At 66.1% G+C, this 57,671-nt stretch carries 41 protein-coding genes and 2 other RNA genes (2 of these 43 only partly in view); 18 read left to right on the top strand and 25 right to left on the bottom strand.

Annotated features, from left to right (window positions below):
• A protein-coding gene (gene apbC, locus LL964_RS06185) for an iron-sulfur cluster carrier protein ApbC (protein ID WP_104587408.1) crosses the window boundary here: on the bottom strand, window positions 1-623 show its 5' portion. It extends 229 nt beyond the left edge of the window; the window shows 623 of its 852 coding nt (coding positions 1-623); the start codon lies at window positions 621-623; the stop codon falls past the left edge of the window.
• Between the two features lie 336 nt (window positions 624-959).
• On the opposite strand from apbC, the gene LL964_RS06180 reads away from it, so the two are divergent.
• Both LL964_RS06180 and LL964_RS06175 read left to right on the top strand, forming a co-directional pair.
• Window positions 960-3,950: a TonB-dependent receptor plug domain-containing protein gene (locus LL964_RS06180; protein ID WP_104587407.1), complete on the top strand. Its 2,991-nt coding sequence runs from the start codon at window positions 960-962 to the stop codon at window positions 3,948-3,950.
• A 363-nt stretch (window positions 3,951-4,313) separates the two neighbouring features.
• Window positions 4,314-7,406: a TonB-dependent receptor gene (locus tag LL964_RS06175; protein WP_104587406.1), complete on the top strand. Its 3,093-nt coding sequence runs from the start codon at window positions 4,314-4,316 to the stop codon at window positions 7,404-7,406.
• Between the two features lie 109 nt (window positions 7,407-7,515).
• Here the strand turns inward: LL964_RS06175 and LL964_RS06170 are convergent, their stop codons facing one another.
• Window positions 7,516-9,111, bottom strand: a complete 1,596-nt coding sequence (locus LL964_RS06170) for a phytoene desaturase family protein (protein WP_104587405.1) — start codon at window positions 9,109-9,111, stop codon at window positions 7,516-7,518.
• A 402-nt stretch (window positions 9,112-9,513) separates the two neighbouring features.
• Here LL964_RS06170 and LL964_RS06165 point away from each other — a divergent pair, with 402 nt between their 5' ends.
• From LL964_RS06165 to LL964_RS06150, 4 genes are all read left to right on the top strand, one after another.
• Entirely contained in the window at window positions 9,514-11,616 is a 2,103-nt protein-coding gene (locus LL964_RS06165; RefSeq protein WP_104587444.1) for a M13 family metallopeptidase, read from the top strand.
• 390 nt (window positions 11,617-12,006) lie between these two features.
• Window positions 12,007-14,109: a M13 family metallopeptidase gene (locus tag LL964_RS06160; protein ID WP_104587404.1), complete on the top strand. Its 2,103-nt coding sequence runs from the start codon at window positions 12,007-12,009 to the stop codon at window positions 14,107-14,109.
• Between the two features lie 62 nt (window positions 14,110-14,171).
• Window positions 14,172-14,248, top strand: a non-coding RNA gene (locus tag LL964_RS06155) — sX9 sRNA.
• A 191-nt stretch (window positions 14,249-14,439) separates the two neighbouring features.
• A complete protein-coding gene (locus LL964_RS06150; protein ID WP_104587403.1) occupies window positions 14,440-16,455 on the top strand; it encodes a M13 family metallopeptidase in 2,016 nt (671 codons plus the stop codon).
• 98 nt (window positions 16,456-16,553) lie between these two features.
• Here the strand turns inward: LL964_RS06150 and LL964_RS06145 are convergent, their stop codons facing one another.
• The 7 genes from LL964_RS06145 to LL964_RS06115 form a co-directional block, all read right to left on the bottom strand.
• Window positions 16,554-17,243 carry a rhomboid family intramembrane serine protease gene (locus tag LL964_RS06145; RefSeq protein WP_104587402.1) on the bottom strand — a complete coding sequence of 230 codons (690 nt, stop codon included), beginning with the start codon at window positions 17,241-17,243 and terminating at the stop codon, window positions 16,554-16,556.
• Between the two features lie 40 nt (window positions 17,244-17,283).
• A complete protein-coding gene (locus LL964_RS06140; RefSeq protein ID WP_104587401.1) occupies window positions 17,284-17,691 on the bottom strand; it encodes an MGMT family protein in 408 nt (135 codons plus the stop codon).
• A 298-nt stretch (window positions 17,692-17,989) separates the two neighbouring features.
• Window positions 17,990-19,360 (bottom strand): glutathione-disulfide reductase, encoded by a 1,371-nt coding sequence (gene gorA / locus LL964_RS06135; RefSeq protein ID WP_104587400.1) that lies wholly within the window; start codon window positions 19,358-19,360, stop codon window positions 17,990-17,992.
• Entirely contained in the window at window positions 19,357-20,607 is a 1,251-nt protein-coding gene (locus LL964_RS06130) for an NAD(P)/FAD-dependent oxidoreductase (protein ID WP_104587399.1), read from the bottom strand. The genes gorA and LL964_RS06130 overlap by 4 nt, the downstream gene beginning before the upstream one ends.
• Before the next feature lie 5 nt (window positions 20,608-20,612).
• Window positions 20,613-21,842, bottom strand: a complete 1,230-nt coding sequence (locus tag LL964_RS06125; protein WP_104587398.1) for a DUF418 domain-containing protein — start codon at window positions 21,840-21,842, stop codon at window positions 20,613-20,615.
• Between the two features lie 236 nt (window positions 21,843-22,078).
• A non-coding RNA gene (locus LL964_RS06120) (sX9 sRNA) lies at window positions 22,079-22,154 on the bottom strand.
• Between the two features lie 60 nt (window positions 22,155-22,214).
• Window positions 22,215-22,694, bottom strand: coding sequence for an FKBP-type peptidyl-prolyl cis-trans isomerase (locus LL964_RS06115; protein ID WP_104587397.1), 480 nt, complete (start codon window positions 22,692-22,694; stop codon window positions 22,215-22,217).
• A gap of 110 nt (window positions 22,695-22,804) precedes the next feature.
• Here LL964_RS06115 and LL964_RS06110 point away from each other — a divergent pair, with 110 nt between their 5' ends.
• Window positions 22,805-23,344, top strand: a complete 540-nt coding sequence (locus LL964_RS06110; RefSeq protein WP_167395323.1) for a C40 family peptidase — start codon at window positions 22,805-22,807, stop codon at window positions 23,342-23,344.
• A 109-nt stretch (window positions 23,345-23,453) separates the two neighbouring features.
• The gene (locus tag LL964_RS06105) at window positions 23,454-24,203 is read left to right on the top strand and encodes a C40 family peptidase (RefSeq protein WP_104587395.1); all 750 of its coding nucleotides are present in this window, start codon (window positions 23,454-23,456) and stop codon (window positions 24,201-24,203) included.
• 153 nt (window positions 24,204-24,356) lie between these two features.
• Here LL964_RS06105 and LL964_RS06100 read toward each other — a convergent pair whose 3' ends face one another.
• From LL964_RS06100 to LL964_RS06090, 3 genes are all read right to left on the bottom strand, one after another.
• Window positions 24,357-24,848, bottom strand: coding sequence for an acyl-CoA thioesterase (locus tag LL964_RS06100; RefSeq protein ID WP_104587394.1), 492 nt, complete (start codon window positions 24,846-24,848; stop codon window positions 24,357-24,359).
• Window positions 24,849-25,032: 184 nt separating this feature from the next.
• Complete coding sequence (locus LL964_RS06095) at window positions 25,033-25,869, bottom strand: class I SAM-dependent methyltransferase (RefSeq protein ID WP_146092366.1); 837 nt, start codon at window positions 25,867-25,869, stop codon at window positions 25,033-25,035.
• A 9-nt stretch (window positions 25,870-25,878) separates the two neighbouring features.
• Window positions 25,879-27,219: a dicarboxylate/amino acid:cation symporter gene (locus LL964_RS06090; RefSeq protein ID WP_104587393.1), complete on the bottom strand. Its 1,341-nt coding sequence runs from the start codon at window positions 27,217-27,219 to the stop codon at window positions 25,879-25,881.
• A 115-nt stretch (window positions 27,220-27,334) separates the two neighbouring features.
• On the opposite strand from LL964_RS06090, the gene LL964_RS06085 reads away from it, so the two are divergent.
• The 5 genes from LL964_RS06085 (at window position 27,335) to LL964_RS06065 (ending at window position 33,072) form a co-directional block, all read left to right on the top strand.
• Window positions 27,335-29,068 (top strand): alkaline phosphatase family protein, encoded by a 1,734-nt coding sequence (locus LL964_RS06085; protein WP_104587392.1) that lies wholly within the window; start codon window positions 27,335-27,337, stop codon window positions 29,066-29,068.
• A 12-nt stretch (window positions 29,069-29,080) separates the two neighbouring features.
• A complete protein-coding gene (gene tilS / locus LL964_RS06080; protein ID WP_104587391.1) occupies window positions 29,081-30,385 on the top strand; it encodes a tRNA lysidine(34) synthetase TilS in 1,305 nt (434 codons plus the stop codon).
• A 31-nt stretch (window positions 30,386-30,416) separates the two neighbouring features.
• A complete protein-coding gene (locus tag LL964_RS06075) occupies window positions 30,417-30,680 on the top strand; it encodes an exodeoxyribonuclease VII small subunit (RefSeq protein WP_104587390.1) in 264 nt (87 codons plus the stop codon).
• A 1-nt stretch (window position 30,681) separates the two neighbouring features.
• Complete coding sequence (locus tag LL964_RS06070) at window positions 30,682-31,557, top strand: polyprenyl synthetase family protein (RefSeq protein WP_104587442.1); 876 nt, start codon at window positions 30,682-30,684, stop codon at window positions 31,555-31,557.
• A gap of 426 nt (window positions 31,558-31,983) precedes the next feature.
• Complete coding sequence (locus tag LL964_RS06065) at window positions 31,984-33,072, top strand: M35 family metalloendopeptidase (RefSeq protein ID WP_104587389.1); 1,089 nt, start codon at window positions 31,984-31,986, stop codon at window positions 33,070-33,072.
• A gap of 69 nt (window positions 33,073-33,141) precedes the next feature.
• Here LL964_RS06065 and LL964_RS06060 read toward each other — a convergent pair whose 3' ends face one another.
• Together LL964_RS06060 and pmbA are read right to left on the bottom strand one after the other, a co-directional pair.
• A complete protein-coding gene (locus LL964_RS06060; RefSeq protein ID WP_104587388.1) occupies window positions 33,142-33,531 on the bottom strand; it encodes a DUF4870 domain-containing protein in 390 nt (129 codons plus the stop codon).
• Window positions 33,532-33,890: 359 nt separating this feature from the next.
• The gene (gene pmbA / locus LL964_RS06055) at window positions 33,891-35,258 is read right to left on the bottom strand and encodes a metalloprotease PmbA (protein WP_104587441.1); all 1,368 of its coding nucleotides are present in this window, start codon (window positions 35,256-35,258) and stop codon (window positions 33,891-33,893) included.
• 255 nt (window positions 35,259-35,513) lie between these two features.
• Here pmbA and yjgA point away from each other — a divergent pair, with 255 nt between their 5' ends.
• Window positions 35,514-36,095: a ribosome biogenesis factor YjgA gene (gene yjgA / locus LL964_RS06050; protein ID WP_104587387.1), complete on the top strand. Its 582-nt coding sequence runs from the start codon at window positions 35,514-35,516 to the stop codon at window positions 36,093-36,095.
• Between the two features lie 151 nt (window positions 36,096-36,246).
• On the opposite strand, the gene tldD is transcribed toward yjgA, so the two are convergent.
• From tldD to LL964_RS06030, 4 genes are all read right to left on the bottom strand, one after another.
• Window positions 36,247-37,692 (bottom strand): metalloprotease TldD, encoded by a 1,446-nt coding sequence (gene tldD, locus LL964_RS06045; protein ID WP_104587386.1) that lies wholly within the window; start codon window positions 37,690-37,692, stop codon window positions 36,247-36,249.
• Window positions 37,693-37,812: 120 nt separating this feature from the next.
• Window positions 37,813-41,715 (bottom strand): YhdP family protein, encoded by a 3,903-nt coding sequence (locus LL964_RS06040; protein WP_104587385.1) that lies wholly within the window; start codon window positions 41,713-41,715, stop codon window positions 37,813-37,815.
• Window positions 41,716-41,855: 140 nt separating this feature from the next.
• A complete protein-coding gene (gene rng, locus LL964_RS06035) occupies window positions 41,856-43,355 on the bottom strand; it encodes a ribonuclease G (RefSeq protein WP_104587384.1) in 1,500 nt (499 codons plus the stop codon).
• Window positions 43,356-43,928, bottom strand: coding sequence for a Maf-like protein (locus LL964_RS06030; RefSeq protein WP_104587383.1), 573 nt, complete (start codon window positions 43,926-43,928; stop codon window positions 43,356-43,358). It abuts the gene before it with no gap.
• A 129-nt stretch (window positions 43,929-44,057) separates the two neighbouring features.
• On the opposite strand from LL964_RS06030, the gene LL964_RS06025 reads away from it, so the two are divergent.
• From LL964_RS06025 to LL964_RS06015, 3 genes are all read left to right on the top strand, one after another.
• Window positions 44,058-44,792: an SIMPL domain-containing protein gene (locus LL964_RS06025; protein ID WP_104587382.1), complete on the top strand. Its 735-nt coding sequence runs from the start codon at window positions 44,058-44,060 to the stop codon at window positions 44,790-44,792.
• A 303-nt stretch (window positions 44,793-45,095) separates the two neighbouring features.
• On the top strand, window positions 45,096-48,206 hold the full coding sequence (locus tag LL964_RS06020; RefSeq protein WP_104587381.1) for a TonB-dependent receptor domain-containing protein: 3,111 nt from the start codon (window positions 45,096-45,098) through the stop codon (window positions 48,204-48,206).
• Window positions 48,207-48,679: 473 nt separating this feature from the next.
• A complete protein-coding gene (locus tag LL964_RS06015) occupies window positions 48,680-49,354 on the top strand; it encodes an energy transducer TonB (RefSeq protein ID WP_104587380.1) in 675 nt (224 codons plus the stop codon).
• Window positions 49,355-49,485: 131 nt separating this feature from the next.
• On the opposite strand, the gene rlmH is transcribed toward LL964_RS06015, so the two are convergent.
• The gene (gene rlmH / locus LL964_RS06010) at window positions 49,486-49,956 is read right to left on the bottom strand and encodes a 23S rRNA (pseudouridine(1915)-N(3))-methyltransferase RlmH (RefSeq protein WP_104587379.1); all 471 of its coding nucleotides are present in this window, start codon (window positions 49,954-49,956) and stop codon (window positions 49,486-49,488) included.
• Window positions 49,957-50,076: 120 nt separating this feature from the next.
• Between rlmH and LL964_RS06005 the strand changes: the two genes are divergently transcribed.
• Window positions 50,077-51,612 carry an alkaline phosphatase PhoX gene (locus tag LL964_RS06005; protein ID WP_104587378.1) on the top strand — a complete coding sequence of 512 codons (1,536 nt, stop codon included), beginning with the start codon at window positions 50,077-50,079 and terminating at the stop codon, window positions 51,610-51,612.
• Between the two features lie 293 nt (window positions 51,613-51,905).
• On the opposite strand, the gene LL964_RS06000 is transcribed toward LL964_RS06005, so the two are convergent.
• The 6 genes from LL964_RS06000 to leuS form a co-directional block, all read right to left on the bottom strand.
• Window positions 51,906-53,030, bottom strand: a complete 1,125-nt coding sequence (locus tag LL964_RS06000) for a J domain-containing protein (RefSeq protein WP_104587377.1) — start codon at window positions 53,028-53,030, stop codon at window positions 51,906-51,908.
• A gap of 9 nt (window positions 53,031-53,039) precedes the next feature.
• Window positions 53,040-53,450, bottom strand: a complete 411-nt coding sequence (gene rsfS / locus LL964_RS05995) for a ribosome silencing factor (RefSeq protein ID WP_104587376.1) — start codon at window positions 53,448-53,450, stop codon at window positions 53,040-53,042.
• A 56-nt stretch (window positions 53,451-53,506) separates the two neighbouring features.
• Entirely contained in the window at window positions 53,507-54,388 is an 882-nt protein-coding gene (nadD, locus tag LL964_RS05990; protein WP_104587375.1) for a nicotinate-nucleotide adenylyltransferase, read from the bottom strand.
• Window positions 54,385-55,413 carry a DNA polymerase III subunit delta gene (holA, locus tag LL964_RS05985; protein WP_104587374.1) on the bottom strand — a complete coding sequence of 343 codons (1,029 nt, stop codon included), beginning with the start codon at window positions 55,411-55,413 and terminating at the stop codon, window positions 54,385-54,387. The genes nadD and holA overlap by 4 nt, the downstream gene beginning before the upstream one ends.
• Before the next feature lie 154 nt (window positions 55,414-55,567).
• The gene (locus tag LL964_RS05980) at window positions 55,568-56,209 is read right to left on the bottom strand and encodes an LPS-assembly lipoprotein LptE (RefSeq protein ID WP_104587373.1); all 642 of its coding nucleotides are present in this window, start codon (window positions 56,207-56,209) and stop codon (window positions 55,568-55,570) included.
• A gap of 413 nt (window positions 56,210-56,622) precedes the next feature.
• Window positions 56,623-57,671: the 3' end of a leucine--tRNA ligase gene (gene leuS / locus LL964_RS05975; RefSeq protein WP_104587440.1), read on the bottom strand. Its footprint extends 1,594 nt past the window's final position; 1,049 of the gene's 2,643 nt are visible here — the last part of the coding sequence; its start codon lies beyond the right edge, outside the window; its stop codon occupies window positions 56,623-56,625.

Raw genomic sequence — 57,671 nt, 5'->3', positions numbered from 1 at the left:
AACAGATGTTCGCGATGGCCGCATTGGCGACAGGTATGTACCGCCATGTTCTCGACGATGCCCAACACCGGCACCTCGACCTTTTCGAACATCTTCAAGGCCTTGCGCGCGTCCAGTGTGGCGATGTCCTGTGGGGTGGTGACGATCACCGCGCCGGCGACCGGAATCTTCTGCGAGAGCGTGAGCTGGATATCGCCGGTACCCGGCGGCAGGTCGATCAGCAGATAGTCCAGATCGTCCCACAGCGTGTCGTTGAACAATTGAGTTAGGGCAGACGTGGCCATCGGGCCGCGCCAGATCATCGGGGTGTCCTGGTCGACCAGCAGGCCGATCGACATCGCCTCGATGCCAAACGCGCGCAGGGGTTCGATCGATTTATTGTCCGGACTGTCCGGCCGGCCGCTCAGGCCCAGCATCGCCGGCACGCTGGGGCCGTAGATGTCCGCATCCAGCACGCCCACCCGCGCGCCGCTTTGCTGCAAGGCCAGCGCCAGGTTCACCGCCGTGGTCGACTTGCCCACCCCGCCCTTGCCCGAGCCCACCGCAATCACATTGCGGATACGCGGATGTGGCGTCAGCGCGCCCTGCACCGCGTGCGCGGCGATCCTGCGTTCGCTACTCATGCGCAGCCCACTGCCGCGGTGGCGGGCTCAGCGCGCCATCGATCTTTCGTCATCGTTGCCATCGTCCATCCAGTTCGTCGTGCGCAGCTGCCGCGGCGTGCGCAACGCCACGCGGCTGCGCGGAAAGAGCGTAAGTGTACCGGCTGCCACGACACCTGCAGACGCGGTACCGACCTTCCACGTTGCAGACCGTCCACACAGAGGGTGTGTCAATTCTTGCCGTATTTCACAAATGTGGACACATTATTAAGAAGTTGTTACGTTCGGAATTCAGTTCAGCCGCCACTCAGCGAGCGCGGCTGGTTCGTACGCATTTTTGCAAGGAATCTGCACGTCATGTCGACTCGTTCCCAGCCACTCACCCGTCGCCATCGCTTGAGCGCCGCCCTGTTGGCTGCTTTGGTTGCTCCTGCCGGCCACGTGGCCGCGCAATCCGATACCGGACTCGCATCCGGCACCACCGATCTGGACAAGGTCACCGTCACCGGCTCGCGCATCGCGCGTACCGGCTTTGTCACGCCCTCTCCGGTGACCGCGATCAGTGCCGAAGAGATCCGCGCCACCGGCGCGACCACCATCAGCGATCTAATGGCGCGCATGCCGGCGCTGGCGCCGAGCTACACGCTGGGCAACTCCACCCGCTTCATCGGTACCGCCGGCCTGGGCTTGCTCGATCTGCGCGGCATGGGCGTGGACCGCACACTGGTGCTGGTGAACGGCCGCCGTCACGTGGGCTCGAGTCCTGGCTCGACCGCAGTGGACGTCAACACGATTCCAGTGGAATGGGTCGAGCGTGTCGAAGTGATCACCGGTGGCGCCTCGGCGGTATACGGCGCCGACGCGGTGGCCGGCGTGGTGAACTTCATTCTCAAGAAATCCTTCACCGGTTTCGAAACGCGTGCGCAAACCGGCCTGGCCGACGAAGGCAACTACAACCGTTCGTTCGCCAGCTTTTCCGCCGGCACCGACTTTGCCGAAGGTCGCGGCAACGTCGCCATCTCGGCCGAGTACAGCAAGCAGGACCGGTTCGGCCGCGGCAACCGGGCGATCGGCCGCGAATACCTGGTCAGCGTGCAGAACCCAAGCTTCGACCCTACCCGCCCGCCGAGCGAGAGCAATCCGCAGACCGTGTTGAGCGGCCCGGGCGGTAACCACTCGACCTCCTACGGTGGCACCTTCAATCTGGGCACCTTCGACTTCCGTAACCCGGCGAGCTACGGCAACCGTTACCTGTTCAACCCAGACGGCAGCTTCCGCCGCAACCGCTACGGCGGCACGGTGGTGAGCAATACCTCCTGCGTGGATTGCGACTTCGTCGATCTCAACGCCGTGGCCGATCTACAGCCAGGCTTCGATCGCAAGAGCGTCAACACGATGGTCAACTTCGAGCTCAGCGAGAACCATCGCGTGTTCTTCGAAGGCAAGTACAGCGAGACCGATTCGGAGTTCTTCGGCCAGCCGGCGTTCGACAGTTCCTTGCGCGTGCGCCGCCAGAACCCGTACGTCAGCCCCCAGCTCGGCGCGCTGATGGATTCGCGCGGTGCCACCCAGATCCTGATGAACCGCTTCAACGTCGATGCTGGCCGCCGCGGCGAGAACATCGAGCGCAAGACCTACCGCGCCGTCCTCGGTGCCGAGGGCAATTTCACCGACAACTGGACCTACGACGTGTCCGCCAACTACGGCAAGACCACCGTGGACCGGCTCAATCTCAACAACCGCATCAACGAGCGCTGGCAGGCCGGTATCGATGCCGCGCGCGATGCCAGCGGCAATATCGTCTGCCGCACCACGCTGGATCCGACTGCGGTCAACCCCAACACCGGGCGCGTGTATTCGGCGCTGGCACGCGAAGGGTGTGTGCCCTTCAGCATCTTCGGCAATGGCGCGGTCACTCCGGAAGCGGCCGCCTGGTTCAACACCACTGCGCGTTCGCAGGCAAAGATCCAGCAGACCGTATTCAACGCCTCGGTAGCCAACAGCAGCCTGCTCTCGCTGCCGGCTGGCGACATCGGCATCGCCGGCGGCGTGGAATACCGCAAGGAACAAAGCGAGGAGATCACCGATCCGTTGGCCGCCTCCGGCGTGACCTTCCTCAACGCCATTCCCAACAGCGGCGGCGAGTACAACGTCAAGGAAGTCTTCGTCGAAAGCACCATTCCGCTACTGGCCGGGCTGCCGGGCGTGGATCGTCTGGCGCTGGATCTGGCGGGGCGCTATTCGGACTACAGCAGCATCGGCTCGACCAAGACCTGGAACATTGGCCTGGACTGGACCATCATCCCGTCGTTGCGCCTGCGCGGCACCCTGGCCCAGGCGGTGCGTGCTCCCAGCATCGGCGAACTGTACGACTCGCAGAGCGAGAACTTCGCCAGCATCAACGACCCCTGCAACTACCTTCCCACCAACAGCAATCGCCCCGGTACGGCCGGCGATGTGGCACTGCGCCAGGCCAACTGCAGCGCGCTGGGCATTCCGGTAGGCTGGATCGATACCTACACCGCCACCCGCCCCGGCGTCAGCGGCGGCAATCCGGAACTCAAGCCCGAGCGCGCGCGCAGCCTGTCCTACGGCCTGGTGTGGCAGCCGGAGTTCTTCGAAGGGTTCGGCATGTCGATCGACTACTGGCGTATCGATCTGCGCGACGCCATCGGCACCGTGACGGCCGAAACCAATGCCACGCGTTGCGTGGACAACCCCGGCGGTATCAACAACAGCTTCTGCGGCTTCGTGCAGCGCGCTCCGCTGGGCGGCTTCACCGATCCACAGGGCCGCATCTATCCCGAACACAGCATCATCGGCTGGCAGGCGCTCAACGAGAACCTGGCACGCTCGCGTCGCGTCGGCGTGGATCTGGAAATGGATTACCGCTTCCAGATCGGCGAAGGCAACACCGTGCTGCGCTTGGTCGGCACCCGCTTGATCCAATCGCGCGAATGGGTGTTCCAGGACTTCCCGCAGGAATACGACGAATACGTGACCTACGTGACCGATCCGCGCTGGCGTGCGCAGTTCCAGACCAAGTACAACTGGAACGAATGGCGCGCCTCGTGGGACATGAACTATGTGGACGGCAACCTGCGCGTGACCCCGGAGAGCTACAACAGCAACCCGGGATCGGCCAGCCCGATCAAGAACGGCTCGTACACCTACCACAACTTCCAGTTCGGCTATCAGTTCCCCGGCTCGAAGATCGACGTCTACCTGGGCATCGACAACGCCTTCGACAAGGATCCGCCGCGCAACTACTTCGGCTCGGATTTCACCTCTGCGCTATACGACAACGTCGGCCGGTTCTTCTACCTGGGAACCACGGTCAGATTCTGATCTGAGCTGGATCGCAGTTGAAGAAGCCCCGCATGTCGGGGCTTCTTCGATTGTGCAATTCATCAGCCAATGGAACCTCGCATCTCGCAGGAGCTGATGCCTCCATCAAGTAAAGGCTCTCGCCCGATTATCTGTACCAAACGTAACCAATGTCGCGAGGGTTATTGTCGAGATTGCTCTCCGGACCGTTTCACCACAGGAAAATTGTGCTGAATTCCACATTTTTAGTGCGGATCTGACTTCATCTGTTAATGAATGGCCGTATTCGGTTGCACTGAAGAGCACAGGTTCATTACGTTCGGGTTAAGGCCATCTGACTCCCCGGTGACCGCCCCTTAACCGAATTCCAGTGAAAGGTCAGGAATGAGCAAGCAATTTCGTCGCAACGTTCTCAAACGCACCGCCCTCGCCGCCGTTCTCGGCGCCTGCCTCAGCAATGGCGCGGTCTATGCACAGAGCACCACCGGCAGCATCTACGGCAGCGCTCCCTCTGAAGCCGGCAGCACCATTGTCGTGCAGAGCGACACCGGCCTCAGCCGCACCATCACTGTCGATGCGAACGGCCGCTATAACCTTGGCTCGCTGCCAGTGGGCGCGTACACCGTCACCCTGAAGCGCGGTGACCAGGTCATCGATACCCGCGAGAATGTGCAGCTGCGCGTGGGATCCGGCACCGAAGTCTCATTCGCTGGCGCCAGCACCGCGGGCAGCAATGCGGATGCCACCACGCTTGGTGCAATCACGGTCACCGCTGCCAACGCACCCAAGATCGATGTCAGCTCCACCAGCTCGCGCTCGGTGATCACCTCCGAGCAGCTGGCAACGCTGCCGCTAGGCCGTAGCGCCGAAGCGATCGCGCTGCTCGCACCGGGCGCAGTCGCAGGCAGCGGCGCATTCAACAATGGATCCCGTTCGGTGGTGTCTTTCGGCGGCTCCGGCGTCACCGAGAACGCGTACTACATCAATGGCTTCAACGTCAGCAATCCCTTGAGCAATCTGGGCGGCGTCAGCCTGCCTTATGGCGCCATCGACCAGCAGGAAACCTATACCGGTGGTTACAGCGCCAAGTATGGCCGCTCCACTGGCGGCGTGATCAACCAGTTGGGCAAGCGTGGTACCAACGAATGGCGGTTCGGCGCACAGGCGATTTGGGAACCCAAGAACCTCGCAAGTTCCGTTGGAGACGTCTGGTATCCCAGCAATACATTGAACGCGAATCCACGTTACAGATACGAAGATCCTGAACTTCCTGGCACGATGTACCGTAGCAGCAAGGGCGACGTGCAAAGTCGCACCGTTTATAGCGCTTACGCGGGCGGTCCATTGATCGAGGACAAACTGTTCATCTTCGTGGCCGGCGAGACCGACAAGACCGATGGCGCCGTCACCAGCACTGCCACGGCGGCCAGAGCACAGGGACGCAATCACTACGACTACAGCTCTCCCAAGTTCTACGGGAAAGTGGATTGGAACATCAACGACAGCAATATCCTGGAGTACACGCGTATCGAGAACACTGATCGCCGTGCTGGCTCCTATAGCAACTACAGTTACGACACCATGTCGGACGGCGGTCCGTCGGGCTTGTTCCCCGATACCTTCAAGATCAAAGACACCTACGATGTCTTCAAGTACACGGGCTATATCACCGACGACCTGACCCTAAATGCGATGTGGGGCAGAAGTACACAGCACAATCAGCAGTTTAACCCGCTGGTTTCGTCGCTCCCGTTCATTGCAGGGTTGAACCTGCAGAATCCGGCGATCACCGGCGGCACACCGATTTCCAACGCCCAGGCGACCAACAGGTCGAAGGCAGACGATCCGATCAACAAGACCCGTAACCTGCGCCTGGAATTGAATTACCGGCTCGGCGATCACGACCTCACTGCAGGCGTGGACAACATGTACTTCAATGCCTACGACGAAGGCGTTCGCACGACCGGCCCTGGATACCAGTGGACCTACGGGCGCGCTGTGGATGAGGTCACTCCTGTTCGCGGCTCATTAGGTGTCGGGGCCACCGGTGCGGGAACCAATGGGTACTACGTGCAGCAACGCATCTTCACCACCACCACCAGCATGGCCGTGGAACAGAAGGCGTACTACGTAGAAGACCGCTGGCAGGTCAACGATCATTGGTTGGTGACGCTGGGTATCCGCAACGACAAGTTCACCAACTTCAACAGCGACCATGTCCCTTACGTGGACAGCGGCGACCAATGGGCTCCACGTCTTGGCGCAAGCTGGGACGTCTTCGGAGATTCGTCGCTGAAGGTCTTCGCAAACCTTGGTCGTTACTACCTCGCCCTGCCTAACCAGGTCGCAATTCGCGGCGCATCGGCATCTACGTTCACGGACGAGTATTTTGCTTACACCGGCATCGACGCAAACGGCGAACCGACCGGGCTTCGCCCCATCGGTCCCGGACCGGTTTCCAGCAATGGTGAGTTCGGCCAAGCGCCGGATCCCAATGCGTTCGCACCGACAGACCTGAAGTCTCAGTACCAGGATGAATTCATCCTCGGGTTCGAGAAGACGCTCGGCGAAAGCTGGAACTCGGGCGCGAAGGTGACGTATCGCAAGCTGCAGGCCGCCATCGACGACGTCTGCGACACCGCACGCATCGCTGACAAGATCGACGCCAATGGCGGGGATTCCGGCAGCGTCAGCATCCCCGGCTGCGTGATGTTCAATCCTGGCAAGACCAATACCTATAACCTCGCCAACACCAACGGCTCCGGCTATACGCAGGTGGCGATGTCGCAGGCGGATTGGGGTTTCACCGACAAGGCCAAACGTAGCTACGTATCGGTCGACCTGTTCGTGGAGCATCCCTTCAACGAGAAGTGGTACGGCCGCGTCGACTACACTTGGTCACACAGCTATGGCAATACCGAAGGCCAAGTGAAGTCCGATCTGGGACAGGCCGACATATCGAAGACCCAGGACTGGGATGCGGCTGCGCTGATGTACTACGCAGGCGGCAGCCTGGCCAACGACCGTCGACACCAGCTGAAGGCATTCGGCGCATATCAGATCAATCCGGAATGGATGGCTTCGGCAACGCTGCGTGTCATGTCCGGCACGCCGATTTCCTGCCTGGGCTTCTACGGCGGCCCGGATGCGGAGTCTGTTAACTACGACCCGATCGGCTATGGCTCTGGTTATCACTACTGTGGTGGCGAACCGTCCCGCCCTGGCGATGCGGGCCGCACCCCGTGGATCAAGAACCTGGATCTCGGTTTGACCTACCGCCCCGGTTTCGCCGATCACAAGCTGGCTATCGGCGTGCAGGTCTTCAATGTCCTCAACGACCGTACAGTCAATCGAGTGGACGGTGTATACGAAGGAGATTCTCCGTTCGTCGTTTCCAACACCTACCGGGTCGGTCTGCAGCCTTATAACTACAACACGCCACGTTACGTTCGTCTCACCGCATCGTACGATTTCTGATCGATGCTCGGCGGAAGCGTCATCATGACGCTTCCGCCGATCGAATGGCGCTTGCTCCTGGCCTCGGTGAACCCGAGGCCTTTTTTCGTGCGCGTTCGCAACGAGTGCGTCAGCCGCGGAGGATCACCCGCGCCGCATTGTGCCCAGGCGCACCGGTGACCCCACCGCCCGGGTGGGTGCCCGAGCCGCAGAGATACAGCCCGGGGATCGCGCCGCGATACGCGCCCTGCCCCAGCAGGGGGCGTGCGCTGAACAGTTGATTGAGGCTCAGGGCGCCGTGGAAGATATCGCCGCCAATCAGGCCGAAGATACGTTCCAGGTCGAGTGGACTCAGGATCTGCCGGCCCAGGATCGATGCAGCAAAACCTGGCGCGTAGCGCTCCACGGTGGCGATCATCAGATCGGCCACTTCTTCGCGATGATCATCCCAGCGGCTGCCGTCTGGCAGCTGCGGTGCCACGTGCTGGCAGAACAGGCTTGCCACGTGCTGCCCTGGCGGTGCCAGCGTAGTGTCCAGGGTGCTGGGGATCAGTAACTCCACCACCGGTTCGCGCGACCATCCCGAGGTGCGTGCGTCATGCCAGGCGCGGTCCATGTAGTCCAGGCTCGGTGCCAGGATGATGCCGGCGGTGAGATGGTCGCCCTCGCCCGGCAGCGCGGTGAAGTCCGGCAGGCGCGAGAGCGCGACATTCATCCGGAAGGTACCGGACCCACAGCGGTAGTACGCGATGCGCGCGTGCGTTTCGTCAGGCACGTCTTCGCGCCGCATCAGCCGCTGATACAGCAGTTTCGGATTGACGTTGGCAACCACGGTAGCGGCGCGAATCTCCTGCCCCTCGGCTGTGACGACGCCCACGGCCCGGCCGCGCTCCACCAGCACACGCTCCACCGCGCACGGGGTGCGGATCTGCGCACCAGACTCGCGCGCACTGGCCGCCATCGCCTGGGTGATGGCGCCCATCCCGCCGATGGCGTGGCCCCATGCCCCCTTGACCCCGTTGCTCTGCCCGAACACGTGATGCAGCAATACGTACGCCGTACCGGGCGTGTAGGGGCTGGCGTAATTGCCCACGATGCCGTCGAAGCCGAACAGCGCCTTGATCGGCGCGCTCTCGAACCAGCGCTGCAGATACTCGGCCGCAGAGATGGTGAACAGGTCCAGCAACTCGCTCCGCAGCGCAAGCGGCAGACCCTGCAGCTGCATGCCCACCTTGCCGGCCTGCCACAGCTGCGGCAACGCCCGCAACCAGCCGCCATCGGTCACGTCCGGCGGCGCCTGCAGGGCAAGCGCACGCAGCACGTCGGCCAGTTGCTCCAGCCGGGCTTCATAGGCAGGCAACACCGCTGCATCGCGCGCCGAGAATTTCGCCAGCTCCTGCTGCGTCCGCCCGGCCCCGGCGAGCAGGTAACGGCCATCGGGAAGCGGCAGAAAGTTATTGATGCGCCGCGGCACCACACGCAAGCCATGCCGTTCCAGCGCCAGCTCGTCGATGATCCTGGGTTGCAGCAACGACACCGTGTACGCAGCAACGGAGTTGCGAAAGCCCGGGTGAAATTCCTCGGTCACCGCCGCGCCGCCGACCACCGGCCGCGCCTCCAGCACCAGTACCCTCCTGCCGGCGCGTGCCAGATAGGCGGCGCACACCAGCCCGTTATGGCCGGCACCGATGATCAAGGCATCCAACGCTGGCGTGCGGCGGCGCATGCACCTGTATATAGCACTGGTGGCCCGAACCGGTCATGCAGGCGTCCTCCAGGATGCCGGGGGCGGATGGGAATCGCGCTCGGACCACCGCCCACCCCCATCCCGCGCCAGCTCCCGCGGGCGACTGGCCGAACGTTTATTGCCGGATGTTCATTCGGCATCCGGCGGCCTCGATCGGTTTCGCACCTGCCCGAGCCTTCTGGTCCTTCGGCTGCCGCGCAAGGCACCCTGCTGGCGGCCTGGGCGCTGCGGCCGTGATGGACGCGGCATCCCCACACCATGACCTTCGACACCATGCGTCATTCCCTATGGAACGGTAGAGTGCCGTCACGGCTCCGCTGTGACGGCGCCACCCAATCGACTGTTGCTCCTGGAGCCTTTGTGATTCGCACACCTCATCTACTGACGCTGACCCTGGCCGTGGCGGCCGCACTGAGCGGTTGCAAGAAGTCCGACGACACGGCACCTGCCGCCCCTGCGGGCGACGCTGCGGCCACCACGCCTACCGCGCCCAAGACGCTGACCCTGGACCAGAGCAAGTTGCCGGCGGTAAACCAGTTCACCGCGGCCGATCTGGATCCCAACGCCAATGCCTGTACCGACCTGAACGCCTACGCCAACGCCAAGTTCCTGGCCGCCAACCCGGTACCGAGCGACCGCACCAGCTGGGGTGCGTTCGAAATGCTCGATGAGCGCTCCAATGCGATCCAGCAGCAGTTGGCCGAACAGGCCGCCGCCGACACCGGCGCCACCGGCGTGGAGAAGATCGTCGGCGACCTGTGGTCCACCGGCATGGACGAAGCCAAGATCAATGCCCAGGGCATCGAGCCGCTGAAGCCGGAACTGGCTGCGATCGATGCGATCAGCGACCAGGCCAAGCTGGTCGACTACCTGCGCAGCAGCGCCTCCAAGGGCAACAACGATCTGTTCGGCTTCGGTGCAGAGGCAGACTTCAAGAAGTCCAGCCAGAACATCGCCTACGCCATGCAGGGCGGCCTGGGCCTGCCCGATCCGGAGTACTACACCAGCGCCAGCAACAAGGCCAAGCTGGAGGCCTACCAGGCGCATATCGCCAAGGTGCTGGAGCTATCGGGCGTGTCCGCCGCCGATGCCGCCGCACAGGCCAAACAGGTGGTCGCGTTCGAAACCCGTCTGGCCAAGGTGTCCAAGACCAGCACCGAGCTGTCGCGTGACGCCTCGCTGGCCTACAACCCGATCTCCCCGGCCGATGCCGACAAGCTGACTCCGAACTGGTCCTGGACCGAGTTCTTCAAGTCGCAGGGCGTGGCCACGCCGGAAATGTTCTCGCTGGCGATCCCGGCCTTTCACCAGGAAGTGAGCAAGATGATCGCCGATACCGATCCGGCGATCTGGCGCGCCTACCTGCGCTTCCACACCGTCGACGGCGCCTCGCCGTTCCTGAGCCAGCCGTTCGTGGACGAGAACTTCGCGTTCTACAACAAGACAATGCGCGGGCAGAAGGAGATCAAGCCGCGCTGGAAGCGCGTGCTGGCCACCATCAACGGGCAGGCCGGCGAAACGCTGGGCCAGATGTACGTCAAGGTCGCTTTCCCGGCCGATTCCAAGGCCAAGATGGAAACGCTGGTCGGCAATCTGCGCACCGCGTTGAAGGCCCGCATCGAAAAGCTGGACTGGATGAGCCCGGAAACCAAGGCCAAGGCGATCGCCAAATGGGAAAGCTTCACGCCCAAGATCGGCTATCCGGAAAAATGGCGCGACTGGAACGGCCTGACCACCGGTCGCGACAGCTACCTGGGTAACGTGCTGGCCGCGCAGGCGTTCAACTACAAGTGGAACCTGTCCAAGATCGGCAAGCCGGTGGACAGGACCGAATGGGGCATGAGCCCGCAGACGGTCAACGCTTACTACAACCCGCTGCAGAACGAGATCGTGTTCCCGGCCGCCATCCTGCAGCCGCCGTTCTTCGACCCGAACGCGCCGGAGGAAATGAACTACGGCGGCATCGGTGCGGTGATCGGCCATGAGATGACGCACGGCTACGACGACCAGGGCAGCCGCTTCGGTGCCGACGGCAACTTCATCCCCGATCCGGGCTGGTGGACGCAGAAGGACCTGGACGCGTTCAAGGCGCGCACCGGCAAGCTGGTGGCGCAGTTCGACGGCTACCGCACCCCGGCCGGCGACAAGGTCAAGGGCGACCTGACCCTGGGCGAGAACATCGCCGATCTGGGTGGCCTCAACACCGCCTACGACGCCATGAAGGCCGCCACCGCCGGCAAGGACGATCCCAAGACCGACGGCATCACCCGCGATCAGCGTTTCTTCCTCAACTGGGCCACGGTGTGGCGCCGCAACTTCACCCCGGAAGAGCTGGTGGTGCGCCTGAAGACCGACCCGCACGCGCCGGCGAATTTCCGTGCCATTGGCGCGCCGTCGAACATGCCAGCCTTCGCAGCGGCGTTCTCGTGCAAGCCGGGCGATGCGATGGTGCGCCAGGGCGACAAGCAGGTCGTGATTTGGTGACTACGCGGTCGTTGTAGAACGAACGAGCGGCGATCGAAAGATCGCCGCTTTTTTTGGGGAGACGGCCGGTTCACCTGGCTGCATCGATCGACGGCCTGCACCGGCGACCGATGCAGACCACTCCCTTACCACCCTCGACAATCTCTCCCGACATGCGTCGAAAGACGCCTACCAGGGCAGCGCATGCTGCGCTCCATTCGCCTACGACGCCATCGCTGCGCATGGCCGTCATGGCTCGGTGGGTTCCCATAGTCCTCGATACCGGCTGCAGACAACGGCGACGTGCAATCCTGCACGCAGTCTTGCACGCAATCCTCAATAAAACTCAGCGCATGCCCCCCCGCAGATGTGTCCGCCTATGCTGGGCGTCCCTCACTACAATCGACGCCCATGTCACCGACCAAGATCTCCGCGCTTGCGCTCGCCCTGATGGTGGCCCTGACAGGCTGCCGGCGTGGAGCAGATGACAGCAGTACTCAGGAAAAAGCCGCTGCATCGGTGCCTGCGCCAAGACCAGCCGCAACACCGAAGCCTGCGTTCGATATCCGTGAACTCGATGCAACCACCAGCCCGTGTCAGAACCTGGACGCATTCGTCAACGGTGCCTGGAAAAAGGCCAACCCCATTCCCGCCGATCGTACGTCCTGGGGCGTCATCAACCTTCTCGTCGATAAGAGCCTGCTCATCCAGCGCGAGATCGCCGAACGCGCAGCAGAACGCGCGGACCAACAACCCGATCCGGTCGCACGAAGAATCGGACTGCTGTACGCAGCCGGCATGGATGAAGCGGCCATCGAGACAGCCGGCGCCCAGCCGATTCGAGCCCAGCTCGAGGCGATCGCCAGCCTGACCTCGGGCAAGGACGTTGCCGACTACATCTCCCGCCGATTTGCAGAAGGCGATTCGTTGGTCTTCAAGTTCGGCGCGGATGCGGATTACCGCGATGCGAACATGCAGATCGGCTTCGCCAACGAGGCAGGCCTCGGATTGCCGACAAAGGAATTCTATACCTCCGCTGCGCACGCCCGCATTCGCGAGGCTTACCTGACCTATATCGCAAAATCTTTTGAGTTGACCGGCAGTAGCGCGGCAACAGCCAGGGAACAGGCAAAGGATGCGCTTGCACTCGAAACGCGGCTGGCGGCGGCCAGTCTTTCGCGCGTCGACGCACGCGATCCCAAGAACCAATATCACTGGGTCAGCGTCGCCGAGGCTGAAAAACTCACCCCGCATTTTGCATGGTCCACCTTCTTCGCTGCCCAGGCCGTGGATGTCGGTGCAGGCTTCTCGCTATCGCAGCCACGCTTCTTTGTCGAATTCGATCGATTGCTCGCCAGCGCGCCAATCGCGCAGTGGCAGGCCTATCTGCGCTTCCATACCATCGACGACGCATCCAGGAATCTCAGCAAAGCCTTCGTCGATAACAACTTCGCGTTCTATGGCAAGACACTGTCGGGGCAACCCGAGCAACAGCCGCGCTGGAAGCGCGTGCTGGGCTCGATCAATGCCGCCATGGGCGAGGGCCTGGGCCAGCTCTACGTTGCACAGGCCTTCACGCCAGAGGCCAAGCAACGCGCCAGCGAGTTGGTAGACAACGTCCGTGCCGCTCTCAAGACACGCATCCAGAACGTCGACTGGATGAGTACGCAAACCAAAGCGAAAGCGATCGCCAAGTGGAGTACATTCCTGCCCAAGATCGGCTATCCGGATACCTGGCGCGACTGGTCCGGGCTGGAACTCGTCCCCGGCGCATATCAGCGCAATCTGCAAGCAGCCGCCAAGTTCAACCATTACTACGATATTGCACAGATCGGCAAGGCCACCGACCGCAAGCGCTGGTCGACGACCCCGCAAACCGTCAACGCGTACTACAGCGCAAGTAGCAATTCCATCAGCTTTCCGGCTGGAATCCTGCAACCGCCCTTCTTCGATCCCAACGCTGACGACGCATTGAACTACGGCGGCATCGGTGCCGTGATCGGGCACGAAGCAACCCATGGCTTCGATGACGAAGGGAGCAAGTTCGATGGTTCTGGCAATAATGTCGACTGGTGGACGCCGCAAGACCGCAAGGCCTTCGAACAACGCGCTGACAAACTGGTCGAGCAGTTCAATGCCTACGTCCCGTTGCCGAATCATCCGGATCTACGCGTCGACGGGAAACTCAGCCTTGGTGAAAACATTGCAGATCTCGGCGGAACCAACGTCGCCTACGACGCACTGCAGGCCGCGCTGCGCCGCCACCCCGAACGCGCAGTCGTCATCGATGGCTACAGTCCCGACCAGCGGTTCTTTCTCGGTTTTGCCCGTAGCTGGCGTGGACAGGCGCGCGAGCAGCAGGAGATGATGTTGCTGACCAGGGACCCGCACGCACCCGACCGTCTACGCGCCATTGCCTCACCGTCGAACATGCCCGAATTTGCCAAGGCGTTTTCCTGCAAGCCAGGCGATGCGATGGTGCGGCCCGAGAAAGACCGCGTTGTGATCTGGTAAGAAAGCAGTCGATACCATTACCGCGCAACCGCCAGGCCGGCGCGGCGGGCACCAGGAGCGGCATGTGCCGCGCGCGTACGTTCCGGTTCCAGAGTACCGTCCGTCCCACCTGACGCCTGCTCGCGACGTGTCGTTAACCGCTTCAGTTCGTGGACTGCCCACCTACGAGCGCTTCCAGCACGGCGGCAGGATGCGCAGCCCTCCTCCCGCGTTCGGACCTGTCGCGTTCATGCAAGCGCCCGCATCGGGCACGGACGGAGGGCTCGCCCGCCTTTGCGGCCCCCGGCCTTGCTAAACTCCGCCGACTTTACTCTGGCCACCTTCTTCTCGATGCCCACCATTCGCCCGCTTGCCCTCGCTCTCGGCTTCAGCCTGATCTCGCTGCTGTCCGCCCCCGACGCCGACGCCGCTCGCAAGAAGAAGGCCGCGGCGCCCAAGGCTCCCGCGGTCTCGGCGGCCTGCACCAATTTCTACGATTACGCCAATGCCGGCTGGCTCAAGGCCAATCCGGTGCCGCAGGCCGGCGCCGTGACCGCACTGGGTCAGCTGTCCGAGCGCGCCCTGCAGCAGCAGCGCGAGCTGCTGGACGCGTCGATGAAGACACCGCAAGGCAACGTGCAGAAGCTGCTCGGTGACTTCTGGGCCAGCGGTCTGGACGAAGCTGCCGTCGAAAAGGACGGTTCCAACCCGATCGCCCCGCTGCTCTCGCGCATCGATGCGATCAAGAAGGCCAAGGACGTGCCCGCCTCGATCGCGGCGCTGCATCAGGTCGGCATCCCGGTGGGCTTCAACTTCGGCCCGGACGTGGACCTGAAGGCGCTGGACCGCCATATCGGTTACTTCATGCAGGGTGGCATGGGCCTGCCCGACCCGGCGTTCTACACCCGCACCGATGCCGACACCCAGGCGCTGATGGGCCGCTATCGCGCCTACGTCAAGCAGATCCTGGCGCTGACCGGCACCGCCGCCGACAAGCTCGACGCCGACGCCGCCTCGGTGCTGCAGATCGAAACCGCACTGGCACGTAGCGCGCAATCGGTGCAGGGCATCAACAACCCGTTCAACAACTACGCGCCGATCGCCACCAAGGAGCTGACCAAGCAGTACAAGAACCTGCGCCTGGCCGACTTCCTGGAAGCGCAGGGCGTCAAGGACGATCTGGTGTCCATGGCCGACCCGGCCATGTTCAAGCAGCTCGACAGCATGATCGTCAGCATCAAGCCGGAGCAGTGGAAGGCCTACCTGCGCTGGCGCGTGGGCGATGCGATGGCGCCGTACCTGTCCAAGAGCTTCCACGACGCCGAATACCAGTTCCGCGGCCGCCTGCTGCGTGGCGAAGCGGTGCCGCCGCAGCGCTGGCAGCAGGTGCTGGACGCGATCAACGTGGCCGCCGGCCCGATGCTCGGCCGCGAATACGTGGCCCGCTACCTGAGCAGCGACACGCGTCGCCAGGCCGAAACCATTGCCGATCAGGTGCGCGATGCGCAGCTGGCGGCGTTGGAGCGCACCGGCTGGGGCAACGGCCAGGCGGTTGCCGAGGCCAAGGCCAAGCTGGCTGCGATGAAGATCGAAGTCGGCGCACCGCGCCGCGACCTGGACTACACCGTACAACCGATGGGCCGCGGCAGCTTCGGCGGCAACATGCTGATCGCGTCGACCTGGCGCCATCGCGAAGAAATGAAGCGCATCGGCAAGGGCAACGCCGACCGTCGCTGGGACGTGCTGCCGCAGCAGCCCGCCGTGGCCTACGACATCGCGCAGAACCGCCTGATCGTCACCGCAGCCGTGCTGCAGGCGCCGGTGCTGTCCGCCGGCGGCACGCCGGCGGCACAGTACGGGGCTTACGGCGCGCTGGTCGCGCACGAACTCACCCGCGCGATCGACGCAAAGGGCGCGCTGGTCGACGCCAAGGGCGAGCTGCGCAACTGGTGGACCCCGGCCGAGAAGACCTTGTGGACCCAGCTGACCGGCAAGGTGGCCAACCAGTACGCCGCTTACCCGTACCCGGGCGTGCCCAACGTCAAGGTCAATGGCGCGCAGACAGCCGAAGAAAACCTGGCTGACCTCGCGGGCGTCGAACTGGCCTGGCAGGCCTTCGGCAAGGCACAGCCGGCGGCGACCGAGGCCGACAAGCAGGCCTTCTTCACCGCCTGGGCCGGCCTGTGGGCACAGCAGCTGTCGCCAAACGAAGCGGTGCAGCGCGCCAGCGCCGACATCCGCGCGCCGGGTCAGTGGCGCACCAATGGTCCGCTGTCCAACATGCCGGAATTCGGTGCGGCGTTCAGCTGCAAGGCCGGCCAGCCGATGCAGCGCGTGGACGCCGAGCAGATCAAGCTCTGGCGCTGATCATCTAGCCGGCGGCAATGAAAAAGAGCGCGGAATCCGCGCTCTTTTTTTGTCCACCGCCTGCGAAATTCCGTAGGAGCGGCACCGTGCCGTTTGGCTCAACGCACCACACGCAGCGGCGGCTTGCGCCCCTTGCGACCGCCCTTGCCACCCCCGAACGGCGGCTGGCCGCGCCAGTAACGGATCATCAGCCAACCGAACAGCATGCCGCCCAGGTGCGCGAAATGCGCAACGCCCGGCTGCCACCCAGTCGCGCCGAGCAACAGTTCGATCGCTCCGAACACGATCACGAAGGTGCGGGCCTTCATCGGGATCGGCGGAAACAACAGCATCACCCGCTGATTCGGGAACAACATGCCATACGCCAGCAACAGGCCGAACACGCCGCCGGACGCGCCGACCACCGGCGCACCGTTCTGGGTCAGCCAGGCCATCAGCAGTTGGCATACGCCGGCGCCGGCCACACTGACCAGGTAGTAGGTCAGAAAACGCTTCTGGCCCCAGGTCTGCTCCAGCGGTGCGCCGAACATGAAAAGCGCCAGCATGTTGAAGAACAGGTGGTTGAAGCCACCATGCAGAAACGCGTAGGTCAGCAACTGCCACGGCATGAAGCTGGCGCCGGGCGAGAACGCGTCGAAGCCGTTGGACAGCGGCCACAGCATCAGCCACGACAGCACGCTGTCCGAAGGCAGGGCCCCGCCCCCCAGGTCGCCCACGGCCCATTGCAGCAGGAACAGGCCGATATTGGCGATCAACAACGCTTTGGTGACGGGCGGCAACTGGGGCATGGCGGCATCCTTCGGTATGCGCCCCATGATAGCGGCAGCGTCATGAAGGCCCCCACACGGCCGCATCCAGCCGCTGCGCGGCGGTGGCACGGCGCACCCGCCCCTGCACCACTTGCACGCCTTCGGCACGCAGGCGCCGGCATTGCTCGTCGTAGCCGGGCGAGTCTGGCGCAAACGCGATGCGCCCATCGCTGCGCAGCACCCGATGCCATGGCAGCTGCGGATCATCGTTGCCGCTGAGCACGCGCGCCACCAGCCGCGCACGGCCCGGCAGGCCGGCGCGCTGAGCAACTTCCCCGTAACCAGCGACCTCGCCCGTCGGAATCGCGTGGATCATCTCGAGAATTCGCAGCCGCGCCCGCTCGCCGGACAGCGCCTCCCCCTTGGAGGCGACTCGCCTGGCAGGACCGGCAGATGGGGGCGGCCTTGAACGGCGAGGTGTCGACATCGCGCAAGCATGCCAGCTGACGGGCATGGGTGCGCGTATCGGATCCTTCCAAGCGAAGGGAAAGTGACGAGCCTCGCAACGGAAAAACTGCAAGCCCCTCTCCCCCGGGAGAGGGGTTGGGGTGAGGGTACGGGCGCAGCCACGCAAGCCACGATCACCTGGCATGCAGCGGCCGATGAGGGCGTCCGGGGGTCAACATCAGATCAAGGTTGACCGACCCATCGCTTGGATACCACCCTCACCCCAACCGCTCCCCCGCAGGGAGAGGGGCTTGATTCCGGCTACCGTCTACACCCGCTCAATGCATCAACACGATCTCTTCGGACGAGGTGGGGTGAATCGCCACCGTCTGATCGAAGTCGCGTTTGGTCGCCCCCATCTTCACCGCCACGGCGAAGCCTTGCAGCATTTCGTCGGCGCTCTCGCCCAGCAGATGCACGCCGACCACCCGCTCCTCTTCGCCCACGCAGACCAGCTTGAACAGACTGCGCTGCGGCGCATCGGCCAGGGCGTGCAACATCGGGCGGAAATTGCTGCGGTATACCCGCACCGCCCCGGGGTGGCGCGCACGCGCCTGTTCCTCGGTCAGACCGACATGCCCCAGCGGCGGATGCGAGAACACCACGCTCGGCACGCCCTCGTAGTCCATGCGCGCGTCGGGCTGGTTGCCGAACAGCCGGTCCATCAGCAGGCGTCCGGCGGCGATCGCCACCGGCGTCAGCCCGACCTTTCCGGCGACATCGCCGATCGCGTGGATGTTGGACACGCTGGTGGTCTGGCTCTCGTCCACCCGCACCTCGCCCTTGTCGCCAAGCGCCACGCCAACGGCATCCAGCCCCAGGCCGGCGGTATTGGCACGGCGGCCGATGGCGAAGAACACCTTGTCGAACACGTCGTTGCCCTGCTCGCGAGGGTGTGCCGGATGGCCATGCACGCGCAGACCGCCCTGCGCATCGCGCTCCAGACCGGTGGTGCTGAAACCGAAATGCAGGCGCACGCCGAGATGGCGCAGATTGTCGGCCAACTGCAGCGTGAGCTCGGCATCGAACCGCTCCAGCAAGCGCTCGCCCTGCACGAACAAGTGCACACGGCTGCCGAGCGCCTGCAGCAGGCCGGCGATTTCCACCGCGATATAGCCGCCCCCGATGATGGCCACCTGTGCCGGCGCATGGCAGAGGTTGAAGAAGTCGTCCGAGACCTCACCGAGCTCGGCGCCCTTCATCTCCGGGCGCAGCGGGTGTGCGCCGGTGGCGATCACGATATGTTCGGCGCTGACCGGAATGCCGTCGTCGCCCATGACCGTATGCCTGTCCCGCAACACGCCGCGCCGCGGAATCAGCACCACGCCGTCGTCGTTGAGACGCCGCCGATAGCTGGCGTGGATGTTGGCGATATAGCCCTGCCGATGCGTGACCAGTTCCTGCCAGGCCAGAATCGGCCGCGGCACGTCGAAGCCGAGCGCGCCCGCCAGCTCGATCTTGCCGGCCAGGTCGGCGGCCAGCCACATGGCTTTTTTCGGCACGCAACCGAGATTGACGCAGGTCCCGCCCAGCTCGCCGGGCTCCATGATCGCCACGCGCGCGCCATGCCTGGCTGCACGAAAACCTGCTGCCAGGCCGCCCGAGCCGCCGCCCAGAATCAGCACGTCGTAGTCATGACGCGCACTCATGCAAAGCGCTCCGCGCGGTAGGGGCGCGGGTCCAGCGCCGGTGCGCGCCCGGTGATCAAATCGGCCATCAATTGTCCACTTGCGGTACTCATGCTGATTCCGAGCATGCCATGTCCGGCTGCGAGCCAGACGTGAGGATGACCCGGCACGCTGCCCAGCACCGGCACATCGTCCCAGATCATCGGCCGCCACCCATACCAACGCTCGAGTACCGCGGGCCCACGCGGTGCATGCAGATACTCCGCCGCCGCACGCTCCAGCGCCGCCAGGCGGGTGGGATTGAGCCGCGTATCGTGGCCGGAGAACTCCATGGTGCTGCCGATCCGCAAGCGATCGCGCCACGGCACCACGAACACCCAGCGATCCTTCAACACCACCGGGCGACGCGGCATCAGGGCGGGTGCGCTGTAAGTGATCGAATAGCCCTTGCCGGCCTGCACCGGCAGACGCAGGCCGAGCTGGGCCGTCAGCAACGGCGACCATGGCCCGGTGGCGATCACCAACTCGCGCGCGTGCAGCGCCCCGTGCGCGGTCCGCACGCACACGGCCGCAGTCTCGGCAACCACCGCTTCCACGCGACAGTGTTCATCGATCTGCCCACCTTGCGCGCGCAGTACCCTGGCCAGTTCGGCGGTGTAGCGTTCCGGCCGCAGATGCGCGTCGCCGGGAAAATGGATCGCACCGGCAACACCCGCCCGGAAGGCCGGATCCTGGCGCGTGTAATCGCCACCTTCGATCACCTGCGCCTGGATCCCCCACTGTGCCAGCCGCGCGCATTGATCGCGGTACGTCGCGAAGCGGCGCGCATCGCCGAATACATAGTCCAGCCCATCGCTACGGAATTCGCACTCCAGCGCGTAACGGGTGACCCAGTCGTCCAGACGCTGGCGCGCGTCGTGCAGCAGGGCTGCACGCGCCTGCGCACTGGATTGCCAATCGCGCGCATTGCAACGCCGCGCGAAGCGCAGCAGCCAACGCCACAACGCCGGGTCCAGACGCGGGGGAATGTACAGCGGCGCATCCGGCGTCAGCATCCATTTCAGCGCCTGCGTAATCATGCCCGGCGCCGCCAACGGCGGAGCATGGCTGGGCGTGATGGTGCCGCAGTTGCCATGCGAGGTGGCGGCGCCCAACGCGCCGGCGTCGAGCACACGCACCTGTCTACCTGCCTCCACCAACGCCAGCGCCGTGGCCAGCCCGATTGCACCGGCACCGATCACCACGACATCCTCGCGCCCGCCGACCATTGGCCCTAGCGGCCGCGCCACATCGGCGGCACCCGCAGATAGGTCGCACTGCGCCACAGCCACTCCACGGGCCCGAAGCGGAACCCGCGCAGCCACCACTGGCTCACCACCACCTGCAGTGCGAACAGCCCTGCCGCGAACGGCAACTGCCACACGCGCGGCAATCGTTCGAACCAGCCCAGCCCGTAGCCGTAGAACATCCACGTGCACAGCAGCGACTGCAGCAGGTAGTTGCTCAGGGCCATGCGTCCGGCAGGTGCAAGCCAGGCCAGACGCGATGCGAAACGTACCACCCACGCTGCGTAGCCCAGACTCATCAACGGCCCCGCAATCAGCATCAGCGCGAAGGCTGCGCAGACGCGCATGCTCAGGTCCGCCGGATCCATCCACGGCGCCAGTGCATAGCTCACCAGCATCACGCCCAGGCCCAGCGGCAAGGCGCCGTAGCGCAATGCGCGGAACAGGCGCGGAAAACGTTCGGGCGCGGCGATCGCACCGCTGCGCACGAACCAGCCACCCAGCAGGAACATGCCGAGCATGGTCGGGCCGTTGACGCTGAGCCCGCTCAGTGCCTGGCGCAGATCGTGCCAGCGCTGTGCGGTGGCCTGCAGATAGCTGCCGTTGCCGAATGCGGCGCGTTGCGCCTGCACGTTGGCCGCAGTCTGCTGCGCCACCTCGGCCATGGCCGCCTTCCACTCCCCCGCCGCCGCCGGATCGGCCTGCACCAGCACACCGACCAGGCCGGACAACACCACCAGCGCAGGGGCGCAGGCGTAGACCAGCGCTGCCAGCCAGGGCAAGGCCAGCGTGGGTACGCTGCGCGTTCCCAGCAGCACGACCGCCAGCAAGGCGTAGGTCACCAGGATGTCGCCGGACCACAACAACAGCGCATGCGCCAGCCCGATCGCCAGCAAGCCCGCGGTTCGGCGCAGATACATCCCATAGAAACCACGCCCGCCTTGCTCGGCGCGCTGCGCCATCACCGCAAAGCCCATGCCGAACAACAATGCGAACAACGTATAGAACTTGCCCTGCACGAAGATGTACACCAGCGCATCGGCGATGCGGTCGGCGCCGCGCCAGTGCGGCTCCACGCCGCTGATGGCCAGGTCGAGCGGGCCGACGAAGGCTTCGATATTCATCAGCAGGATGCCGAGCAACGCAAACCCGCGCAGCACATCCAGCACGACGATGCGCTCGTTGGCGGCAATGGGCAACAGATCGCGTCGTGTCATTGCAGTTCGGAGATCCTGGCGCAACGCGGCGCCGCACACAATGCAAACGGCCCGCCGAATGGCGGGCCGTCGCAGGCACGGACGTTACCGGCTGTGGTCGAAAGGCGTTGCGCAGCGAACGTCTCGACACAGGCCAGGCCCAGACACCGGAGTGCTGCTATGGTGCAGGCCGAACCTGGGCAACTGCCGTCCACCGGGCGTGGCTGCGCGAGCCTGCCCTCCGCGGCGCTTGAAGCAGCCAACAAAACGTTGCGCGCAGTCGTCAGGCGGGTGTGGACGGCACGGAGTAAGCGGCGTGTACGAGGGGTACATGCCGATTCCGGGCAGCGGCCGCGCCCACCTGATGGCTGCACAGGCGTTTTGCGAACTGTTTTAGTGGTGATGACCGCCATCGCCGTGGACGTGGCCGTGATCGCGCTCTTCCTGAGTGGCTTCGCGCACCTCGACGATCTCCACATCGAAATGCAGGTCCTTACCGGCCATCGGATGATTGAGGTCGACATCGACCACGCTCATGCCGACCTTCTGCACGGTGACCGCACGCGGGCCGAAGTTGGTCTGCAGCACCACCTGCGTGCCCGGCACCAGCTTGGTGGCACCGAAGTGCTTCTTGGGCACGCGCTGACTCAGGCCTTCGCGGTATTCGCCATAGGCCTCGGTGGCCTTGACGTCGACGCCGAAGCTTTCGCCGGCTTCCTTGTCCATCATGGCCGCTTCCAGGCCGGGAATGATGTTGCCGTGGCCGATCAGGATGGCCAAGGGATCGCGCTCCTTGGAACTCTCGATCGGCTCCTGGCCAATCTCCGAAACGGTGTAGTGGAAGCGGACGACGCTGTCTTTTTCGATCTTCATGCGTGGCTCTGAATGAGGCTGCCCGGTGGCAGAGGGGTGAAGACGGCTTGTCGGCCGCCGGGTGCGCCGCCATCATGGCGACCTTCCGAACCGCCCATTATCCCGGCTCCATGCATATCACGCCAGTTTTCGCCGCACGCACGCACCGCAGCGCGGCCTGCCTGCTGCTGGGCCTGCTCCTGCTGGGCGGCTGTTCGTCGCAGGCTCCGGTCCGCCGCGCGGCACCGCCGCCGACGGCGCGCGTCTGGCCGCAGGTACCGCCGGCAGATCCGGCGGCCGCCAACAACATCCTCATGCGCGCCCTCGGCCTGGTAGGGACGCCCTATCGGTACGGCGGCAATACCCCGGAGACCGGCTTCGACTGCAGCGGCCTGGTCACCTATGTCTACAAGGATGTGCTGGCGTTGGCGCTGCCGCGGACGTCACGTGAACTGGCAGCGGTGCAGGGACCGAAGATTTCGCCGGAAAAGCTGGCGACCGGCGATCTGGTGTTTTTCGGGGCCGGAGGAAGCGTGACCCATGTCGGAATCTATGTCGGTGAAGGCCGCTTCGTGCACGCGCCGACCAGCGGCGGTACAGTCCGCCTGGATTTTCTGGACGGGGCCTACTGGCGTGACCATTATTCAGGTTCCAAGCGGGTTTTGCACTGAAGTGTGATGCAAGTCACAAGTAATAAAACGGAAAGTTAACTTTTTTTGAACGTAACGATCCTTTCACCAGGGCATCATCCCGTATCGACAGCAGAACTGTGATTCCCGCGTGACGAACGACGAACAGATCAACCCTGGCGCCGCCCCGCTTCCGCTCCGGAAACCGCTTCGCCTGCTTTGCGCTACCGTGCTCTGGATTGCTGCATTGCCCGCTGTGGCGCAGACCGCCAACAGCGTCCCGCCCGCTCCGCAGCAGCAGACGCCCGACAGCGCGGCCGCCGCCGAGAAGGCCGCCACCCGCAGCCGGGCCGATGCCGCCGCCACCGCTACCCTGGCCGCCCTGCTGCCGCATCTGGCCGCCAACGACGCCATTCCGCTGATGGACCGCTCGGCGATGTTCGCCGGTGACCTCAGCCGCCTGCTCGCCAATTACGACGTGTCGCAGAGCGCGGCCAATGCCGCGCAGAACGCGGTGGCCGACAGCCGCGTGCAGGTCATCCTGCAGCGCGCCATGGCCCTGCTCGGCACCCCGTACGTATGGGGCGGCGAGTCCACCGAGGGCTTCGACTGCAGCGGCCTGGTGGGTTATGTCTTCAAGACCGCTCTGGGGATCGACCTGCCGCGCGTCTCGCGCGACATCGCCCGCGACGAGTCGGCCGAACTGATCAAGGACCCCAATGCCCTGAAGGCCGGCGATCTGGTGTTCTTCGGCAAGCGTGGCCGTATCGATCACGTGGGCCTAGTGGTCGGCGAAGGCAAGTTCCTGCACGCGCCCAGCCGCGGCAAGGACGTGCGCGTGGACTCGCTCGCCACCGGCTACTGGAGCGAGAAGTTCATCCAGGCACGCCGGGTGCTGTAAGAACCCGCTGCATCCTGTCGATGACGAAGGCCGCGGCGACCCCGCGGCCTTTTTCCTGTCCCGATATCCGGCCGGCGCTGTCATCCGGCTGCCCTGCGGCAGGCGTTTCCGCCGCATCCACGCCATCGGCAGCTGTGGCAGAGACGACCGCGGTTAGCGCAGAGCGTCGGCCTGGTAGTGCGCCATGGTGTCCTCGATGCCCTTGCTCAGCTCCATCACCTTGAGCGCGTATTCGGCCAGGCGTTGGTCTTCCGGCGTGTCCGGCCGCCAGGACGGCACTTCCACCGGGGTGACGCCGTCGGGATCCATCGCCACGAACACGATGATGCAATGCGTGCACAGGCGCGAGTCGCCGCCCATCGGGCTGCGCGCACGCACATCGATAGCGAAATGCATGCTGCTGCGCCCGGTGTAGACCAGTTTGGCCGACACCGCGACCAGATCGCCGATCCGTACCGGCGCAACGAAGCGGATGCCGCCCACCGCCACCGTCACGCAATAGTGCCCGCTCCAGCCGCTGGCCGCGGCAAACCCGACCTGATCGATCCATTTCATCACCACCCCGCCGTGCACCTTGCCGCCGAAGTTGACGTCGCTGGGCTCGGCCAGAAACCGGAATGTCAGATCGCGCTGTTGACCAATCACTGCCCGCCCTCGTCGATGGATGCGTCCGCAGTGTGTCATACGCCTGCAGGCTGGCCCATGCGCACCGCTGGAACGCTCTGCCGCGATCTGCGCCGTTCGACCGATCACGGCCTCGGCACGCGCCTGGCGAACCATCGCATCGCGACCCTGCCCTTCTTCCGTCGGGAAGCACGGCAGGCGTATCTCAGCGCGCGATCACCTGCAGATTGTCCTGCTTGCGGATGCACAACCAGGGGAAGTGCGGCTGCCGTAACTTGAACAACCGACGCAGCCGGGCGCCCGGGCGGCGTGGATCGAACAGCCACCGCACCGCAAAGCGCTCGAACATGGCGTAGGTGTGCTGGTGGTACTGCCCGGCCAGGTCCGGCACCCCCAGGTCGGTGAAGTAACGCAGGCTGCGGGCAGCGCTCGCCTCGGCGCGCTGCCGATCTGCATACAGTGGGCTGTCGATGATGTGCAGTTCGCCGCCGTCGCGCAGCTGCGCCAGCAGGCGGGCGACCAGGGCGGCCGGATCGGCGAAATACTGGATGCACGCTGGCAGCACGACGACGTCGAAGACCGCGCGCGGCAGGACCAGGGTCTGGATGTCGGCGGCGACGAAACTCAGGCGCTGCTCGTGGCCGAACACGCGCGCGGCCTGGGTGAGTTCGGTGCGGTTGACGTCGATGCCGCAGACGTCGCGATGCAGCGACTGCGCCAGCAGTTGCGAGAGCCAGCCATTGCCGCAGCCCAGCTCCAGGATGGCGCCCTCGCCTCCTCGGGCACGCAGGTGCTGCACCAGCATCGCGCTGGACAGCGCGCGCACCCGCCATTCCAGGCTGGCTCCCAGGCTGCCGCCGGGATGCGGCAGACGACGCACCTGGGCATCCGTGTAGAGCCGGCCTTCCTTGCGCCGCACTTCCAGATAGCGCTGCTCGAACGGATCGCGTGCCAGCCCACGCTGCACGAACACGCCGTCGATGACGTCCAGCGCGGGCAGCTGTGCCAGGCACTCGCGCAGGAACGGGAATCCGGCTGCCATCGGCGGCGCTCAGCGCAGCGGCTTGGAGCCGTCGGTCAGCGGATCTTCCAGCCCGACATTCGTGGATGCCGTCGCATAGACGGAGGTGTCGAGCAGGCCGGTTTCCTTGGCCACCAGCACCGGCACCAGCATCTGCCCGGTCACATTGGTCATGGTGCGCATCATGTCCAGGATGCGGTCGATGGCATACAGGTAACCGATCACCTCCAGCGGAAGATTGGCCGCGCTCAGCACCACCGTCGCCATGATCACCGCGGTACCCGGCACCCCGGCCGTGCCGAAGCTGCCCAGCACCGAGGCGATCAGCACCACGAAGTATTGATTGGCGGTCAACGGCACCCCGGTGTATTGCGCGATGAACACTGCGCACAGCGCCGGGAAGATCGCGCCGCACCCATCCATCTTGATGCTGGCGCCCAGCGGCACCGCGAACGCCGCGTAATCCTTGCTCACGCCCAGATTATGGGTGATCGAACGCAGCGCCACCGGCATGGCGGCAAAACTCGACGAACTGACGAAGGCTACCTGCATGCCCGGCGCGGCGCCGCGGAAGAACTTCCACGGATTCAAGCCGTGCAGCAGCAACAGGGCGCTGTAGACCACCACGATGTGGATGGCACAGGCCAGATACAGCGCGAGCACGAAATTGCCGAAGGGTAGCAACTTGGTGAAGCCATAGCTGCCGACCAGGCCTGCGATCAGACCGAAGGTTCCCAGCGGGGTCATCTCCAGCACGAAGCGGGTGACCTGGATCATGATGTCGCTCATCTGCGCGGTGAGCTTGCGCGCCTCGGCCACCCGCTCGCCGAGCTTGACCATCGCAAAGCCAAGCAGCGCGGCGAAGAAGATCACCGGCAGGATCGACCCGCGCCCGGCCGCCAGCACGGTTTCGCCGGCGGCATTGGTCCTGGTGCCGATGCCGGTCAGCGCATAGAACGGGTTGGAAGGCACCACGTCCAGCAGCACCTTGATCGGGCTGGGCACATCGCGCGGTGTCCAGCCCGAGTCCACGCTCAGGTTGAAATGGCCGGCGCCCGGCTGCAGCAAAGTCCCCACGGCCAACCCCACCCCGACGGCCAGGGCCGCCGTGATCACGAACCACAGGAAGGTGCGCCCGCCCAGTGCGGCCACCGACTTCTGCCCGTGCAGCGAGGAGATCGCATTGATCACCGCAAAGAACACCAACGGAATGGCGATCATCTTGATCAGGGTGACGTACAGATCGCCCAGGGGACCGAACCAGACTTCGGCGGCCGGCCCCATGGCCCAGCCGGCCAGCGCGCCCAGGACGAAGCCGGCCACCACGCGCTGCCAGAACGGAATGCGCAACCAGGCCGCAACCAGTCTCATGTCGTCGAATCATCCGGGGGGAGAGTGCATGCACCATATCGCAGGGCTGCGTTGCCCGCGAGGCCACGACTGGAACAGCGGCGTGCCATCGGTGCGACGGACGCGGGCCGGCATAATGGGCGTCGATTCAGCCACGAGTTCGAGACCGATGCGTTACCGCCTGCCTGCCCTCGCCGCCCTGACCACGCTGTGCATCGCCGCCTGCGCCTCCACTGCCGGCACCACCGTCCCTGCACCGGCCTCGGTCAAGGTGGAGGTGCCGTCGGTGACCCATCCGGCTGGCGAAACCCCGCAGTGGTGGTATCGCTCCGGCGCAGCGCGCGCCGCCGGCAACGGCGCGATGTCCGGCAAGGCACGCAACGTCATCCTGTTCCTTGGCGACGGCATGAGCCTGACCACGGTGGCGGCCGCACGCATTCTCGATGGCCAGCGCAAGGGCGGCCCCGGCGAAGAAAACCTGTTGTCATGGGAACAGTTCCCGGCCACCGCCTTCAGCAAGACCTACAACACCGATTCGCAGACACCCGATTCGGCCGGCACCATGACCGCGATCACTACCGGAGTGAAGTCGCACATGGGCGCGATCGGGGTCAGCAGCGGTCCGCGCAACGACTGTGCCGACAGCCTGGGCAAGGGCTTGCTGAGCTGGCTGCAGCTGGCCGACAGCGCCGGCATGGCCACCGGCATCGTCACCACCGCGCGGCTCACGCATGCCACCCCGGCGGCCACCTATGCGCACTCGCCGGATCGCAACTGGGAGAACGACACCGACCTGCCGGCAGCTGCGCGCGCAGCCGGCTGCCAGGACATCGCCCAGCAACTGCTGACCAGCGCCCGCTACGGGCGTGGGCCGCAGGTGGTGCTGGGCGGCGGCCGCAGCCAGTTCCAGACCGTGCAGGACCGCGACCCCGAATACGCCGGCAAGGCCGGCCGGCGCCTGGACGGGCGCGACCTGGTGGGCGAATGGAAACGCGCGCACCCGCAGGGCGCCTATGTCTGGAACCGCCAGCAGCTGCAGGCGGCAACCGACGCGCCTGCCTTGCTGGGGCTGTTCGAGCCCGATCACATGCAGTTCGATCACGACCGCAACCGCAGCCCACAGGGCGAGCCCAGCCTGACCGAGATGACCCGCACCGCGATCCGATCGCTGTCGCGCGATCCCAACGGCTTCGTGCTGATGGTCGAAGGCGGCCGTATCGATCACGCCAACCATGCCGGCAACGCCTATCGCGCGCTCGACGAAACCGTTTCGTTGTCCGACGCGGTGCGCGCCGCGGTGCAGACCGCGCCGCCGGACACCCTGATCGTCGTCACCGCCGACCACTCGCACACGCTCAACTTCGTCGGCTACCCGGTACGCGGCAATCCCATCCTGGGCAAGGTTCGCGGTGGCGGTGGCGAGGAAGGCGACCGCAGCCAACTGGCCACCGACATGGCCGGCCGCCCCTACACCACCCTGAGCTACGCCAACGGCCCTGGCTATACCGGCGCCAGCGACGCACAGCCGGCCGGCCCGAAGACCTTCCCGCACGACCCCGGCAGCAGCGAGCCCGCCACCGGCCGCCCCGACCTGACCCACGTGGACACCGAGTCGCCCAACTACATGCAGGAGTCGCTGGTGTCGACCAAGTCCGAAAGCCACGGCGGGGAAGACGTCGGCATCTGGGCCACCGGCCCGGGCAGCGCGGCCTTCCGCGGCACACTGGAAGAGAACGTGATCTACCACGTCATCGTGCAGGCCACCCCGCGGCTGCGCGCGCGCCTGTGCAAGGCCGGTACCTGCGACCGTGCTGGCGTGCCGGTGGAACTGCCCAGGCCGGCCAGTTTCGAGGCTGCGGCCGGACGCTGATGGGCCGCAGCCGTGCCGATCGATACGCCGCTCCTGCTGCCCTCCCCCCCGCCTGGTCCGGTGCTGATCGCTTACAGCGGCGGAATGGACTCGAGCGTGCTGCTGCACCTGATGGCGGCGATACCGGGCTACCGCCACGCCGGACTGCGTGCGCTGCACGTGCATCACGGCCTGCATGCCGACGCCGATGCGTGGGCCGCGCACTGCCAATGCACATGCGATGCCTTGCAGGTGCCGTTGCGGATCGTGCAGGTACAGGTCGCACGCGATAGCGGCCTTGGACTGGAGGCGGCAGCACGCGAAGCGCGCCACACTGCGTTCGCGGGCGCACTTGCCGCTGGCGAATGGCTGGCGCTGGCGCAGCATCGCGACGACCAGGCCGAGACCTTCCTGCTGCGCGCACTGCGTGCCTCCGGGCCGGACGGGCTGGCCGCCATGCGCGGCCAGCGTCCCTTCGCGCACGGCACCTTGTGGCGCCCGCTGCTGAGCCGGGCGCGTGCCGAGCTCCTGGCGTACGCGCACGCCCATGGTCTGCAGTGGATCGAGGATCCCAGCAACGCCGACGCGCGCCACGACCGCAACTTTCTGCGCCACCACGTCCTGCCGCTGCTGTCGCAACGCTGGCCACAGGCATCCGCGGCGCTGGCGCGCAGCGCACACTTGAGCGCAGAGGCCGCAGAGGTGTTGCTGCACGACGAACTGGCGCTGCTGCCCAGCCTGTGCGCAGCGGACGGCGCGCTGGATCTGCGGCTGCTGCGTGCGCAGCCGGTCGCACGGCAGCCGCGGCTGTTGCGCGCCTGGGTCGGCGCGACCGGCGCGCCGGCGCTCCCCGCGCACGGCGTGGCTGCGCTGGAGCGGGAAATCGATCTGCATGCGCCGGATCGCGAGGCCTGCTTCGCCTGGCAACAGGTCGAAGTGCGGCGCTGGAGGCAATCCCTGTATCTGCACCGCCCCGCACCCGCCTGGCCGCCGCAATGGACTGCGCAGTGGGATGGCGTGCATCCCTTGCAGCTGCCCGATGGCGCGCAGCTGCAGTTGCATGGCTCGCCGGGCTTGGGTTTCGTCCGCCCGATGCAGGTGCGTGCCCGCCAGGGCGGCGAACGCATCGTGCTACCACGGCGCGGCCATTCGCATCGGCTCAAGCACCTGCTGCAGGATCTGGACCTGCCCCCCTGGAAGCGCGATCGCCTGCCGGTCCTGTGGGCCGACAGGCAGGTGATGGCCGCCGGCGACCGCATCGTTTCGGCCTCCTTGCACGACTGGCTGCAGACCCATCGCGCCAGCCTGCGATGGCGGGCGAGCGACCAGGCGAATTGACCGGCCTGCCCGCGCCCCGCACACTTCCACGATGGCCAAGAAGTCCTTGAACGAAACCTCTCCGGTTGCCCGCTTCGAACAGTCGCTGGAAGAACTCGAGCAACTGGTGCAGAAGATGGAAGTCGGCGACCTGAGTCTGGAGCAGTCGCTCAGCGCCTACGAACGTGGCATCGGCCTGTACCGCGATTGCCAGCAGGCGCTGGAACAGGCCGAACTGCGGGTGCGTCTGTTGACCGACCCGGCGCGCCCCGAACTCGCCGAAGCCTTCGAACCGCCCATGCCGGATGCCGGCTGAGGTGGGTTCGGCCCTGTTCGACCACTGGATCGCTCGCACCGAGCGCGGCCTCGACGCATGCCTGCCGGATGCCGCGCTGGCGCCGCAACGCCTGCACGCAGCGATGCGGCATGCCGTACTGGGCGGTGGCAAGCGCATGCGGCCGCTGCTGGTGTACGCCAGCGGCGCGCTGTTCGGCGCCGCCGACGACCTGCTCGATCTTCCGGCGGTGGCGGTGGAGCTGATCCACGCCTATTCGCTGGTGCACGACGACCTGCCGGCGATGGACGACGATGCCCTGCGACGTGGCCGGCCCACCGTACACATCGCCTTCGACGAAGCCACCGCCATCCTGGCCGGCGATGCGCTGCAGACCCGTGCCTTCGAGCTGTTGGCCGACTCGCAGGCGAGCGCCGACCTGCGCGTGGCCTGGTTGAACAGTCTGGCCATTGCCGCAGGCGCTGGCGGCATGTGCGGCGGCCAGGCGCTGGACATCGACGCCACCGGCCAGTTGCAATCGCTGCACGACCTGCAGCGCATGCATGCGCTCAAGACCGGCGCATTGATCCGCGCCGCCGTCCGCATGGGCGCACTGGCCGGCGCTGCCGCGCCAGCGGATCTGCAACGCCTGGACGACTTCGCCGATGCCTTGGGCCTGGCGTTCCAGGTCCGCGACGACATCCTGGATGTGGAATCGAACTCGGCGCAATTGGGCAAGACCGCAGGCAAGGACCGCGCGCAGGCCAAATCCACCTACCCCGCCCTGCTCGGCATGGAAGGCGCCAAGGCCAAGCTGGCCGAGTTGGCCGCGCGCATGCACGACGTCCTGCAGCCCTACGGCCAGCGGGCCGACACGTTGGCGACGCTGGGCCGGTTCGCGGTGGACCGCGCGCACTAGTGGACCGCGCGTACCACGCGCCAAGGCGCGTCTGGCACGCACTGCAATGCCCACTTGGCCGACATTCGCCATTCGGCGCGCGCACCTGCAATGACCATCGTGGCTTGCCTCACTGCGCGTTCGCGCACTCCGTGCGCCAGCGCACGGTGCGCGGCTCCTGAGAACGCGCGCAACCCGCGCCGCTTGTCACAAAACGTAACTTTCACGGCCGCGCTTTGTGTCACGCGATGCCACGCGCGCCGATGCCATGCATGATCTGGCGCACGCTTTATTGCTGAATAATCAACGTCAGTAGCACGCCGACCCGCAACCGGCTCTATTAACTACTGAAGTATCGGTAATCGAAAGACTTGTCGCGTCTGCTCGCTCTGCCTAGGTTTGGTTCGCCCGCATTCGCGGGCATCCCCCGACCAAGGAGAGTCACTGGTGAAGAACGTTTTTCTCGCATCGTTTGCAGCAGGTACGCTGGCTGTCGTCGGCGTACTCGGTTCGGCGCAGGCTCAGTCCCTGCGCGGACCGGTTCCGTTGACCATCGAACTGGCACCGGTGGCCGACCAGGCCGGGCGGCATCAGGGCAGGATCGCCGTCACCGTCACCAACAACGGCAGCCAGGTCGCCCGCGTGCCGACCTATCAATTGCCGTTGAAGTCGCTCGATAACGGCATTCTGGAGGTCAGTCGTGAGGGCGCTCCCGTGAACTTCACCGGGCGCCTGGTCAAGCGGGGTCTGCCCAAGGCCGCAGATTTCACCATTCTGCAGCCTGGCCAGAGCATCAAGGCAGAGGTGGATCTCGCCAGCGCCTACGATCTGTCCACCAGCGGCAACTACACCATCCAGGTGCGCTCGTCGCTGCAGTACGCCTCGCTGTCCGACGGCAGCCTGATGAAGGCCGCCAATGGCCAACCGGCCGTGGCGACCAGCACCCCGCTCACCGTCTGGCTGGATGGCGTCAACCGCGGCGTACAGCGTCAGATGGCCATCGGCCCGACTGCCGTGGTCAACGGCATCAACTACCTCAACTGCAGCACCACCCGCACCAACCAGGCCGCCAGCGCCGTCACTGCGGCCCGCAACTACTCGCAGAACGCGCGCACCTACCTCAACGGCGGCAGCACCGGCGCGCGCTACACCACCTGGTTCGGCGCCTACAATGCGGCGCGCTATAGCAGGGTCAGCTCGAACTTCGTCAACATCGACAACGCGCTGGACCAGAACAACGGCCAGATCACCATCAACTGCGATTGCAACGACAGCGCGTTCGCCTACGTCTACGCCAATGCACCGTACGAAATCTACGTCTGCAACGCGTTCTGGAGTGCGGCGACAACCGGTACCGACTCCAAGGCCGGGACCCTGGTGCACGAGATGAGCCACTTCACCGTGGTGGCCGGGACCCAGGATCGGGTCTACGGGCAGGCGGGCGCACGCAACCTGGCCCGCACCAACCCGGCCCAGGCCATCACCAACGCCGACAGCCACGAGTACTTCGCCGAGAACACCCCGGCACAGAACTGATCACGGCATCGCCTGAAACGACAAAGGCCCGGCATCGCTGCCGGGCCTTTGTCGTTGGCACCGCGCCGATTACTTGATCAGGCGCAGCGTGAACGGGTAACGGTAATGCTCGCCATTGTTGGCCTTGACCGCAGCCACGATGCAGAACACCACGCTGGCGATCCATACGAGCGTGGGCAGAAAGAACAACGCACCGAAGGTCACCGTGGCCAGGACCACCGCCACGATCATGGCCAGTGTCACCGTGATCTGGAAGTTCAACGCTTCCTTGGCCTGATCGGTGGCGAAGGGCTTGGAAGGACTGGCGTCCTTGCTGATCAACCAGACCACCAAGGCTCCGATGAAGTAGGTAAGCGTGCCCAGCAGGTGAGCGACCAGCGCCAGCGTACGCTCGGCGGGCGGTGCGCTGCTGCCGATCGGCGGCGGCGGCGGTGCGGCATGTGTATCGAATTCGCTCATCTGTCTCCCCAAACACGATTGTGGTGCGGCGGACTATAACAACGATTCATCCAGCGACCAGTGCGCAAAGCCATGGTGCCGGCGCAACTGATCAGGCCCGCTACCGGCAAGTCCTCGCCAGGGGCCCATCGGCACCGTGCGCCATCGCGCCGGCATGAAGAAGGCGTGGATCGGCGCATCCGGGCAGGGGCAGCGACCGTCCCGTCGCAGCCGCGCGCCGGCAGCGCGGCCACGGGCACTCGCGTGCAGGCATGTGTGTCGCCGCAACTGCGGCGACACGGGTACGCGGCCGCAGCACTCACCGTGCGTCGATAGCGAGCCCGTCGCGTCGGTTCGGAGCGACCCGACAGGAGCGTGGCTCAGCGATCGCCGGCCACGGTCATGCGGTTGACCAGCACCGAGCCGATCTTGACGTGCGAGCGCGCATCCACGTCGCTACCCACCGCTTCGATGCCGGCGAACATGTCGCGCAGGTTGCCGGCGATGGTCAGCCCGTCCACCGGATAGGCGATGGCTCCGTTCTCGATCCAGAACCCGCCGGCGCCGCGCGAGTAATCGCCCGTGACCGGGTTGACGCCGTTGCCCATCAATTCGGTGACCAGCAGACCGCGCGACATGCCGGCGATGATCGACGCAAGATCGCCCGCGTTGGCGGCAACCTGCAGGTTGTGCACGCCGCCGGCATTGGCGGTGGTCTGCAGGCCCAGCTTGCGCGCCGAGTAGCTGCCCAGCACGTAGCGCTGCAGTACGCCGTCGGTGATCAATGCCGAACGTCGGGTGGCCACGCCCTCGGCATCGAAGGCGGCCGAGCGCAGTCCACGCCGCAGATGCGGCAACTCCTCGATGTTGAACCAGTCGGGAAACAACCGGGTGCCGACGCTGTCGAGCAGGAAGCTGGCGCGTCGATACAGCGCGCCGCCGGAGACCGCGCCCAACAGATGCCCCACCAGCGAACGTGCCAGCTCCGGCGCGAACAGCACCGGCAATGGGCCGGTGGGCAGCGAACGCGGCTGCAACCGCGCCACGGTGCGCTCGGCGGCATGACGGCCGATCGCGTCGGGCGCCTCCAGGTCTTCGCGCGCCAGCGCGCTGCTGTACCAGCCATCGCGCTGCATGCCATCGCCGTGCCCGGCGATCAGCGCGCAGCTGATCGAATGGTGGGTACCGCGCTCGCGCCCGACAAAGCCATGCGAATTGGCGTACACCGACAGGCTGAGCCCGGTACTGGCCGAGGCACCGTCGGAATTGCTGATGCGTACGTCCGCCTCGCGGCCGGCGGTCTCGCAGGCCAGCGCCAGATCCACTGCGGTATCGGCATCCAGCGCCCATGGGTGCCAGCTGTCCAGTTCGGGGAAGTCGTGCGCCATCAGCTCCGGGTCGGCCAGGCCGGAAGCCGGATCGTCCTCGGTGTAACGCGCGATCGCGCAGGCCTGCGCCACGGTGGCCTCCAGGCTGGCATCCTGCAGGTCGGCGGTGCTGGCGCTGCCCTTGCGCTTGCCGAAGTACACCGTCACCGCAATGCCGCGGTCGCGGGTGGATTCGACCGTTTCCACCTCGCCCAGACGCACATTCACGTCCAGGCCACGCTCTTCGCTGCAGCTCACCTCGGCCTGGGTGGCGCCAGCGGCACGGGCGCGTTCGAGCAGGCGCTGGGCGATGTCGGTCAGCGCATCGAGGCGCTGCAGGCTGTCGTCGGTGGCACGGGTTTCGGGGGAGAGTGCGTTCAATGCTTTATCCTTTGGACGCGGATCCTTCCGCAAGAACCCGGCCATCCATGGCCGGACTGTTGAATTGGGACGCGGATCCTTCCGCAAGAATCCGGCCCTCCATGGCCGGACTGTTGGATTGGGATGCGGATCCTTCCGCAAGAATCCGGGCCCTCCATGGCCGGACTGTTTGAATGGGATGCGGATCCTGCCGCAGGGAATCCGGCCATCGGTGGCCGGAGATTTTTATCAACCACGTTTCGGGATGTAGTGGCAATGCGCGGACGCGATGAAGAAACCGGTGAATTCCGCGGCGCCAGCCGCAGCCAGCAGCGGCGCGAAGCGCTCGAAGTTCTCGAGCTCGGCGAAAAGCTGGTTTCGCTGACCCCGGCGCAGCTGGCCAAACTGCCGGTGCCGGAAGCGCTGATCCCGCATATCGAGGAGAGCAAGCGCATCACCTCGCACATCGCGCACAAGCGGCAGCTGGCGTTTCTGGCCAAGCACATGCGCCGCGAGGACGACGAGACGCTGGCAGCCATCCGCGATGCGCTGGATGCCAACAGCGACACGGCGCGGCGCGAAGTTGCCGCCATGCATCGCGTCGAGCGTTGGCGCGAACGCTTGCTGGCCGAAGGCGATACGGCGCTGGCCGAACTGCTGGAAGCCTACCCGGCCGCAGACCGCCAGCAGCTGCGCCAGCTGGTGCGCAACGCGATCCACGAGCGCACCAAGAACAAGCCCCCGCGCGCCTACCGCGAGCTGTTCCAGGTACTGCGCGAGTTGTCTCAAGAGCCGGGATTGGAGAGTGGGGATTCGGGATTGGAAGGCGGCGAATCGGCGCCGGAGGGCGACGAATAAGGATCCGCCGGGTCCAGCCAGCCCCGCAACGGCCATCCCGGCCGTTGCCAATCCCAACTCCCGGCTTCCGGATCCACCCAAGCGGAACCCATCAGGCCCCGCGCATCCCGCTGTTGCGATTCCCAAATCCCGATTCCCGAATCCCCGCATCTCAGGCCTGCGTCCCGCCCACCGTGATGCCGTCGATCAGGAGTGATGGCTGACCGACACCGACCGGCACGCTCTGCCCGTCCTTGCCGCAGACGCCCACACCCTCGTCCAGCGCCAGATCGTTGCCGATCATGCGCACCTTCTGCATGGTCTCCGGCCCGTTGCCGATCAGGGTGGCGCCCTTGACCGGCGCGGTCACTTTGCCGTCCTCGATCAGGTAGGCCTCGGTGGCCGAGAACACGTACTTTCCGCTGGTGATGTCGACCTGACCGCCACCGAAGTTCACCGCATAGATGCCCTTCTTGACCGAGCGGATCATCTCTTCGGGATCGTGCTGCCCGGCACGCATGTAGGTATTGGTCATGCGCGGCATGGTCAGATGCGCGAACGATTCGCGACGGCCGTTGCCGGTGGGTGCCACGCCCATCAGGCGCGCGTTGTGGCTATCCTGCATGTAACCCACCAGCACGCCGTCCTCGATCAGGGTGGTGCACTGGCTGGGCGTGCCTTCGTCGTCGATGTTGAGCGAGCCACGGCGCCCGTCGAGCGTGCCATCGTCGACGATGGTCACCCCCGGCGAGGCCACGCGCTCGCCGATGCGTCCGGCATAGACGCTGGTGCCCTTGCGGTTGAAGTCGCCTTCCAGCCCATGGCCGACCGCCTCGTGCAACAGCACGCCGGGCCAGCCCGGGCCGAGTACCACCGGCATCACGCCGGCTGGGGCCGGAATCGCCTCCAGGTTGACCAGCGCCTGGCGTAGCGCCTCGCGCGCAAAGCCCTCAGGGCGGCCGTCGGCGAACAGGTCGGCATAGCCGTAACGGCCGCCGCCGCCGGCGTAGCCGGACTCGCGGCGGCCATTGTGCTCGACGATGACCTGCACGTTCAGGCGCACCAGCGGGCGCACATCGGCTGCCAGCACGCCATCGCTGCGTGCGATCAGCACCGTGTCCACGCCACCGGACAGGCTCACCATCACCTGTTTGACGCGCGAATCGGCGCCACGCAGGAACTGGTCGATGCGACGCAGCAGCTCCACTTTGGTGGCGCTGTCCATGTCGTCGATCGGGTCGGTGGCCGGGTACAGCGCGCGGCCATTGCCACGCACCAGCGTGCGGCTGGCCTGCGCGCCGCCATCGCGCGAGATCGCGCGCGCCGATTGCGCCGCTTCCAGCAGCGTCTCGCGCTGGATATCGTCGGAGTACGCAAAGCCGGTCTTTTCGCCGGCGATCGCGCGCACGCCCACGCCTTGTTCGATGGAGTGCGCACCGTCCTTGACGATGCCGTCTTCCACGCTCCAGCTCTCGCGCCGCGAGTGCTGGAAATACAGGTCGCCGAAGTCGATGCCCGGGCCCAGCAGGGCGCCGAAGGTGCGGTCCAGATGGCCGGCGTCCAGGCCGGAGGGAAGCAGCAGCCGGGTTTCGGCCAGAGTGAGAGCGTTGTCGGTCATGCGGTCAGGATGGGGCCCGCGCGCCGGGGAGACAAGTCGTGCGGCTGAATCGGCGGCGCGGCGATCACTGCTCGCGCGGTCCGTGCGCGCCGGCGGCCATGAGGCTGCGGCATGCGCGGGTCAGCGTGGTGGTACGGCAGGCCTGCCGGTGGGCGCCGGCTTGCTCGGCGCACGCTCGCGTTCGCGCTCGACCACGTCCACCTGCGGGTCCTTCCATGGCCCGGTGACGTGGTAGGTCTTGGCACCGATCGCGCCCAGCGGCTTGCCCAGCACGGCATTGGCGGCCGCACCCACGGCCGCGCCCACCGGCCCGCCCGCCACCGCGCCGACCACGGCCAGCAGGTTGCCGGCCTTGGGATTGACGTCCACGGTCTGGTCGAAGGTCTGCGCGCGCAGATCGGTCTGGCCACGGATGGCGATATCGGCGGCCGGGCCGGCGATGCGGATCGCATCGGTCCGTGCGAAGCCGTCGCCGAAGCGCACCTCGCCGCCCAGTGTGTTGAACGCCAGGCCCTTGGAGAAGAAGTCGCGGAAATCGAACATCAGCCGGCGCGGCAGCTGCGCCACGCTGAGCAGCCCCAGCACACGGCCGGCGCCGGGTTCCACCTCGAGCAGCTGACCGTTACGGACATCGACCTTCAGATTGCCTTCCAGCGAGCCCAGCGCAAAACCGGTCGGCGAGCCCTGCCAGCCGGCATTGAGTTCCAGCTGCCCCTCGCCACCGCGCAACTGGCCGCCCAGGGTGAGGTTCTGCAGCAGGTTGCCCAGGTTGCGGCTATCCACCCGCGCCGACAGCCGCGTGCTGGCCGCCTCGCCCTTGCCGCGCCAGGCCCCGGTCAGGCCGATGCTCTGATCGTTCGAACGCAGCTGCAATTGATCCACCTGCATGCCGTCGGTGAGCCGGCTGCTGCGCAGGGTGGCGGCGCCCAGGGTCATCTTGCCCACCTGCAGGTCGTCGATATCCAGCGCCAGTGGCGGGATCGACACCGAGTCGAAGTCGGCCACCGCACGCCGCGCCGGTTCCGGCAACGCACCGGCCAGCGGGTCGCCGGGCTCGGGCACCGCGGGCATCGGCGCCTCCGCCACCGGCTGCCAGTGGACGGTGGTGAGCTTGCCCTGCACCACCCCGCCCTCCAGATTGGGCACGCTGAGCTGGCCGGCCAGGGACGGGCCGTTCAGGGTCACCGCCACGGAATCGCGGGTCGGGCGCAGACGCAGCCGGGTCTGCGGGAACACCCCGCCGATCATCAGCAGCCTGTCGGCCTGCACGTCCACCTGCTGCAGCGGCAGGGCGTCCTTTTTCGGCGTTGCCGGCTGACCCGGCAGCGGCGGCATCTCCGGGTCGCTGCCGCTGCGCGCCAGGCCGATCCAGTCGATCGCATCCAGCGACGCCGTGCGGCCGGTCACCACCAAGCCGTTGGCGGGCGGGCGCTCGGTCACCGTATCGGTCCCCATCACCACGCGCACGCCGGTCTGCCCGCCCTGGCTGCTGGCCTTGAGTGCCACCAGCTTGCCGAAGGCCACGTCGATATCGCCGTCGCCGACCGGCAGGGCCACCTTGACCTGGGTGTCCAACGGCCGGGGCGCGGGTTTGTCCAGCGGCGCCGGCAGATCCAGCGTGGTGCCGACCAGATCCGAGCGCAGGGTCAGCAGCGCCTGCGCCTCGGACTGGCCTGGCGTCGGTAGCGGCACATCCACGCCCACCTGCCACGGCGCGCTGCCATGCACATAGGGGCGCAGCCATGCCATCTGCGGCGCGCGGTCAAACAGTTCCCTGGCATCCAGGGTGGCCTTGAGCCGCGCTTCGAATGCCTGCCCGGGATCCTCCACGAACGCGCCCGCACGCAACGCCAGCTCACCGCTGCGGCCCTGGTGCTGCACGCTCAACTGCTCGGCCGCAAAGCCGGTATCGCGGTAGGTGGTCTGCCCGCTGACCTGGTCGAAGGCCAGGTTCCAGCGTGCATCGGCCAGTCTGGCGCCCTGCAGTGCGACCGTACCCTGCAGGTGACCGCCCACGCCTTGCGTGCGCAGGGGGCGCAACAGATCGAAGCTCACCGCGGCCGGGCCGGAGACGGTGAGATTGCGCAAGGTGTCGCCATAGCGACGTTCCAACGGGCTCTGCCGCAACATGCCCAACAGTTGCGCGGCGTCGGCGCGGGTGGAGGCGCGCACGTAGAGCTCGGAGGTGGCGAAACTGGGGATGCCCGCCTCCATCTGGGCGATCGGGGTGCCAGCGAGGTCGCCCTGGCCCTGCAGCGAGAAGCCGTTGCCGATGAAGCTCAGGTCGGCCTGCACCTGTTGCATCGCCGGCCAGTCCGGCTGGAAGCGGATCACGCCATCGCGGATGTGGCCAAAGGCCTCGAAACGCCCGTCGTTGTTGTCGAACGGCCAGTCGTCCAGATCGCCGCTGACCAGCCCGGTGCCGCCAGCGACCACGCCGCCGGCCACCGCCATGTCCAGCCAGTCGATGGCCGCCTTGCTCATCTTCGAGCGGATCCAGAACTTGCGCGCCACCGGCAGCGCCACATCGTCGAGCTGCGCGGCCAGCTGCATGCGCGGGCGGCTGCCGTCGTTCTGGAACCACAGGCCCCCGCGCACGTTGGCGCCGTAGTCGCTGGCCTGCACGCGCAGGGCCGGGGTGGCGACCTGCCAGCCGGCGCCTTCGCGCCAGCCGACGATCTTGCCGGCCAGCCGGATCTGGTGCACCACGCCGAAGCCGGTCGGCCAATCGAAGCGCACCGTGGCATCGGCGGCGGTTTCCAGTTCGCCGCCCTGCGCGTCGCCATCGACGCGACCGCGCAGGCCGCTGATGCCCGGCGCATTGCCGACCGGCAGGAAACCGAGGTCGTCGATGCGGCCCTGCGCGCGCACCGGGCCGTCCCGCTCGCCGGCGATCTGCAGGTCGGCGACCCGCAGCTGCGGCCTGGACAGGGTCAGCCAGCGCCGCAGGCCCGGCGACATCTGGTCGCTGAGGGCGGCGGCGGCGATCAGGCCGGACACATCCGCCTGCCGGGCGGTCACCGCATAGCGACGCCCACCGGCGATGCTCAGGCCGTCCAGCCGCTGCGGCGTCGCTGCATCGCCCAGCCGCAGCACCGGCACATCCAGCCGCCAACCGCCGTCGATGCTCTGCCAGCGCGCGCGCGCCTGCAGCCGTTCCCAGCGCAGCGTGCGTCGGGCGGTCTCGTCCGGCAAGGCGGCACCGGACAGTTGCAGTTGGGTGAGGTCGGTGTCCACGATCACCTCGGCAACGCGGCGTGCGCGCAGCCGTGCCCAGGCCTGCAGCCGGCCGCCGGCACCTTCGACACGCATGCCGCCGACCTGCAGCAACGGCGCCCATGCCGACAGATCGGCCGGATCGGCCTTCGCGTACGCATTGCCATCCCCGCTCTCGCGGTCGAATTCCAGCACCGCGGTCAGCGGTGCGTGCCCGAGATCGATCCAGCTGCGGCTGCCTACCTGCACGGTCGAACCGCTGACGCGCAGACGCAGGTCGATGCGCGGCAGCGTGGTCTCCACCCCGATCGACGGCGCCCGCACCTGCAGGCGCGCTTCGGCCACCTGGATCTCGCCCAGGCGACGTAGCGCCTCCAGCGGATCGGAGCCCTTGCCGCTCGGCAGCCCCTGCACCGACCAGACGCCGTCGTCGCTGCGCTGCAGGGTCAGCGCCAGCCCCCGCAGGCGCACTTCGGTCAACGAATGCCCCGGCAGCAGGCCCGCATACATCGCCAGCAGGATCTCCGCCTGCCCCACCCGCACCTCGCCATGGGGCCCGATACGCAGCCCGTCCAGCCGCAGCAGCGGACCGCGGCGTGTCCATTCGGTGTCCAGGCGATCGAAGGCGATCGGCTGCCCCGCGCGCTGGCTCAGCCAGTCGGCGACCTGCTGTGGCCGCTGTTCGGCCAGCGGCAACACCTGGCTGACCGCGCCCACCAGCAACGCGATCGCCACCACCGCCAGCGCGGCGGCAGTGATCGCATAGCGGCGGAACAGGCGGAGGCGACGGCGCAACGGGGTGGGCATCAGGGGCGGGGACTGGGCATTGGAGATTCGGGTTTGGTTACAGCGTGTCCGAGCACGGTAACGTCAACGCTCCTGCTGGCCGCACATCATGGCGGCGCCGGCTTTTACAAATCCCGAATCCCGACTCCCCAATCCCGGCCTCACAGCAACACCACATCGAACTGCTCCTGCAGATACTGGTCGTCGGACTGGAAGCGGATGCTCTTGCCGAGGAACTCTTCGAGCTCGGCCACTGCCGCCGATTCCTCGTCGGTGATGCGCGCCACCACCTTGGACGAGGCGATCACCAGCAGCCGGGCGGCGTCGAACTGGCGCACTGCGCGGGTGATCTCGCGGAAGATCTCGTAGGTCACCGTCTCGGCGGTCTTGATGGTGCCGCGCCCGCCGCAGTGGCCGCAGGTTTCCGACAGCTGCCGCTCCAGGCTTTCGACCGTGCGCTTGCGGGTCATCTCTACCAGACCCAGCGGCGAGAACTCGTACACGGTGGTCTTGGCGTGGTCGCGCGCCAGCGCCTTTTCCAGGGTGCGCAGCACCTGGCGGCGATGCTCCGCATCGTCCATGTCGATGAAGTCGATGATGATGATGCCGCCCAGATTGCGCAGCCGCAGTTGCCGCGCCACCGCCTGCGCCGCTTCCAGGTTGGTACGGAACACGGTTTCTTCCAGATTGCGCTGCCCCACGAACGAGCCGGTATTGACGTCGATGGTGGTCATCGCCTCGGTCTGGTCGATCACCAGATAGCCGCCGGACTTCAGCGGCACCTGCTTGTTCAGTGCACGCCCGATCTCGTCCTCGACACCGTACAGGTCGAAGATCGGCCGGTCGCCGGTGTACAGCTCCAGGCGCTCGGCCAGCACCGGCATGTACTTGGCCACGAACGCCTGCAACTGCACGAAGGTCTCGTTGGAATCGACCTTGACCTTTTCCACGTCGCGGCGGATCAGGTCGCGCACCGCACGCAGCGGCAGGCTCAGGTCTTCGTAGATGATGCTGCACGGCTGGCCTTCGCGGCCGCGTCGCTCGACCACGTTCCAGACCCGCGACAGATAGGCGATGTCCTCGGCCAGCGCTTCGGCCGGCTGGCCCTCGGCGTTGGTGCGGATGATGTAGCCGAAGCCGCCGTGCTGGGCCGAGACCTCGCTGACGATGGTCTTCAGGCGCAACCGCTCCGCCTCGTCCTCGATCCGCGCCGAAACCCCCACGACCTTGGACTGCGGCAGCAGCACCAGATAGCGCGATGGGATGCTGATCTGGGTGGTCAGGCGCGCACCCTTGGTGCCGATCGGATCCTTGACCACCTGCACCACGATGTCCTGGCCATCGCGCAACAGTTCGACAATGGGCACCGACGTCGCCGGCGGTGGCGGGAGCGGGGTTTCCTCGGTGTCGACCACGCTTGCCGGTGCCGGCACCGGCCGCACCACGTCGTTGGCGTGCAGGAACGCAGCCCGCTCCAGCCCCACTTCGACGAAGGCCGCCTGCATGCCCGGCATCACCCGCTGCACCTTGCCCTTGTAGATGTTGCCGACCACGCCCCGGCGCCAGCCGCGCTCGATATGCAGTTCCTGCAGCATGCCGTTCTCGATCACCGCCACGCGAGTCTCGCGCGGGGTGACGTTGACCAAAATCTCTTCCGACATCTAATGCGCTCCGAAGGCTGTGAGCAACTGCGAGGTGTGAAACAACGGCAATCCCATCACGCCGGAGTAGCTACCGGACAGATGGGTGATGAAGCCTTCCGCACGGCCCTGGATCGCGTACGCGCCGGCCTTGCCCATCGGCTCGCCACAGGCCGCGTATGCAGCGATCTGCGCGTCGTCCAGCATGGCGAAGGTCACCTCCGACACCACCAACGCCTGCGCCGGGGCGCGCTGTGCGCAGACTAGGACCACCGCCGTGAGTACCTGGTGGGTGCGCCCGGACAACATGCGCAGCATGGCGATCGCATCGTCCACATCGGCCGGCTTGCCGAACACCCGATCGCCCAGCACCACTTCGGTATCGGAGCCCAGCACGATCGCATCGGGGTCGCGGGCCTGCACCTGCGCAAGGCCGAAACGCGCCTTGTCCAGCGCCACGCGCTGCACATACTGGTCAGGCGATTCGCCCGGCGCGCGCAGCTCGGGCACGTCCAGTTCCAGGGTATGGAAAGGCACGTCGAGACGCTGCAGGAGTTCTTGTCGGCGTGGCGAACGGGAGGCGAGATAGAGCATCCGCCCAGCATACCTGTTGCCCGCACTCGCCCGCTCGCTTCGCGGACGCGCAGCGCGGCCGGCCCGGGTCCGACTCACAACATGTTCATCGATGCCCCAACACGCTCGTGACACAGACAAGGAGATCCCATGCGTACCACCCTCAAGCCATTGCTGCTGGCCCTGTCCCTCGCCGCCGGAACCGCCATGACCGCCCACGCCCAACCTGCGCCGAGCTACGCCCTTCCCAACGACGGCACCCTGCTCAACGTCTCGGCCGAGGCCGAGGCCAAGCGCGTGCCGGACATCGCCACGCTGTCCGCGGGCGTGGTCACCCAGGCCGCCGACGGCAACGCCGCCATGCGCCAGAACGCCGAACAGATGAGCAAGGTCATGAGCGCGGTGAAGGCGGCCGGCATTGCCGACAAGGATGTGCAGACCAGTGGCATCAACCTCAGCCCGCAGTACACCTACAAGGAAAACGAAGCGCCGAAGATCAACGGCTACCAGGCCAGCAACACCGTCAGCCTGAAGGTGCGCGACATCGCCAAGCTGGGCAAGGTGCTCGACGCCCTGGTCGCCAACGGCGCCAACGACATCAACGGCCCCAGCTTCTCGATCGACCAGCCCGAACCGGTGTATGACGAAGCCCGCACCGCCGCGCTGAAGAAGGCCCAGGCCCGCGCCGAGACCTATGCCAAGTCGCTGGGCCTGAAGGTGCGCCGCATCGTGAGCATCTCCGAGGGGCGCAGCGGTGGCGGCGCCCGCCCGATGATGATGGCCGCCTCGATGCGCTCGGCCAAGGCCGAAATGGATACGCCGGTAGCCCCAGGCGAGAGCACCTTGTCGATCAACCTGGATGTGACGTTCGAATTGGGACGTTGAGGCGGTTGGCAACACGCTCGAAGATGTCGTGACCTTGCTCGAACTGCCCTCTTTTGAGGGCAGTTTCGTTAGTGTGGCTTGGCAAGCGGCCTCCTGCGCCAACGAGCCGACCAGATACTGAAAGGCAGGTAACCTACAAGTGCCCTAAGTCACGAATAGATATTATGAATAGGCAGTTATTGGCTTTTGTGCTTAAAAAAACATGAAATTTAGAGAAATCATTCTTTAAGCAGGCTCTGCCTCTCTCTAGGATCGATTGTCAGCGCACCGTCACATTTCGTAACGGCGCCCATCTGGAGAGAGATGATGATTGCCCACCCGGTTTCGTTACGTTGTTCTCGACCGCCTTCGCGTTCACGCCTGGCGCGGATCAGTGTGCTTGCACTTGCGCTCGGTGGAGCGGTGGGGGTCCTGACTATTGGTCCTGCAGCGGCGCAAAGCACCACTGCCGGCATCTATGGAAACGCGCCCGGCAACAGCGGAGCCACCGTGACCGCACAGAGCGATACCGGCTTCACCCGCTCAGCCACGGTCGACGCCAATGGACGTTACGCGATCGGCAATCTCCCGGTCGGCACGTACACCGTCACCCTGCAACGGGAAGGCCAGGCAGCGGAGACGCGTCGGAACATCGCCCTGCGCGTAGGCGCCGGCACCGACGTGTCCTTCGGCGGTAGCGACGCATCCGGCGATACCGCCACCCTGGGCACCATCACGGTGACCGGCAAGAACATCTCGCCAGTGGATGTCTCCGCCACCGCTTCGCGTACCGTGATCACCGCCGAGCAATTGCAGCGCCTGCCGCTGGCACGTTCCGGCGAGGCCATCGCCCTGCTGTCGCCCGGTGCCGTACAAGGCAGCGGCTATTTCGGCAATGCCATTTCGTTCGGCGGCGCCGGCGTCACCGAAAACGCTTACTACCTCAATGGCTACCTCAGCTCCAATCCGCTTTCCAATATCGGCGGCGTGACCCTTCCGTTCGGCGCCATCGATCAACAGGAGACCTACACCGGCGGATATAGCGCTCGGTATGGCCGCTCTGCAGGCGGCGTGCTCAGCCAGGTCGGCAAGCGTGGCACCAACGAATGGCATTTCGGCGCACAGGTCCTGTGGCGCCCGAAGTCGCTATCCAGTGAGTACAAGAATGTCTTCTATCCGGATACCGCCCCACCTGCCGGCTACGAATACAGCGATGAAAGCCTGCCCGGCACTCTTTACCGTAGTCGAAAGGACGACACTTTTTGGAACACGGTCTACAGCGTCTATGGCGGCGGCCCGCTGATCGAGGATCGCCTGTTCGTGTTCGTTGCCGCAGAGCAGGAACGCAGCGAAGGCGTTTCCACTGCACGCCGGGACGATCCGGTGATCGGCCGCAACAGCTACCGCATCGATGAACCGAAGGTCTACGCCAAGATCGACTGGAACATCAATGACAGCAATATCCTCGAACTGACCGGGGTCAAGAACAATTACCGCGAGGCCGGTGCTTACAGCGATTTCACTGGCTATGAGGGCGTCCCAGGCGAGGCCAATGGCGCATTCGCCGATACGATCAAGGTCAACGACCGCTATTACATCGGCAAGTACACCAGCTACATCACCGACGATCTGACCCTGAGCGCCACCTACGGCAAGAGCCGTCAGACCGACTTCCGCAACAACCCCAGTACCGCACCGCTGCTGACCAATACCAATCTGCAGGATCCAGCAATCACCGGTGGTAGCGAGATCCGCAACAACCAGACCTCCAGCCAGGCCCGCGACGGCGAAAACTCCACCCGTGGCCTGCGCATCGACCTCGAATACGTCCTGGGCAGCCACACGCTGACTGCGGGCGTAGACAACATGTATTTCAACGCCAATAACGAAGGAGTGATCACCACCGGCCCCGGCTACCGCTGGATCTACGGTCGCTCCTCCCGTCCGACCTCGCCGATCAGCGCATCGCTGGGAGTGGGTCCGGCCGGCGGCAACGGGTATTACGTCTATCAATCGGTGTTCAACACCGCGACCAGCATGTCTGTGCAGCAGAAAGCCTATTTTCTCGAAGACAAGTGGCAAGTCAGCGATACCTTGCTGCTGACACTCGGCATCCGCAACGACAAGTTCACCAATTTCAACGATGTCGGCGCCCCTTATGTCACCAGCGGCGACCAGTGGGCTCCGCGCCTGGGAGTGAGCTGGGACGTGTTCGGCGACTCCTCGCTCAAAGTCTATGGCAACGCGGGCCGTTACTATCTGGCGCTTCCCAATAGCGTGGCGATCCGCGGCGCATCGCCGTCCACGTTCACGCGCGAGTACTTCACCTATTCCGGCATCGATGCGCAGGGCAACCCGACCGGACTGACGCCAGTGGCAGTGGATCCCAGCGCGGGGTTCTCGTGTTCGGGCAACATCGTCTCTTCCAACCTCGAGTGCGGTCAGGCACCCGACGCAGCGGGTATCGCCGCCACCGACCTGAAGTCGATGTACCAGGACGAGTTCATGCTCGGCTTCGACAAGACACTGGGCGAAAGCTGGGTCACTGGCGCCAAGGCCACCTATCGCACCCTGGGCACCACCATCGACGACGTCTGCGACGCCGACCGGATGCGTACCAAGTTGACCGCGATCGGGGTGGATCCCAGCACCGTCAACGTGCCCGGCTGCATCATCTTCAATCCCGGCGAAACAAACTCCTTCAGCCTGGCCAACCTCAGTGGGTCCGGCCGCACCGCGGTCTCGATGTCGCCGTCGGACTGGGGATTCGACAAGAAGGCCAAGCGCACCTATCTGGCGGTGGATCTTTTCCTGCAACACCCGTTCGATGGCAAGTGGGAAGGCCGCATCGACTACACCTGGTCGCGCAACTTCGGCAATACCGAAGGCCAGGTCAAGTCCGATATCGGCCAGACCGATGTGTCCAAGACACAGGATTGGGATGCGGCCGCATTGATGTGGTATTCGGGCGGCTACCTGGCCAACGATCGTCGGCACCAGATCAAGATCTACGGCTCGTACCAGATCGCCCCCGAATGGTTGCTCGCCGGCAATATCCGCGTGTTGTCCGGCACACCGAAGTCCTGCCTGGGCTATGTCAGCATCAACGGCATCAGCGAAGATTCCGATGCCGGCGATCCGGTGGGCTACGGTTCGGCGTACCACACCTGCAACGGCCGGCCTTCGCGTCCAGGAGATGCCGGGCGCCTTCCCTGGACCAGGATCGTCGACCTGGGCCTGACCTACCGTCCTGCCTTCGCGGGCAACAAGCTCGCCATGACCCTGCAGGCCTTCAACATCTTCAACGAGCGCAAGCCGCTGCAGGTTGATTCCACCTGGGAAGACGACGCCTTCACGTTGTCCAATACCTACGATATCGGCCGCTTCTTCACCCAGCCGCGCTACGCCATGTTCTCGGTGTCGTACGACTACTGACGCCCTCTCCCGTCAGCGTCGCTTGCCCAGCCCTGCAACGGGCTGGGCTTTTTCTGGACGGCTACCGGCGTTGCACCGCATCTGTCAGCAGGCATGAGGGGGATTGAGGCAGAGCAGCGCTTACGCGCACGGGATCGCCGACGGTCGACTCATCGACTGCCGAACTGCCGAACTGCCGAACTGCCGGAGCTAGTCGGGAATCGTCATCGGCAGGCAATGCGTCGTGCGCCCGGTGCGTGCATTGACCAAGCCGGTACATCAATCGGCGCGCGCGAAGGCTTGCGCCTGTCAAGACGCCTGGGCATGCGTGATGGGGCAGCCGAATTCGCTCCCGTCGGAGACCTGGCCTCCGCGCATCCAAGGCCACGCGAATCGCTTGTACAGCTGCCCCGGCTGCGGTAAACCTACGCTACCGGATGGTGTAACGCGTCCGGGCCGCGTTGGTCCTTTCCGCAGTTCCGTTCTGGAGGTGGATGATGGTTCGCACGCAATCGCAGGTTTCCTTCCGTCCCACAGGCATCGACGCTTCGCGCGTTCTGGCGATGAGTACCGCAGTGGCCCTGCATCTGCTGGCCGGTGGCTTGTTGCTGATTCCATTGTCGTATCGGTCGGTTCCACAGCCCGCGCCGGAACCGCGCTGGATCATGCCGATCACCCTCCAGACCCCGCCGGCGCCACCCAAGGTGATTCCGATCGACGTGGAGTTCACTCCGAAGACGCAGGTGCCCCCCAAGCCGGTCGCCGTGCAGGTGCAAACCCCTGTCGACAGCGAGGCGCCGGTGGTGGACAGCGCGACAGTCGCAATTCCCGCTGCGGCCGATCCGGTGGCCGAGACTGCGCCGGTTGCAGCAACGCCCAGCAGCGGCCCGGTCGAGGCGGGTCAATTGCAGTACCTGAGCTCGCCTGCACCGAGTTATCCGGCAGCCGCCTTGCGCGCAGGCCAGCAAGGCACCGTGCTGCTGCGCGTGCTGGTCGGCACCGATGGACGGCCAACCGAGGTGAGCGTGCAGACCAGCAGCGGGCATCGTGTGCTCGACCTGGCGGCACGCAGCCAGGTGCTACGCAGTTGGCGCTTCCAGCCCGCGATGCAGAACGGTCAGGCCGTGCAGGCCTATGGTCTGGTGCCGGTGAGCTTCTCATTGCATTGAGCCGCAACCGGCTGCGGCGGCTTGCAGTTGCGGCCGCCGCATCGGCACAACTGCGCACAGGCGTCGCCCGTGCGCACCATCCGCCGAGCAATCACGCGGCGCCGCGCCCCCAGACGGCATCGCGCGCGTAGCTAGGCGCGGTGATACGGATGATTGGCCAGCATCGCGGCGGCGCGGTACAGCTGCTCGGCCACGACCAGTCGTACCAGCATGTGCGGAAGGGTCAACGGACCGAGCGACCAGCTTTCGCCGGCGCTCTTCAGCACATCGGCTGCATGGCCTTCCGGGCCGCCGATCAGAAACGCCAGGTCGCGCCCCTGGCCGCGCCAGTGCTCCATGCGCTGGGCCAGCTGTTCGGAACTGAGCGGGCGGCCCGGCACATCCAGCGCCACGACGTATGCATTCTTCGGCAGCGCCGCCAGCACGCGGCGGCCTTCGTCGTCGATGGCGCGTTGCGCATCGCGCCCCTTACCGCGCAGGCCGGGCTCGATCTCGATCAGCTCCAGCGGCATCCAGTGCGAGAGACGTTTCTGGTATTCGGCGAACCCCTGCGCCACCCAGGCCGGTGCGCGTTCGCCGGTGGCGATCAATCGGCATTTCATCGCTACATGATATCCGCGTCACAGCCTGGGCATCGCGCGAAGGTGTGTCGTCGCGTGTCATGGCGTGGTTACAGGCGGCAATTAGTGTCGCTCGACCACCCAGCCCGCAGGAGTCGTTCGATGCCGATTTTCGATCCCGCCCGCCGCCAGGTCCTCAAGGGAAGCGCTGCCGTCATGGCTGCCGGCGCCCTTGGCAGCCTGAGCGCCTTGCAGTCGCGCCAGGCCCTGGCCGCCACCTCGCCGTCGCTGCGCCTGGCGCCGGTGCCCAGCCGCTACGGCCCGTTGGCACCGGTGGCCGACCAGAGCACCGGCCTGCCGTTGTTGCAGTTGCCACGCGGATTCAGCTACCGCTCGTTCGGCTGGAGCGGCGACCGCATGGACGACGGCCAGCCCTGCCCCGACCGTCACGACGGCATGGCCGTGGTCGGCCTGCGCCGACCCGACTGGCGCCCCGGCAGCAACCCGTTGCGCGGCCTGGAGTACGTGTTGATCCGCAATCACGAGCGCGGCGCCGGCAACCCGTTCCGAGCGCCGGCAATGTACGACACCGGCATCGTCAGCGGCACCCAGCAAGCCGGTGGCGGCACCACCACGCTGAGTTACGGCCGGCGCGGCTGGGGCAGCCTGGAGCCCAGTCTCGGTGGCACGCTGGTCAACTGTGCCGGCGGTCCGACTCCCTGGGGCACCTGGCTGAGCTGCGAAGAGATCAAGACCAACGCGGTCTCCAGCACCGGCCGCAAGCACGGCTACGTGTTCGAAGTGGACCCGGATAGCCATCGCACCACCGGCCGGCCGCTGGTGGGCCTGGGCCGCTTCAGCCATGAGGCGGTGGCGATCGACCCGCGCACCGGCATCGTCTATCTCACCGAAGACGACCGCAACAAGTCGGGCCTGTACCGCTTCATCCCCAACGATCGCCGCGGCCGCAACGGCTCGCTGGAAAACGGTGGACGGCTGCAGGCCGCGCGTGTGCGCGGGCGACGCAACGCGGACCTGACCGTGGCCGGCATCGGCCAGCAGTTCCAGCTGGAGTGGGTGGATATCGCAGAACCCGATCTGGACGGCATCGCCGCACCGGCAGGTTTCCCCGATATCGGTGCCAACGACACCTTGAGCGGCCCGTTCGCCCAGGCCTGGGCCGATGGCGCGCTGCGCATGAGCCGTGGCGAAGGCATCTGGTACAGCTACGGCAAGCTGTTCATCGTCGACACCAGCACCGGGGTGGATGCGCAGGGCCGGCGTGGCTACGGCAATGGTGCGGTGTGGGTGCTGGACCTGTTGACCCAACGCCTGAGCGCGCTGTTCGTCAGCGGCAATCAGCTGGCCGCGCACAACCCGGACAACGTCACCGTCAGCGCGCGCGGCGGCGTGGTGCTGTGCGAAGACGGTGGCGAAAGCCCGGACGAATACGGCCCCGGCGCGCGTCTGCTCGGTCTGACCCGCAACGGCGAGTCGTTCTACCTGGCCAAGAACAACGTGCAGCTCACCTCGCAGCAGATCGCCGACGCCGGCAAGAACATCACCGAGGGCGACTACCGCGACACCGAGTTCTGCGGTGCCTGCTGGGACCCGCTGGCGCGTACCTTGTTCGTCAACATCCAGACCCCGGGCATCACCCTGGCGATCACCGGGCCGTGGGAACGCGGGCCGCTGTGATGCAGGGGCCACTGTCTGGAGGCATGCTCTTCAGGCGGTGGCCGCAGTGGTAGCGGCGCGATCGGGCGATCGCGCCGCGCGTGCAGTCCTCGACGGCCGAATGCCTCGGCCACGCGCCCTCGTACGCATCCAAGGGATGGCGCGACGGCGAGTCAGGCAGCGCGACTCCCGCCGATGACTGCGTTACGGACGTGCGCGACGCTGCAGTCCGGAGCCATCACGGCATGGACGCGTAAAACGTCATCGCCCGCCGTCTGCTATCCGTCCGTGGACGCAGCGGTGCGCCGCCGCGTTCAGCCGAACCGAAAACTGGTGCGCTGCAGTTTGAGCCAACGTTTGATCGACTGCGCATCGCCCAGCGCACGCATCTGGCGCAATACCTGCTGCAGCTCGCTCACATCATCGACCACGTCGCGCTTGCAGTGCGTCAGCAGCCTGTCCAGTTGCTCGGGCCTGGGTTGCGTCGGCAGGTCGAGTCCGTACTCGTCGCAGAACTCGATCGCATGCAGGGTCAGCTGCTGTTTGAGCTCCTTGCACTGACGATCCAGCTCGCGGTTGTAGTCCTGCAGACGCACTGGATTGATCGCATCCACGCCCTGCGCATCCAGCAGACCGATCTCTGCCTGCAGTTCGAGCAGGCCAAGCAGATCGCTCGCCTTGTAGGCGGCATTGAGGCGCTGCATGAGTTCGGTGCGGGTGGCGTGATCGCCTGCGTCGCTGGCGCGATCCGGGTGCAGGTTGCTGGCCAGTTTCCGATACAGCTCGCGCAACGGGGGCGGCTCTGCCGGCACGGCCGCAGTCTTCTTGTCCGGGCGGCGACGACGGTGCTGCCGGGATTGCGCGCGCGCGGACTCGGCATCGGCCTGTGCCTGGTCCAGGCGTGCATTGATCCGCTCGAAGAGTTCCTCTGGCGAATCGACCGCCTCCACTTCCTCGGGGTCCAGCCCATACATCTGACCGATGACGTGTTTCATCATCGCGTCGGATTCGCTCATTTCCTCGTCGTAACCGATCTCGCTGTGGCGTTCATAGATCGGTTTGAGCGCAACATGACCGTCGTCGATCAGCGGCCCGGCCAGATCGCAGATCTCGTCCGACACGAACTCGCGGTCGGTTTTGCTCAGCTTCACCGTGGCGGCGATGTTGTCCAGCAGATGGATCTGTTCGATCTCCAGCGCTCGGTGCTGATCCAGCAACGGCACGACTTCGTCCAGATACCGTGCCCGCCAACGGTCGACCGCTTCGCGCCAGGCATGCAGCTGCGCACGATGCTTCTGCAGATCGCGCAGCAGCCGGTCGAAGCGCTTGCGCGCGGGCGAGATGTCCTGGCCACCCGCAGCGCCTGGCACCTGGCTCAGGGACTGCAATGCACTGGAGACGGACGCTTGGGACGAGGATGCAGGGGACTTGCGAGACATGCTCGGCGGTTACTCGGAACCGGCGACGTCATCGTCCTCGGGCCGCTGGTCGCCCACGGTCCACAACCGCTCCAGTGCATAGAACTCGCGCACACGCGGCAGCATCACATGCACCACGACATCGCCCAGGTCCACCAGGACCCATTCGGCTTCGCGCTCGCCTTCCACGCCCAGCGGCATCACGTCCAGACGCTTGGCGAACTTGACCACTTCGTCTGCGATCGACTTGACGTGGCGGGTGGAGGTACCGGAGGCGATCACCATGTAGTCGCAGACGCTGGACTTGCCGCGCACGTCGATCTCGACCACGTCCTTGGCTTTGAGCTCTTCTACGGCCGCGCGCACGGTGGCCAACAGCGCCGGCACGGACGGCGGCGGATTGGGAATGGAGGTCTTGATGACGTGGGCTTGACTGGTCAAAGCGGCAACTCGATGGAATTGACGCGAATTATAGGCCGGTCCGCACGAATGCGTGTTCAGCTTGCAGGGCGGGCGCAACCGTACAGACCGTGCTGCGCGATGAAGTCCGCCACCGCAGCCGGAACCAGCGCCTGCCACCGGGCGCCACTGGCGATGCGGGAACGCACGGCGCTGGCCGATTCGCCGCGCAACGGTTGCCGCAAGCGCCATAGCCGGCCGGCCGGCGCGGTCGTGAGTTCGTCCGCGTGGGCGGCCCATCGCGCCTGCACCGCTGCGGCGAGCTCGGGCGCGGCGGACAGATCCAGCGTGGTTCCAGGGCGCGCGGCGATGACGAAATGCGCCAGCCCGAACAACGCCTGCCACTGATGCCACCTGCTCAATGCGACGAAGGCATCGGCGCCCAACAACCAGGCAATCGGGGTCTGCGGACCGAGCTCGGCGCGCAGCTCGCGCAGGGTATCCACGGTGTAGGACGGCACGCCGTCGGCGCTGGCGCGTTGCAGCTCGCGCGCATCCAGCACCAGCCCTGCCTGCCCGGCCAGCGCCAGTTCCAGCATCCGGACCCGCTGCTCGGCCGTCGCCCCCGGGACCGCGCGATGCGGCGGATCGGCGGCCGGCACCAGATGCACGCAGGCGTCCCATTCGTCGCGCGCCGCACAGGCGATGGCGAGGTGGCCCAGGTGGATCGGGTCGAAAGTGCCGCCGTAGTAGAGGTTAAGCCGGGGGAGCCGGGACCCGGGACCCGCGACCCGGGACCCGGAAGAACCGGGTGCGGCAACTTGGTCGGACTGTGCTTGTTGTCCTGTGAACCAGGGACCCGGGACCCGCGACCCGGAAACAGCAAAAGCCGCAGCCTCATCACGTCCCGACGCCTCGCTCTTCCGGGACCCGGGTCCCGGGTCCCGGGTCCCGGCCGTCCCGGCTCTCCCGGCCTTCACACCAGCAATCTCACCGCACGCGCCTCGGCCACCGCCACCAGCAGACGTTCCAGGCCGACCCAGGCGTCGCCGTCGGCGCGCCCCTTGGCCATGCGGTCGACCAGCCCGGCCTCGGCGACGAACCGCTCCCAGCGGCGCGGTTCGGGATGCCGCTGCAGCGCGCGCTTGAATGGAGCCTGGCGCGACTCCCAGATGCCCTGCGACTTCATTTCGGCAGCCAGATTGCCGCCGTTGGCCTGCACCTTGGCCAGCGCGGCGGTACGCAGCAGCTCCTTGATCAGGATCGGCATCAGTGCCGCCACCGCCTCGCCCTCGGCACGCAGGCCGGCCAGCATGCGGATCACCGCAGCCGGTTGGCCGGAAAGCACGGTCTCGGCCAGCCGGAACACGTCGTACCGAGCCGCGTCGGCAACCAGCGATTCCATCGCTTCCAGGTCCAGCGGCTTGCCGTCGGCCAGCAGGGCCAGCTTGTCGATTTCCTGCGCGGCGGCGAGCAGATTGCCCTCCACCCGCTCGCTCAACCGCTGCACGGCGGCCGCATCGGCGCGCAGCCCATGGCTGCGCAGGCGACGTTCGATCCAGTCGGACAGCTCATGCGGTTTGATCGCCCAGGCCACGGCGATCGTGCCGATCCGGCCGACCGCGTCGGCCCACTTGCCCTGGTGCGCCTTGCTCCAGTCGTTGGCGGTGATCAACAGCACCACGTCCGGTGGCGGATCGGCGCAGAAGCGGGTAATGACCTCGGCGCCCTCCTTGCCAGGCTTGCCGCTGGGCAGGCGAACCTCGACCAGCCGGCGCGGGCTGAACAGGCTGGGCGCGTTGAAGCTGGCGTCCAGCTGGTGCCAATCGAAATCACGGCCGTCGGCATCGAACACCTCGCGTTCGCCGATTCCTTCGGCGCGGGCGCGCGCACGAATGGCGTCGGCGGCTTCGAGCACACGCAAGGTTTCCGGGCCGGCGATCAGATAGGCCGGCTGCAGGGGCTGGCTGGACTGGCCGGCCAGCTGTTCTGGGCGAAGTTCCATGGGCTACGACCGCGCGTGCAGACCGGCGACGACTAGGCGAGGCCGGCGCGTCATGGCCCGCTGAGGCAGCAGTCGCGCTGCCGCCCGTGCGCGTGCCGGCGCCGGTCGGCGGCGCCCGCCTGGCCACTGCGTCGTCGTATCGATACCCACGCGCTCAGTTGTTCGACGTCGGCGCTGGCGGCAGCGATGCCGGCACGCTGGACTCGGGCGTGGACGGCTGCGCCGGCGGTGTGGCGGCTGGCGGCAGCGGCGCACTCGGGGTGCTTTCCAGCCCCTCGCCGCGCTGCACGCGTGCGCGCACCACGCTGTCGATGCGGCGCAGGATCGAGGCGGACATGTCCTTGCGCAGTTCGTCGGCGAGGATCTCGCGCTCGGTCGCGGTACCGGTGGCGTCCACCGGCGGCGACACGTAGTCGCGCGACAATTCGATCACCTGCTGCGGCACCAGCACCGAGCCATTGGCAGTGGTGAGCGTAAAGATGGCGGCATAGCGCAGGCTGTATTCCTGCGCGCGGCCCTGGCTGTCGATGGCGATGGGTAGGTCGCCCCAGCGTTCGGACAGCACCTGCAGTTGCGCGAAGCCGGTCTTGGCATCGTCTTCGGCCAGCGTGGCGCCGGCTGCCCGGAGCCCGCGGCGCAGCAGCTTGGCCAGCTCGCTATATTGCGTGGTGGACTGTACCTTCACCGCCGGCGTATCCGGTGGCAACGCGAGCGAATTACGCAGATGGAAGCCGCAGGCGGTGAGGCTGGAAACCAGCACGAGGGATGCGGCGAAGGCAGTAGGAAATCGGATCATGGGCACAGTCTGGAGGAGCGCCCCGGTGGCGGCAACAGGCGGCTAGCCTGACGCAGCCCGCGTGAACGGGGCTTGATAGGGCGCCGCGAAAAAACGCAGCGCCCAGGAATGGCGAACGCGTCGCCACGCGCCAGTGAATTGGATGACCAGAAGCCACCCCGGCAATCTCACCTGCACGTCGCCACGCGCCACTGAACTGGCGTAGCGGGAACCATCGCGGAAACTGCACCCATGCGTCGCGACGCGCCGGTGCAGTCAAATCGCAGAGGACCACCGCAGCAACCCGGCCTGCGCAACACCGCACGCCAGGGCACCACCTCGCCAAGACCGCCGCGGCACCCTTGCATCGCCTCGCCGCCCCGCTCCGGGCAACTGCCCGCAGCGGCAACGGCGACCCGACCGATCAGCAACGATCAGCCGGCCACGATATTCACGATCTTGCCCGGTACGATGATGATCTTGCGCACCGTCAGTCCGTCGAGGAACTTCGCTGCGTTCGGCTCGGCCTGGGCCAGCGCTTCGACCTGCTCGCGCGCCGCGTCCGCCGCCACCTCGATCGTGCCGCGCAGCTTGCCGTTGATCTGTACCGCCAGGGTCAGTGCATCGCGCACCAGCGCGCTGGCGTCGGCCTGCGGGAATGGCACGTCTTCCAGCAGCGTCTCGCCACGGCCCAGCACCTGCCACAAGGCATGGCTGGCGTGCGGAGTGATCGGATTGAGCAACAGCACCATCGCTTCCAGCGCTTCCTGTCGCACCGCCCTGCCCTGCGCGCTGGCGTCCTCGAACCTGGCCAACGCATTGGAGAGCTCCATCACCGCCGCAATCGCGGTGTTGAAGCTGTGGCGGCGGCCATAATCGTCGCCGACCTTGCCGATGGTTTCGTGGGTCTTGCGGCGGATCGCCTTCTGTTCGGCGCTCAGGCTGGCGGCATCCAGCGCAACGGCGGCACCCTCGCCCACATGCTTGTGCACCTGCACCCATAGCCGGCGCAGGAAACGCGCCATGCCATCCACCCCGGCCTCGTTCCATTCCAGTGACTGCTCCGGCGGCGCAGCGAACATCGAGAACAGCCGCACCGTGTCGGCGCCGTACTTGGCCACCATCGACTGCGGGTCCACGCCATTGTTCTTGGACTTGGACATCTTCTCCGTGCCGCCGATCTGCACCGGCTGGCCGTCGGCGATCAGCACCGCACCGGTGACACGGCCACGCTCGTCGCGCTGGATCTCCACGTCGGCCGGGTTGATCCAGTCCTTGCCGCCGTTGTCGGCGTCGCGATAGAACGTGTCGGCGATGACCATGCCCTGCGTCAGCAGGTTGGTCACCGGCTCGTCGCTATCCACCAGCCGCGCGTCGCGCATGAGCTTGTGATAGAAGCGGAAATACATCAGGTGCAGGATGGCGTGTTCGATACCGCCCACGTACAGGTCGGCCGGCATCCAGTAATTGGCGCGGCGGTCCA

It is taken from the genome of Xanthomonas melonis (genome assembly GCF_020783655.1).
Taxonomy (GTDB): Bacteria; Pseudomonadota; Gammaproteobacteria; order Xanthomonadales; family Xanthomonadaceae; genus Xanthomonas; species Xanthomonas melonis.
This window is presented reverse-complemented; position numbering and strand designations above follow the sequence as displayed.

Coding starts and splice junctions, on each gene's coding strand:
- LL964_RS06180 (WP_104587407.1), top strand. CDS start 960: ATGTCGACTCGTTCCCAGCCACTCACCCGTCGCCATCGCTTGAGCGCC.
- LL964_RS06175 (WP_104587406.1), top strand. CDS start 4,314: ATGAGCAAGCAATTTCGTCGCAACGTTCTCAAACGCACCGCCCTCGCC.
- LL964_RS06170 (WP_104587405.1), bottom strand. CDS start 9,111: ATGCGCCGCCGCACGCCAGCGTTGGATGCCTTGATCATCGGTGCCGGC.
- LL964_RS06160 (WP_104587404.1), top strand. CDS start 12,007: ATGTCACCGACCAAGATCTCCGCGCTTGCGCTCGCCCTGATGGTGGCC.
- LL964_RS06150 (WP_104587403.1), top strand. CDS start 14,440: ATGCCCACCATTCGCCCGCTTGCCCTCGCTCTCGGCTTCAGCCTGATC.
- LL964_RS06145 (WP_104587402.1), bottom strand. CDS start 17,243: ATGCCCCAGTTGCCGCCCGTCACCAAAGCGTTGTTGATCGCCAATATC.
- LL964_RS06140 (WP_104587401.1), bottom strand. CDS start 17,691: ATGTCGACACCTCGCCGTTCAAGGCCGCCCCCATCTGCCGGTCCTGCC.
- gorA (WP_104587400.1), bottom strand. CDS start 19,360: ATGAGTGCGCGTCATGACTACGACGTGCTGATTCTGGGCGGCGGCTCG.
- LL964_RS06130 (WP_104587399.1), bottom strand. CDS start 20,607: ATGGTCGGCGGGCGCGAGGATGTCGTGGTGATCGGTGCCGGTGCAATC.
- LL964_RS06125 (WP_104587398.1), bottom strand. CDS start 21,842: ATGACACGACGCGATCTGTTGCCCATTGCCGCCAACGAGCGCATCGTC.
- LL964_RS06115 (WP_104587397.1), bottom strand. CDS start 22,694: ATGAAGATCGAAAAAGACAGCGTCGTCCGCTTCCACTACACCGTTTCG.
- LL964_RS06110 (WP_167395323.1), top strand. CDS start 22,805: ATGCATATCACGCCAGTTTTCGCCGCACGCACGCACCGCAGCGCGGCC.
- LL964_RS06095 (WP_146092366.1), bottom strand. CDS start 25,869: ATGGCAGCCGGATTCCCGTTCCTGCGCGAGTGCCTGGCACAGCTGCCC.
- LL964_RS06090 (WP_104587393.1), bottom strand. CDS start 27,219: ATGAGACTGGTTGCGGCCTGGTTGCGCATTCCGTTCTGGCAGCGCGTG.
- LL964_RS06085 (WP_104587392.1), top strand. CDS start 27,335: ATGGGCGTCGATTCAGCCACGAGTTCGAGACCGATGCGTTACCGCCTG.
- LL964_RS06075 (WP_104587390.1), top strand. CDS start 30,417: ATGGCCAAGAAGTCCTTGAACGAAACCTCTCCGGTTGCCCGCTTCGAA.
- LL964_RS06060 (WP_104587388.1), bottom strand. CDS start 33,531: ATGAGCGAATTCGATACACATGCCGCACCGCCGCCGCCGCCGATCGGC.
- yjgA (WP_104587387.1), top strand. CDS start 35,514: ATGCGCGGACGCGATGAAGAAACCGGTGAATTCCGCGGCGCCAGCCGC.
- tldD (WP_104587386.1), bottom strand. CDS start 37,692: ATGACCGACAACGCTCTCACTCTGGCCGAAACCCGGCTGCTGCTTCCC.
- LL964_RS06040 (WP_104587385.1), bottom strand. CDS start 41,715: ATGCCCACCCCGTTGCGCCGTCGCCTCCGCCTGTTCCGCCGCTATGCG.
- rng (WP_104587384.1), bottom strand. CDS start 43,355: ATGTCGGAAGAGATTTTGGTCAACGTCACCCCGCGCGAGACTCGCGTG.
- LL964_RS06030 (WP_104587383.1), bottom strand. CDS start 43,928: ATGCTCTATCTCGCCTCCCGTTCGCCACGCCGACAAGAACTCCTGCAG.
- LL964_RS06025 (WP_104587382.1), top strand. CDS start 44,058: ATGCGTACCACCCTCAAGCCATTGCTGCTGGCCCTGTCCCTCGCCGCC.
- LL964_RS06020 (WP_104587381.1), top strand. CDS start 45,096: ATGATGATTGCCCACCCGGTTTCGTTACGTTGTTCTCGACCGCCTTCG.
- LL964_RS06015 (WP_104587380.1), top strand. CDS start 48,680: ATGATGGTTCGCACGCAATCGCAGGTTTCCTTCCGTCCCACAGGCATC.
- rlmH (WP_104587379.1), bottom strand. CDS start 49,956: ATGAAATGCCGATTGATCGCCACCGGCGAACGCGCACCGGCCTGGGTG.
- LL964_RS06005 (WP_104587378.1), top strand. CDS start 50,077: ATGCCGATTTTCGATCCCGCCCGCCGCCAGGTCCTCAAGGGAAGCGCT.
- LL964_RS06000 (WP_104587377.1), bottom strand. CDS start 53,030: ATGTCTCGCAAGTCCCCTGCATCCTCGTCCCAAGCGTCCGTCTCCAGT.
- holA (WP_104587374.1), bottom strand. CDS start 55,413: ATGGAACTTCGCCCAGAACAGCTGGCCGGCCAGTCCAGCCAGCCCCTG.
- LL964_RS05980 (WP_104587373.1), bottom strand. CDS start 56,209: ATGATCCGATTTCCTACTGCCTTCGCCGCATCCCTCGTGCTGGTTTCC.